Genomic DNA, 40,985 nt, shown 5'->3' with positions numbered 1-40,985 from the left:
GTGGGTGTGCCGTCCGCGGCGCGGGGGTGTGGGGCGGGGGGGCCGGGCGTGGGCGTCCGGCCGCCGCGGCTCCACCGGTCACCGCCGCCGGGCGCGGATCACGGTGGTCCGGATCGGGACCGGTGTCCCGGCCGGGGTGGCCGGGGTCACGGGAGTCCGGTGTGCAGGGCGTTCATCAAGGTGCCGTTCGGGGTGTCGCCGGACATCTCCCAGACCATGCCGCCGAGCAGGCCCTTGGCCTTGATCCAGTCGGTTTTCTTCCCGATGGACCAGGCGTCGTCGAAGCTCCACCAGGTGCCGCCGGGTCCGGTGTAGCCGTAGGTGGAGATCGACTGGGCGTCGTGGTGGACGGTCATATTCGGATAGGCGGCGAGCATATTGGCGTACCCGCGGATCCCGGCCTCCTCCGGGAACTGGCCGGGTGCCGCGCCGTTCGCGGTCTGCCATTCGCCGTTGGTGCCCGCGGGCCCGGCGGCCACGTCCTTCCAGCCGCGGCCGTAGAACGGGAAGCCGACGGTCAGCTTCCGCGGGTTGACCCCGGCGTCGAGATAGGTCTGGACGGCCTTCTCGATACTGAAGTCGAACGGGTACGGATCCTGGGCGTCCCGGTGCAGATTGGCCTGGTGGCCGGTGCGGAGGGGTTCCCACGAGTTGTCGCTGCCGGAGCCGTGGAAGTCGTACCCCTGGACGTTGGCGAAGTCCAGATAGTCGAAGATCTTCGTCAGGTCCCAGCCCGCCGCGATCTTCGCCGGGTCGGCCGGGGTGAAGGCCGTGAGCAGCCGGTGCTCGCCGCCGAGCGCGTCGAGCTGACGGCGGAACTCGGCCAGCAGGGCAGTCAGATTGTCCTTGTCCTGCGGGCGGAAGATATTACCGGGATGGCCTTCGGAGCCCGGCCACTCCCAGTCGATGTCGATGCCGTCGAAGACCCCGGCGCCGGTGCCGGGGCCGCCCGCGCCGTTGTAGACGGGCAGATTGCCCTTGATCCAGACGTCGACGCAGGAGCGGACGAACTTCTCCCGGGAGGCCGGGGTGGCGGCGGCGTCCGAGAAGAACTTGGAGAAGGTCCAGCCGCCGAGGGAGACCACGAACTTGAGGTGCGGGTGCTTGGCCTTCAGCTTCTTGATCTGGTTGAAGTTGCCGCGCAGTTTGGCCCAGCCGTCGTCGGCGACGCCGTCCACGGACTGGGCGGCGGAGAAGGGCCGGGCGTAGTCGGCGTCCGCGTCCCCGGCGCCGGTGCCCTCGTCGGGGTCCTGGGGGTTGCCGGAGACGCCCTTGGTGACGCCCGCCTGGCAGGTCAGATTCACCGGGTCGATGTTCTCGAAGGCGTAGTTGACGACATCGAGCTTGGCGGCGGCGCCGGAGGTGTCGAGGTTCTTGACGAAGTACTGCCGGCCGTAGAGGCCCCACTGGATGAAGTAGCCGACCTTGAGGTAGTTCCCGGGTCCGGCGACGTCGTCGGTGGTGACGCGCAGGGCGTTGGAGGGGGCGGAGGAGTTGTCGGCGGTGTCGCGGGCCTTCACGGTGAAGGTGTACGCGGTCGCGGGCGACAGACCGGTGACGGTGGTCGTGGTGGTGGCCGCGCCGACCGTCTTGACCAGGGTCGTGCCCCGGTAGACGTCGTAGGCGGCGACGGCGACGTTGTCGGTGGAGGCGTTCCAGGCGAGGGCCGCCGTGGTGGCGGTCTTGGCGGTGGAGCGCAGATCGGTGGGCGCGCTCGGTGGTACGGGGTCGCTCGCCGGGTCGACCGTACGGGCATTCGCCGGTGGGCTCAGCGGGCCGGTATTGCCCCGGGTGTCCTTGGCGCGGACGGTGAAGGTGTACGCGGTCGCCGGGGTGAGGCCGGTGACGGTGGCGTCGGTGGTGGTGGTGTTGGCGACGAGGACGCCGTTGCTGAAGACGTCGTACGAGGCGACCTGGTAGTCGCCGGGGGAGGAGGCGGGCCAGGAGAGCGCGGCGGTCCTGGCGGTGACGGAGACGATCTGCGGGGCGCCGGGCGCGGTGGGCGGTACGTCGGGTGTGCCGTCGCACTTGTCGCCGTTGACGGTGCATCCGGTGGGGGTGCCGACCGGGCCGTTGCCGATGAACCAGTAGCTCCACGGGTTGCTGGTGCCGCCCGCCGGGATCGTCCCGTTGTAGTGGGCGTTCTTCACCGAGACCCGGTTGCCGGTGACGGTGGCGTCGCCGTGGTAGTGCCCGGTGACGGTGACCCCGGGTGGCAGGGTGAAGTCCAGGGTCCAGCCGTTGACGGCGGCGGTGCCGCTGTTGCGGATGGTGTAGATACCGCGCCACCAGGAGCCGTTGTTCTCGGTGGTGAAGGTGGCGGTGAGGGTTCCGGCGGCCTGGGCGGGCGACGCGGTGAGCCCGGTCAGCCCGGCGAGGGGGAGGACGAGGGCGGCGACCAGCGCCGCAATGCGGTTGCGGATCCGGTGGGGGCGCCGGCGGCCCCGGTGGGGGGATGGGTGGGGGGTTCTCTTCTTGAACATGGCTCTCCCTGGGGTAAGGGGTGCGTGGCCGTGCTCAGGACGTTCAGACGATCAACTGGTCAAGCTACTTGGTCTGGACCACTCCGGAAGCCGGTCGGGCGGGGCGGCTTTCCGCCACTGTCGGCTTTCCGCCGCCGGTCTCTAGATGCGGCGCCGAGTGGTCTGTACCTTTCCCTGCACGGTCGGCGGAAGCGGGGCGGGGGCGCTGCGGGATGACGGGGACGGGCGGGGACGACCCGGCGGCCGGGGAGCCGTACGGGCCCGGCGCGCGGCCGCGCACGTCGGGCGGTGAACGGCCCGGGCCCGGTGGCGAACCGGCCGGGCGTGGTGACGAACGGCCCGGGTCCGGCGGTGACTCGTACGGGTGTGGTGACGAACGGCCCGCGCCCGGTGGTGAGTCGTACGAGCCCGGCGGCGAACGGCACCCGCCCGGCGGCGAACCGTACGGGCTCGGCGCGCTCGGGGTCCCGGCCGGTGAGGAGGCCCTCTACCGCGCGGTGCTGGCCCGCCCCGGGGCGACCGTCGCCGAACTCGCCGCCGCCACCGGCTGGGACCCCGCCCGGGTCCGGCGCCGGATCCGGGCGCTCGAACTGCGGGGCCTGGTCGCCCGGGCGCCCGGTGGCCGCCCGGCCCGGTTCGGCCCGGCCCCGCCCGAAGTGGCGCTGGAGGCCCTGGCCCTGCGGCGGCGGGCCGAGATCGAGCGGGCCCGGCTGGTCGCCGCCGGGCTGGCCGACGGCTTCCGGTCCGGCGCCGGGTCGGCGGGCGCCCGGCGGGCCGTGGAGCCGCTGGTCTGCGGTCCGGAGGCGGCGGCCCGGTTCGCCTTACGGCTCCAGGAGACCGCCCGGGTGGAGGTGCTGACCCTCGGCGAACCGCCCGTACCGCCCCGGGAACCGGCCCGCGGTGTCCGCCGCCGGGCGATCTACGACCACGGCTGGCTCGACTCGCCCGAACGGCTGGCCGCCGCCGGGGAGGCGGCGGCCCGGCTCGGGGAGCGGAGCCGGGTCCTGGCGGAGGCGCCGCTGACGCTGCTGGCGGTGGACCGGGCGGCGGCACTGGTACGGGACGGGGAGACGGCCCTCGTACTGCGCTCGTCGGCGCTGCTGGACGGTCTGCTGAGCCTCTGGGAACTCCTCTGGCAGCGGGCCCTGCCGCTCTACCCGGGCGGCCCGGCCGAGGGGCGCGGCGGCGGTCTCTCGGACGACGACGAGCGGCTGCTGGCGCTCTCCGCCTCGGGGCTCACGGACCGGGCCATCGCCCGGCGGCTGGGGGTGGCGCAGCGGACCGTGGAGCGCCGGATGCGGCGGATCATGAACACCCTGGGGGCGCGGACCAGGTTCCAGGCGGGGCTGCGGGTGGCGGAGCTGGCCCGGGAGGCGGGACGGCGGCAGCGGGGCGGGGGATAGCCGGGGCGGCGGGGCCTCAGGGGCGGGTGTACGGACCGTACGGCGTCGTACGCGGACGGGCTCCGGACGTGAACTCCGCGCGTGGCCCCGGACGACGGCCCGGACATGGCTTCGACGGAGGTCCGGACCCGCGTCCGGACCGCCGTACGGGCCTCAGCGGGGCGCGTAATGCCCCAGGAACATGTCGACGCCGCTGACCAGCAGCCGGTCGGTCAGTGCGGCGTCGAGGGTCGCCCCGTAGTGGCCGAAGGCCAGATGCGGATGGACCAGCAGGGCGTGCAGCTGGATGGTGGCGACCTCCAGATCGGGGATCTCCAGCCGCCCCCGTTCCACCAGCGCCGTGAGCACGGCGGCGACCTCGGGGTGGTGGTGGGTCGGGCCGCCCCGCTGCCAGGCGTCGGCCAGTTCGGGGAAGCGGTGCAGTTCGGCCGCGACCAGGGCGCGCAGCGCCGCGACCTCGCCGTCCTCGCGTACCGCCGCCACCCAGTGCCGGGCCGTCTCCAGGAACGCGGCCCGCAGATCGGGCGCGTCGGCCAGCCGGTCCAGCCGGGCGGTGGCGGCGCCGTCGGTGACGGGTTCGTCGAGCGCGCCCGCGACCACGGCGGTGAAGAGGGCTTCCTTGCTGCCGAAGTGGTTGTAGACGGTCACCTTCGAGACGCCCGCCTCGGCGGCGATGGCGTCCATGCCGACCCCGAAGCCGTCGCGGAGGAAGAGCTTCCGGGCGGCCGTGACGATGGCCTGCCGCTTGCGTTCGGCGCGGGGGCCGGTGGGGCGGGGGTGGGGGTCAGGGGTGCGGTCCACGGGGCGATCGTACCCCCGTATCTGAACTGTACGGTTGAGTTCATATGAACTGAACCGTACAGTTCAAGAAGAGGTCCGTACCCGGACCGGAAGGCCGAGGAGCCCCGATGACCGCCACGGAACACCCCCACCACCAGCCCGGACACCAAGCCCCCGCGCACCCACCGCACCCCGCACACCCCGCGCATCACGAGCCCGGCCCCGCGCACCCCCGCCGCTGGGCGGCCCTCGCGGTGATCTGTCTGGCCCAGTTCATGCTGGTCCTCGATGTCACCGTGGTGAATGTGGCGCTCCCCGACATGGCCGCCGACCTCGGCCTCGGCCGGGCCACCCTGACCTGGGTCGTCGCCGTCTACACCCTCTGCTTCGGCGGTCTGATGCTGCTCGGCGGACGACTCGCCGACGCGTTCGGCGCCCGGCCGGTGATGCTGACCGGCCTCGCCGTCTTCACCGCCGCGTCCCTCGCCACCGGCCTCGCCGACACCGCCGCCCGGCTGATCGCGGGCCGCGCCGCCCAGGGCGTCGGCGCCGCCCTGCTGTCGCCCGCCGCCCTCGCCTTCGTCACCACCTCCTTCCACGGCCCCGAACGCCACAAGGCGCTCGGAGTCTGGGCCGCGATCGGCGGTACGGGCTCCGCCATCGGCGTCCTGGCCGGCGGCGCGCTCACCGACGGACCGGGCTGGGAATGGGTCTTCTACGTCAACGTCCCCGTCGGGCTCGCCGTACTGGCCGCCGTCCCCCTCCTCGTACCGCGCCGCGCCCCCGCGCCCGGCGTCCGGCTCGACGCCCCCGGCGCGCTGCTGGTCACCGCCGCCACCGGCGCCCTGATCTACGGTCTGGTCCGCGCGGGCGACGACGGCTGGGGCGACGGACCCACCCTGCTCGCCCTCTTCGGCTCCGTAGCCCTCTACGCCGCCTTCGCCCTGGTCGAACGGGCCACCCGGGCACCGCTGATGGATCTGCGGATGTTCACCCGCCGCCCGGTGCTGGCCGGTTCGTTCCTGATGCTGGTCGCGACGGCCCTGCTGATCTCGTTCTTCTTCCTCGGCTCCGTCTACCTCCAGCACATCAGGGGCTTCGGCGCGCTGGAGACCGGTCTGGTCTTCCTGCCGGTCGCGGTCGGGGTCGCCGCCGGGGCCCATCTCGGCTCCCGGCTCGTCGGCACCCTCGGCAGCCGGGCCTGCGCGGCCGGCGGGATGGCGGTCACCACGATCGGCGCCGTACCGCTCGCCCTGCTCTCCGACGGCACATCGGTGTACGGGGTGTTCCTGCCGGGTCTCGTGGTGGCGTCCCTCGGGGTCGGCGCGGTCTTCGTCACCGCCACCACGACGGCGCTGGCGATGGTCGCCCACGAGGAGGCCGGGCTCGCCTCCGGGGTGGTCAACACCTTCCACGAGGTGGGCGGTTCGGTCGGGGTCGCCGCCGTCTCCACGGTCGCGGCGGCGGGCATCACCGGAACCGCGTCCGGCGCCTTCACGGACGCGTATCTGCTGCTGGCGATCGTGGCGGGGGCGAGCGCGCTGCTCTCCGTACTCCTGGTGCCGCGCGGCCGTCCCGACACCACGGGGATGCCGCACGCACACTGAACCCGGCCGCCGGGGGATCCCGGCTCTCCCGTACGCCCCACCGGCCCCGGCGGGCTATCACCGCGCGACGGGCGGGAGCCGTACAACCATCGCCGGGTCTCCCGGGTCGTACCCCGCGTCCGTACCGGCCCGACCAACCGGTACGCGCCGACTCGCGGCGGTCCGCCCATCACCCGGTGATCCGGGCGGACCGCCCGGGGGACGGGGGCAGAGGACCCGGCGGCCGGAAGGCGGCCGGACGAAGACGCCGGGCCGTCGCGCCCGGCGGACGGAGGGGGAAGCGTATGACGAAGACCCGACGGAACCAGGTATCCGGCTCGCGGACCCGGCTCGGGACCGCGATCGCCGTGGCGATCGCGGTCACCGCCGGACCACTGGCCCTGGCATCGCCCGCCGCCGCGGACGTCAAGCCGGTGTCGGCCACGACGGCCGAGGAGCGGCAGCGGAACCAGAACCTGCCGCGGCTCACCAAGGGCTCCGAGGTGGTGGCCGCCGGATCGAGCGGCTATCTCATCGAGTCCCCGGTCGCCGCGAACGGCAAGCGGACCCTCAGCTGGGTCAGGACCGCCGACGGTTCGGTGACCCCGCTCAAGGAGTACGAGGGCCGGGGCGTCCAGCACTTGGGCGCGGTCTCCGACACCGTCGTACTGCCGGGCGACGCGGCCGGGCAGACGGTGACGCTGACCGATCTGAGTACCGGGGCGCCCGGCACCAGGACCGTGATCGAACTCCCGGCCGGATACCGGTATCTGGGCGCGGTGGGCGCCACCGTCGTCGCCGCGAAGGGCCACGAGGTCCGGCTGCTGGCCAAGTCCGGTGACACCGTCACCGACCGTCTGGTCACCGAGACGCCCCACGGCGCCGGGCCGCAGTATCTGACCGCCGCCCGGCCCGGCACAGCGGTCGTCGGCCTGGCGGGAAACCAGTTCCTGACGATCGACCTGACCGCCGCGAGCGCCGCCCCGATCCTCGGCGGCGGAACGGACCGCGAAGCCGTCGCCGTCGCCGTCTCGGCCACCCATGTCGCCGTGGTCTGGAACCTCCGGGTCACCTCCGACCCGGCGTCCGAACTGGAGGTCTTCGACCGGACCTCTGGCGTGTGCTGGACCGCGCCGGTGACGTACGCCCACCGCTCGTTCGTCGGCCTCACCGGCGACAAGGTCGTCCACGGCCCGGCGTACGACCCCCACGAGCGGCCCACCGTCGGGCGCGCGGCGACCGTCGTCACCCCGGTCAGCGGCGGCGGCGAGGGCACCCAGGTCCTCGACCGGGGCTTCGCCCTCGCCCCGGCGGCCGACGGCACGCTCCTGGTCTCCGGCGGTTCGGTCCACGCGGGCGACGGGGTCTACCGGATCGCGCCCGACACCCCCTTGTCCGATGCCGAGAAGATCGCGGACACCGGGGACACCACCCGGATCTCCTTCCTGAAGTCCGACGTACCGGCCGAGGTCGACCTCGACACCGGCACGCTGAGGGCCCGCTGGGAACTCTCCCGGCACCAGGCCGACTTCACCCTCACCCTGGAGCAGCCCGCCCGGGGCATCAAGCACACCGTCGACCTCGACTTCCGCGCGGGCGGCGGCGATATGTACACGGCCCCGTTCTTCAACTGGGACGGCACCATCGGCGCGCCCGGCGCCGAACGGTACGCCCCGCTGGGCCAGTACACCTGGACCCTGACGGCCACCCCCTGGGACGGCATCGGCCCGGCCGCCACCGAGACGGGCACCTTCACCGTCAAGCGGGCCAAGTCCCCGCACGACTGGACCGAGAACGGCTCCCCGGACCTCCTGGTCACCGACGGGGCCGGGCGGCTGTGGCGCGAGGACACCCACAACACCCGGGTGAACGGCGTGGAGGTGTTCAGCGGCGTCGAGCGGAAGCAGGTCGGCACCGGCTGGGACAAGTACGACCTGATCGAGTCCGTAGGCGTCCAGCAGGGCAGGACGGCGGTCGTAGCCCGCGACACCACCGGCGGGCTCTGGCTGCACCACGCGGACGGCTTCGGCTCGCCCGACCGCCAGGAGACCCGGATCGGCGGCGGCTGGCAGGTCTACGACCGGATCGCGGGCGGCAGCGACATCGACGCCGACGGCATCACCGACATGGTGGCCGTCCAGCCGAACGGCGACCTCTACTACTACAAGGGGACGGGCCGTCAGAACGTGCCCTTCGCGCCCAAGTTCAAGAACGGCTGGGGCTGGGACATCTACAACGAGATCACCGCCGTCGGGAACATCGCGGGCGGCCCCGCCGGTGATCTGGTGGCCCGGGACAAGTCCGGGGTGCTCTGGCTCTACCAGGGCAGGGGCGACGGCACCTTCGCCCCCCGCAGCCGGATCGGCGGGGGCTGGAACGAGTACACCCAACTCGTCGGGATCGGCGACGGAAACCGGGACGGCCGGGCCGATCTCTACGCGTACGGGCCGAACGGCCGGACCTTCTTCTACGCCGGTACGGGCCAGGCCGCGACACCGTTCAAGCCCCGTACGGCCAGCACCGTACTGTCCGTCAATTCCACCGACTACAAAGTCGTGTTCTGATCCCGGCCTTTACCACGTGTCAGCTATCACCGTGAAATAGCTCTACAACCTTCCTCTCACACCACTTGTCACAGAAGTTACGGAAATCGTGATGGATTCCCGATGTGAGAGGACAGACCTTGTCGCAACCCCCCATTGCTCAGCACAAGTCCGGACGGGGCGGTCGCGGTCGGCTGACCACGGCCGCCGCCGTGGCGCTCGCCGTCACGGCGGGCCCGCTGGCCCTGATGTCCCCCGCCGTCGCGGCACCGGGCACGACGACGAAGTCCCCCCAGACCGCGGTGGTCGCGGCAACCGCGAATGCCGCGGCCACCGCCTCGGGGCAGTCACGGCGGAACGAGAACCCGCCGCGGCTCGCCAGGGGCGCCCGGGTGCTCAGCGCCGGGCAGTCCGGGTATCTCGTCCGGTCCGGCCTCGACCCGGCGACCGGGACGTACACCCTGAGCTGGGTCCGTACGAGCGACGGCTCGGTGACCCCGCTCAAGCGGTACACCTCCGGCCAGGAGGTCCCCACCGGCTGGATGTCGGATGTCGTCGTGCTGCCCGGAGAGGTGGACGGCGAGCGGGTGACACTGACCGATCTGAGCGCCGGAGCCCCCGGCACCAAGACCGTGATCAGCCTTTCGGGCGCGCTCACGTACCGGGCCCACACGGGTTCCACCGTCATCGCCTCCGACGGCGCCCGGGTCGAGCTGATCTCCAAGTCCGGCGGCGCGCAAACCGGGCGTCAGGTGACCGGGCTCCCCGCCGGACAGACCGTCGTCGGGATCGACGCGGTGGCGCCGGACGCGGCCGTCGTCCGGCTGTCGGGCAACCGGATCGCGGTCGTCGACCTCGCCACCGCCGCCGTGACGAGTCTGCACGAAGTCACCGCGACCGACTTCTACGCCCGCCTGTCGGTGGCGGTCTCCGCCACACGTCTGGCCTGGCTGGAGACCCCGCGCGGACACACCGACCCGTCGACGCTGGTGGTCGTGGACCGGACGACCGGCGCCGAGCTGCGGCGTACCGAACTCCCCCATGCGGACTGGCCGATGGTCGCACTCTCCGGCGACCGGGTGCTCTACGGCACGGCCTACGACGCCGACAGCGGGCCCACCGCCGCCGAGGCGGCGATCAACGCCGCACCCGTCGGCGGCGGCACCCCCGTGAAGATCCTCGACCGGGCCTTCGGCATGGTCCCGGCCCCCGACGGATCGGTCCTGGTGACCGGCGGCACGGTGGAGCGGGAGGAGGGCGTCTACCGGGTCGCCGATACGGCCGCCGGGCCGTCGGTCACCAAGGTCGCGTCGAGCGACGACACCACCCGGATCTCGTTCCGGTCGACGGACATGCCCGCCGTGGTGAACCTCGACAGCGGCGTTCTGAAGGCCCATTGGGAGTTCTCCCGGCACCGGGCGGACTTCACCCTCACCCTCGAACAGCCGGCGACCGGTGTGAAGCACACCCGGGTCCTGGGCACCGGGGATCCCCTGAACCCCGAGTCGGCGCCCATGCTCCAATGGGACGGCACCATCGGTGACGGGGCGAACCGGGCCTACGCCCGGTCGGGCCGGTACAAATGGACCGTGACGGCCACGCCGCACGACGGCATCGGCCCGTCGGCCGAGGCCACCGGCACGATCGACGTCAGGCGGTCGAAGACGCCGCACGACTGGACGGACAACGGCTCCCCGGACGTACTCGTCACCGACGGGGCGGGCCGGCTGTGGCGTCAGGACACCCACTTCCGCCAGGTGGGCGATGCCATGGTGCTCGAAGGTCCGCCCCGTGAGCAGGTGGGCGGCGGCTGGGGCAAGTACAACCGGATCCAGTCCATCGGCACGCACCACTCGGTGCCCGCGTTCATCGGCCGGGACGCGGCGGGTGATCTGTGGCTGCACCACACCGACGAGGCCGGGGGTGTCGACGGCCGGGCAACGAAGATCGGCTGGGGCTGGCAGACGTATACCGGGATCACCGGTGGCGGTCGGCAGAACGCCGACGACATCCCGGACGTGGTGGCCGTGGACGGCAAGGGCGATCTGTACCTCCACACCGGCACGAACAGCACCCCCAACGCCCTCGCGGCGCGGAAGAAGGTCGGCTGGGGCTGGGACATCGACAACGAGGTCGAGTCCGTCGGCGATATCGCGGGCACGTCCTTCGGCGATCTGGTGGCCCGGGACACGGCCGGGGTGCTCTGGCTCTACCAGGGCAAGGCGGACGGCACCTTCGAGGCGCGGATCCGGATCGGCGGGGGCTGGAACGAGTACACCCAGCTCGTCGGAATCGGCGACGCCGACCGGGACGGCCGGGCCGATCTGTACGCGTACGGGCCGAACGGCCGGACCTTCTTCTACGCCGGTACGGGGAACGCGGCGCAGCCGTTCAAGCCGCGTACGGCGACGACCGTGCTGGCGACCGACTCCGCCGACTACAAGATCGTTTTCTAGGAGACCCGACCATGAACCGGATATCCCGATCCCCTCTGCCCGCCCGCCGGAGCCCGGCCCGGGGCAGGACGGCCGTCGCGGTCGCCGTGGCCCTCGCCGCCACGGCGGGACCCCTCGCGCTGTCCGCGCCCGCCGTCGCCGAACCGGTGACGGCGTCGGTCGCGTCCGGCGCCGTACAGCAGCCCCGTAACGAGAACCTGCCGAAGATCGCCAAACACGCGCAGGTGCTCAGCGCCGGGAAGACCGGCTATCTCGTCCGGTCCCCGATGGACGGGACGACTCACCAGTACACGGCGAGCTGGGTCCGTACCAGCGACGGCTCGGTCACCCCCGTCGCGACCTACGGGCACCAGGAACTGAGGTACGCCGGTGCCGTCGACGACGTGCTGGTGCTGCCGGGTGACGCCACCGAGCGGAAGATCACCCTGACCGATCTGAGCGCCGGAGCCCCCGGCACGAAGACCGTGATCGACCTGCCGACCGGGTACAAGTACCTGGGCGCCGTGGGCGGCACCGTCGTCGTCAACGCGGGCAACTCGATCAGACTGCTCGGCAAGTCCGGGGAGAACGTCACCGACCGCGAGGTCACCGGACTGCCGCCGATGGCCCGGTCGATAGTCGGGGTCATCGGATCGGGGCCGGGGACGGCCGTCGTCCGGCTCGAAAGCAACCAGCTCGCGGTCATCGACACGGCCGCCGCGACCGCGACCGGTGTGCACGCCATCGGCACCGGCCGGTTCTCCTCGATGGCCGCCGCGGCCACGCCGGAGCACATGGCCTGGATCGAGTCCCCCGAGAAGGGCCACGGAAGCACCTCGAACCTGGTCGTGGTCGACCGTGCGACCGGCGCCGAGATCCGGCGCACGGTGATCCCGCACGCCTGGCAGCCGCTCATCGGGCTGACCGGCGGACAGGTGGTCTACGGCACGGAGTACCTGTACTACGACGGGCCCGACCCGGCCAAGGCCCGGATCAACACCGTGCCCGTCGCCGCCGACGGCCGCGCCCCGGTGAAGCTGATGGACCGGGCCTTCGCGATGCACCCGGCCGCCGACGGCTCGGTGTTGGTGACCGGCGGCACGCTCGACCGCGACGAGGGCGTCTACCGGGTCACCGCGCCGTCCGGTACCGCGACCGCCGAGAAGATCGCCACCACCGGGGACACCACCCGCATCACCTTCCTCAAGTCGAACGTTCCCGCCGAGGTCGACCTCGACCGGGAGAATCTGGTGGCGACCTGGGAACTCTCCCGCCACGAGGCCGAATACACCCTCACCCTGGAGCAGCCCGCCACCGGTACGACGTACACCACCCGGGTCGAAAGGGGCGACTACGGTACGGACTTCCCGCCGCGGCTCGACTGGGACGGCCGGATCGGCGGCGTGAACAACAGGGGGTACGCGCCCTCCGGGCCGTACAAGTGGACCCTGAAGGCGGTCCCCAGGGACGGCATCGGCCCGGCCGCCACCGCGACCGGCACGTTCACCGTCAAGCGGGCCAAGGCCCCGCACGACTGGACGGACAACGGCTCCCCGGACCTGCTGGTCACCGACGGGGCGGGCCGGCTGTGGCGCGAGGACACCTCCTATCAGCCGTACGTCCCCGCCGAGGACGAGCACAGCCAGCCCACCGCCGAGGCGCTCCAGGGCGCCGGGCGTAAGCAGGTGGGCTCCGGCTTCGGCAAGTACGACCGGATCGAGTCCATCGGAGTCCAGCAGGGCCGGACGGCGTTCATCGGCCGGGACGCCGCCGGTGACGTCTGGCTCCACCACGACAACGGCTTCGGCACCCCCTTCAACGACGGGGTGAAGATCGGCTGGGGCTGGCAGACGTACACCCATATCGCGGGGGGCGGCCAGCACGGCAGCGGCAGAACCCCGGACGTGGTGGCCGTGGACACCAAGGGCGATCTGTACTTCCACCCCGGGACCGACACCCAGCCCACCGCCTTCAGCCCGCGCACGAAGGTCGGCTGGGGCTGGGACATCTACAACGAGGTCACATCCGTCGGCGATGTCGCGGGCAGCGCCTACGGCGATCTGGTGGCCCGGGACAAGGACGGGGTCCTCTGGCTCTACCAGGGCCGCTGGGACGGCTCGTTCGAACTGCGCGTCCGGATCGGCGGCGGCTGGAACGAGTACACCCAGCTCGTCGGGATCGGCGACGCCAACCGCGACGGCCGCGCCGATCTGTACGCGTACGGGCCGGGCGGCAAGACCTACTTCTACGCCGGTACGGGCCAGGCGGCGGCACCGTTCAAGCCGCGTACGGCCGCCACCGTACTGAACACCAACTCGGCCGACTACAAGATCGTGTTCTAGCGGCGGGGGACCGGGACCGTCTCCCCGCCGACGTCCGTAGGCGGGAAGCCGCCTCAACCACCCTGTGGTCCAGTCTGGTTGAGGCGGCTCGCCGGTCCCTCCCGTACAACCATCCCCCCGGCTCGGCTGTCATGGAAAACAAGGAAATCATCGGGATTTCCCCTGCCGCCATCCGGCAGGAAACCGCTCCGGGCGGTGCTGGTACGAAGCCCGGGGCGCCGTACGCCGCAGCCCCGCCCGTTCCGGGGCCGGGGCGGGCAGTTGGGGGAGAACCGCTGTGTCACGACCGCTCCGTCCGCACCACCACCGGTACCACCGCTCGAAGCGGCGGTCGCGGCTGACCACCGCGATCGCCGTGGCCGTCGCCGTCACGGCGGGCCCGCTGGCCCTGACCGCCCCGGCGTCCGCCGAACCCACGGCGTCCGTCGCTGCGACCGCCGTGTCCGCCGTGTCCGCCGCCACCCCGCCGAAGGCGAGAAACGAGAATCTGCCGCCGCTGACCCACACCTCGGTCGTCTTCGCCGGGGAGACCGGGTATCTCGTCAGAACCGGCGGCGACGCCCTCGGCTGGGTGCGGTACGCCGACGGCTCCGTCACCCCCGTCGGCACCGCCCACTCCTACGCCACGCAGTTCGGCGCGGCGTCCGATGTCGTCGCCCTCCCCGAGGCCCCGGGCCGGGGCAAGGTGACCCTGGCCGATCTGTCGGGCGGCGGCAGCGGCACCCGTACGGAGATCGACCTCGCCGCGGCCGTCCCGGGATACACCTACCTCGGCGCCGTGGGCTCGACCGTGATCGCTCGCGACGGGCAGAAGATCAAGCTCGTCACCAGTAGCGGGGGCGTCGTCACCAGCCGGGATGTGACCGGGCTGCCGGACGGGCTTCTCATCGAGCCGTCCGTGGCCGCGGCGACGAAGGACACCGTACTGCTCCGCTATATGGACCGGCGGATCGTCGCCGTCGACCTGGCCACCGCGAGCGCCGCCGCCACCGGCCACCACACCCCGGAAGAGGGGACCGACGCGCTCGCCACGGCCGTATCGGCGGACCACATCGCCTGGGTGGAGCGGAACTCGTCCGCGAAGAAGTCGACCCTCGCCGTCGCCGACCGGGCCACGGGCACGGTCCGCCGTACCGCCGTGCCGTACGCGAACTACCACCACATCGGCCTGACCGGCGGCTGGGTCGTGTACGGCATCGACGCCGACGGGTATGTGAGCCCGGCGAACCTCCAGCTCTCCGCCGTACCCGCGACCGGCGGCACCCCGGTGAGACTCCTCGACCGCACCGACGACCTGGAGCAGGCGCCGGACGGCTCCCTCGTGGTCCCCGGCGGGCTCGTCGGCCAGGGCGACGGCCTCTACCGGATCACCGGCGCGGCGGGCGGGCCCTCGGTGGTGAAGACCGCCACCACCGGGCGCCCCACGGAGATCACCTTCATCAAGTCCGACGTCCCGGAGTCGGCCGATCTCACCCGGGACACGGCGCCCTTCCGCTGGACCCTCAGCCGTTACCGCGCCGACTACAAGCTGACCCTCCGTCATATCTATACGGGGGCCGAGACGAAGATCGACCTGATGCCCTGGATCGCGGGCGGCGACCAGGACGATCCGCCGTACCTCTACTGGGACGGCACCATGACCGCGAACGGCAAGACCTTCTACGGCCCGAACGGCCCCTACGAATGGTCCCTGACCGCCACCCCGTGGAACCGCGTCGGCCCGCCCGCCACCGCCACCGGGCGCATCAACATCAGCCGGTCCGCCGCCCCGCACGACTGGACGAACAACGGCTCCCCGGACCTCCTGGTCACCGACGGCGGAGGCCGGCTCTGGCGCGAGGACACCCACAACACCTGGACCAACGGGGTCCGCCTGCTCGCCGGAACGGGACGGGAGTTCCTGGGCGACGGCTGGGGCGGCTACGACCTCATCGAGGCGTCCGGCCTCCGGAACTCCAGCGCCACCTTCGTCGCCCGCGACAAGAAGGGCGACTTCTGGGAGTACCAGTACGGCCCCGACGGCTCCCCCGCCGACGGACGGCTGAAGATCGGCTACGGCTGGGGCATCTACGACCGCGTCGCGGCGGGCAGCGACCTGAACGGCGACGGCCAGCCCGACCTGGTCGCCGTCGACCGCAAGGGCGACCTGTGGTTCTACCCCCGGACCGGCCCGGAGGAGGGCCCCGGCTACGGCACCCGGAAGAAGGCGGGCCACGGCTGGGGCGGCTACACCGAGATCGCCGCCGTCGGCGACATCGCGGGCGCCCGGGCCGGTGACCTGGTCGCCCGCGACAAGGCCGGAGTCCTCTGGCTCCACCTCGGCGACGGCAAGGGCGGCTTCGCCCCCCGTACCCGGATCGGCGGCGGCTGGAACGAGTACAACCAGCTCGTCGCGATCGGCGACGCCAACCGCGACGGCCGCCCGGACCTCTACGCGTACGGCCCCAACGGCCGGACGTTCTACTACCGGGCCACGGGCGACTGGAAGCGGCCCTTCGAGTCGCGTAGCAGCAGCACGGCCCTGATGAAGAACTCGGCGGACTACAAGATCGTCTTCTAACCGCACCCCGGACGCCGACCCCGGGCCCGTCACGCCTCGTACGGGGCGGGCCCGGGCGCCAGTTCGTACACGTCGCCGGGGTGCCCGGTGGGGGACGGTTTCGTGGTCACGATGCGGACCTCGGTTTGCAGTGAAGCGGCCCGGGCGTTCCCGGTCGGGACGACCTCGTCCGGTCAAACGGCCGATGGTCGGCCGCCCGGAGGAAAATCCGCCGGGGCACCGTCCTCGCGGGACCGGAAATTTCCCGGCGCGCCCTACTCAGGGGTGCCCGGTGGCTACGGTGGGTATATGGAGGGGAACGAGAGGCTCGCCCTTGCCTTGCGCGAGCGCGGCTTCACCCAGACTGCCTTGGCCGATGTGCTGAACGACTATCTGTATGCCGTCGGCCATGAGGGCACCGTGGGAGATCGCACGGTGCGCAACTGGCTCACGGGAAAGACCAAGTGGCCGCACCCTCGGCAGCGCGAAGCCTTGGAGGCAGTATTTTCCTGTACTGCCGAGGAGTTGGGATTCCGGCCCCCGGCAAGGACGGGACACCCCACCACACCCCGGGAGCAACCCGTGAAGCGCCGAAACTTCCTCACCGCGACCACCGGGACGACCGCCGCCGTCGCGGTTCCCCTTACCGGTTTCACCGGCGCCCCTTCGACAGTGGGCACATCGGATGTCATCCGACTGCGCGAACGGCTCGACGGACTGGTGGCGCTGGACCAGAGCCGGGGCGGTCACGCCGCCGTGGAAAAGGCGGCGCTGGCGGGTGCGGTCGACGCGCTGGACAAGCAGAAGCTGGCCGCGTCCCAGCGGATCCGCCAGCGGCTCTTCTCCGTGGCCGCCGACTTCACCGCGTCGGCCGCCTGGAACGCCATCGACGCTCACCGGCCCAACCGGGCACACGACCTTCTCGGCAAGGCCGTCCGCCTGGCCGGGATGTCCGGGGACCCCGTATCCGAGTTCGAGGTCTGGAATCTGTACGCGATGCTCGCACGTCAACGGGGCGAATACGCGGATGCGGTGGACGCGGCTCATGCCGCGCAAGCCACCGCCGTGACCCGGCGCGACCCCTTGTTCGCGTCCCTCGCCCATGCCCGTACCGCCGTCGGCCAGTCCTATCTGGGAGAACGGCAGGCGGCCCTGCGATCCCTCGGTCATGCCTGGGAGGCGCTGGACAAGTCGGATCCCGACGCTCCCCGTGCCGCCTGGATGGACTTCTACGGTGTCGGCGAACTGGCCGGTCTGGTCGGTATCGTGCGAAATCAACTCGGTGACTGGACGGAGGCGGAGGCGGCCTCACACCGGTCTCTCGCCAACACTCCGGAGCGGTTCCGCAGAAACCGGGCCATGGAGTACGTGAGTCTCGCCAAGGCACAACTCCACCAAGGAGATGCGGAACTGGCGTGTGCGACGGCCTCCACGGCTTTCGGGGTGATGGGGAACCATCCGCTGCCCGGCCGTCTCCGGTCCCTCATCGGTGATTACTACCGCGATCTGCTCACTCTCGCCCCCGACGCGGAGTCCGCCCGCGAATGGGGCGACCGCTACCGGTCCGAATGGAGCCGCCCGTGAGCGCCACCGGACTGGAACTGCGCCACTTCACCCATGACGACCTGCCCCGGATCCGCCAGACGGGTCTGAGCGCATACACGTGGTGCGCATTTCCGGCGGCTGACGAGAGGAGACCATCATGGGGCGGGACGACGAGCTGACCGCCGTCGCGCGCTTCCTGTACGAAGCCGGGACGCTCAAGCACGCCCGCCGCACCGGCTGGTGGATGGCCGGGGTACGGGACCCCGAGAGCGTGGCCGAGCACTCCTGGCGTACGGCGCTGATCGCCTCCGTCATCGCGAAGCTGGAGGGCGCCGACCCGGCGCGGGCCGCCTTTCTCGCGGTGTGGCACGACTCGCAGGAGACCCGTACCGGGGATGTGAACCACCTCGGGAAGAAGTACGCGACGAGCGCCGACCCCCGGGCGGTCACGGCCGATCAGACCGCCGGGATGCCGGAAGTACTGGCGAGCACGGTCCGGGACCTGGTCGACGAATACGAGGCGAAGGAGACGCCCGAGGCGATCTGCGCCCGGGACGCGGACAAGCTGGAGTGCCTGCTCCAGGGCATCGAGTACCGGGCACAGGGCCATGGCGCCGCACAACGCTGGATCGACAACAGCCGGGAGCGGCTGGTCACCGGTACGGGGCGGCGGCTGGCGGATGAGCTGTTGGCCGGGGATCCCCTCGACTGGCTGCGAGTCGCCATGGACCCGGCGCGGCGGGACGGGGCGTCGGCGTGAACACGGATCCCGTCACCGACCGGGCCGTACTCGCCGGGAGCGCGTACCGGACCGGGGACGATCTCGCCGTCCGGCAGTCGCTGTACCAGTGGCAGACACCCCGCTACGACCTGCCGGGGCTCGTTGCCGAGCGGCTCCGGGACGTACGCGGGACCGTGCTGGATCTCGGGTGCGGGAACGGGCGGTACACCTCGCGGATCCGGGTCGAGCGGGCTGATCTGACGGTCGTCGGGATGGACGTGTCGCCTGGGATCCTGGCCGGTGTTCCGGCGCCCGTAGTCGTGGGGGACGTTGCCCGGTTGCCGGTACGGGACGGGGGTGCCGACGCCGTTCTGGCGCTGCACATGCTCTATCACGTGGCGGACATCCCCGCCGCCGTCTCCGAACTCAATCGGGTCGTCGTCGGCGGAGGGCCGGTGATCGTGTCGACCAACGGCGAGCGGGACAAGCACGAACTGGACGCCCTGTGGGCACGCGCGGCAGCTGATGTCCTCGGGGTCGCGGAGGGGCCGTCGCGGTTGTCGCTCAGTGCGCGTTTCTCTCTGGAGCGCGCCCCCGGGTTCCTCCGGCCCGTGTTTCCGGAGATCGAGACCATCGGCCTGCCGGGCACCATCAGCCTCACCGATCCGGCCCCGGTCGTCGCGCATCTGCGGTCCTACCGGGCCTGGGCCGATCGGTACGACGTCCCCTTCGACGCCGCCGTCGACCGGGCCCGGGAACTCGTCGCCGAACACATCCGCCGCCACGGCGCGTTCACCGTGACCACCCACAGCGGGATCCTCGTCTGCCGACGGGGGCACGGGCGCTGAGGAAGCACCCGAAGGGGCCCGGTCCTGATGTCAGGACCGGGCCCCGGGGCGCGTACCCGTCAGCGGCGCAGGGCCCACCGCTGGACCGACTCCAGTGGGCCGGTGTTGAAGCGGCGGAGCCAGAGGGTGGCGCCGGTCATCAGGAAGGCGCAGACCACCGCCCACAGGGCGATCACCCACCACGGGGACCAGTCGGGCCCGAGGGTTTCCGCGAGGCCGAGGCCGATGCCGTACGCGGCCAGCATGCAGATCAGGTTCTGGAGGACGTAGCCGGTCAACGCGGTACGGCCGACGGAGATCAGGCCGGTCATCAGGATGCCGGGGCGGCGGACGCGGTCCACGATGAAACCGATCAGGCCGATGTAGCCGAGGGCCGTGAGGGGGCCGCCGATGTAGCGGTCGACCAGGACGAGTTCGGGGCCGACGGCGGTCGAGACGATGCTGATCGGGAGTCCGAGGCCGAGGCCCCAGCCGAGCAGCCGGGTCCGGATGCGGCGGGCGGTGTCGTCGGTGCCGAAGGCTCCCGCGCGGAACAGGCGGACGCCGAGGAGGAAGAGGAAGACCAGCAGGGGGAAGGTGACGATGGGTTCCATCCGCATGGCGAGCGCGTTCTCCAGGCGGAAGAGGATCTGCTCCCCGTAGCTTCCGGAGGCGTACAGCTCGCGTACGTCGTCGTCGAGTTCGGTCGTTCCGCCGCCGTCCTCGGCCGCGAGTACGGCCGTGGCGAGGAGCATCAGGGTCACATGGACGCCGCCGAGCCACCACATCACCCGGTTCTGGGCCTTGAGGGAGCGGGTCAGCAGCCAGGCGACGAGCAGGGCCGTGACGGCGTACCCCATCAGGACGTCCCAGGCGAAGATCAGGACGAAGTGGACGGTGCCCTCGAAGAAGAGGAAGTAGGCGCGGGGCCGGTAGGAGCCGGGCCAGGGTTTGCCGCGCCGTTCGGCGGAGGCGTACTGGATGGCCAGGCCCACGCCGAACAGGATGGTCAGCAGGGCGAGGAACTTGCCGTTGGCCAGCAGCCGGAAGGATGCCTCCACGGCGTGCGGTACGGAGTCGAAGACGGGCGTGCCGACCGCTCCGGTGAGGACGCCCCATTCCGCGCCCGGCGCCGTGAACACCCAGACGTTGGTCATCAGGGTGCCGAGGATCGCCGCGCCGCGCAGGACGTCGAGGAGGGGGAGCCGGGCCGGGGATCCGGGGCCGGAGCCGACCGCCGTGCCCGAGGACGGGATCTGGGTCTTGGTCTGGATGGTCACGTCTTCATCGTCCCGGCGGTACGGCGCCGGATCCTCGTGACCGTTGACGAAAGACGGCTACATCGAAGGATGTACGGGGGGTCCCCCGGCGGGTCCTCCGCCGGGTAGAGAGCCCGGTCGGGGCGGGGCTCCCGGGGCTCCGGAGGCCCCCGGGGCGGTTGCGCCTTCAACGGATTCCGGCGCCGGTGCCGGAGTCCAGGGCCAAAGCCCAGCACCGTAGCCGTGGCTTCGTACGCCGAGATGCGACGACCGCCCGCCGTCTCTATCGTCGGATGTATGGGCCGGACGGGCGGTGAGCGCGCGGACGCGGGCCGCGACGGCGGGTGGCGCGACGCGCGGTACGGTCCCGGCCGGGCGGCCCCGGCCCCCGATGCGGACCCGGCGGCCACCGGTGACGCGGGCGCCGGATTCCGGCTCACCGACCGGGCTCCCGAGCGTTACGAGCGGTACGCCGCCCCGGTCATGACCCCCTTCGTCGGGGCGCTGCTCGGTACCGTCCCGCTGTCGCCCGGTACCGCCCTCCTCGATCTCGCCTGCGGTACGGGCTTCGTCGCCCGTACCGCCGCCGCGCGGCTGGCCGGGACCGGGAGCCGGGTCGTCGGTGTCGACCCGGCGCCGGGGATGCTGCTGGTCGCCGCCGAGCACGCGGTCGCCGACGGCATCGTGGTGGAGTGGCAGGAGGCGTCGGCGGACGATCTGCCGTACGCCAACGGCACGTTCGACACCGTGCTCTGCCAGCAGGGCGTGCAGTTCTTCCCCGACCGGGCCGCCGGTGTCGCCGAGGCCGTCCGGGTCACCCGCCCCGGCGGGCTGCTGGGGTTCACCGCTTGGGCGCCGCTGGGCCGTTCGCCGTTCTTCGCCGCGACCGGGCAGGCGATGGAGGAGAACGGCGCGGGCCCGATCATGGACTGGTACGCGACCGCCTTCGAATGCGGCGCCGACCGGCTCTCCGGGCTGCTGACCGGGGCGGGCCTGACCGAGGTGACCGTACGCGAGGTGGTGGCGGAGGTCGCTCTGCCGCCGCTCTCCGACTACGTCCCGGGATTCATGTCGGCGACCCCGTGGGGGCGGGCCTTCACGGACGCCCGTCCGGACGACGTCTCCCGGGGTCTCGCCCGGGTCCGCGAACTGCTCGCGCCGTGGACGACGGGTGACGGTTCGGCGCAGGTGGAGTTCGTCTCGTACCTGGTCACGGGGGTACGGCCGGAGACCGGCCCCGACCCGGAGTCCGGCACCGGACCGGCCCCCGGCGCTGCGGCCGTCTGAACCGTCCCCCCGCGCGTTCTTCCGTACGGATCCCGTACGAATCCCTACCGAGCGTGCCCGCTCGCCCACCCCTCCATGAGGTCCTTCACACCCGCTTGAATACCCCCGGGGGTAATTTGGTACGGTCCCCGTATACCCCGGGGGGTACACAGAGCGCGAAAGGATCACCGCAGTGTTCTTCATCGACACCTTGGAGGTACCCGGGCTCGGCAACCGCGGCTATCTCGCGGGCGGAGCCCGTACGGCCGTCGTGGTCGACCCGCCCCGGGACATCGACCGGGTCCTGGAGGCCGCCGCCCGGCGCGGGGTCCGGATCGCGGTGGTCGCCGAGACCCATGTCCACAACGACTACGTCACCGGCGGCCTGGAGCTGGCCCGGCTGACGGGTGCCGCGTATCTCGTCCCGGCCGGGGCGCGGGTGTCGTACACCCGGGTTCCCGTCGCCGACGGCGACCGTACGGAGATCGACACGGAGCTGGTACTGCGCGCCGTCGCCACCCCCGGGCACACCCCGCACCACACCGCCTACGTACTGGAGGAGGCGGGCGACCCCGTCGCCGCGTTCACCGGCGGATCGCTGCTGATCGGTACGGTCGGCCGCCCCGACCTGGTCGAACCCCGGCTCACCGAGGGACTGGCCCGGGCCCAGCACGCCTCCGCGCACCGGCTCGTGGACGGGCTTCCCGACACCACGGCCGTACTGCCCACCCACGGCTTCGGCAGCCTCTGCTCGGCGGGCGCCACCGGTGCGGGCGTACCGGGCGCGGTCGGCGGCGGCAGTACCGTCGGCGCGGAGCGGCGCGGCAACGAGGCGCTGCTCAAGGACGTCGACACCTTCGTCGCCGAACTCCTCGCCTCCCTCGACGACATTCCCGCGTACTACGCGCATATGGGACCGCTGAACTCGCGCGGCCCCGCGCCCGTCGATCTGACCACCCCGGCCGCCGTCGCGGACGCCGACGAGATCGCGGCCCGGCTCGCGGAAGGGGAGTGGGTGATCGATCTGCGCGGCCGGGTCGCCTTCGCGGCGGGCCATGTGGCGGGCACGGTCAATATCGAGTCCGGCGGCCAGCTCGCCGTACAGCTCGCCTGGCTCGTGCCGTGGGGCAGGCCGGTGACCCTGCTCGCCGCCTCGCCCGAGCAGCTGGCGGAGGCCCGGCGCGAGCTGGTGCGGGTCGGTCTCGACCGCCCGGCGGCGGGCGTGCCCGGCGGGGTCGCGAACTGGCTCCGCGACGGCGAGACCGCCCGGTCCTTCCGGCGCGGCACCTTCGCCGACCTGGCGGCGGCGGCCGACGCCGACCGGGCCGGGACGGGAGAGCCCGTGGTGATCGTGGACGTCCGGCGCGCCTCGGAACGGGCGGGCTCCGGCCGGATCGAGGGCGCCCTCCCCATTCCCCTGCACGAACTGCGGTCCCGGCTGGGAGAGATACCGCCGGGCACCGTCTGGGCGCACTGCGCGGGCGGCTTCCGGGCCGCGATCGCCGCGTCCCTGCTGGACGCGGCGGGCCGCGAGGTCGTGGCCGTCGACGACGCCTTCACGGCGGCGGAGGCGGCGGGGCTCCGGGTCGTCCCGGACGGATCGGACGGATCGGGATCGGGCGGGGGTACGGGGGCGGACGCGTCCGCTCCCGTAGGTGACGGCGGCTCCCCCGGCGGGCTCCCCCGGGCGCGTACCGCGTCGTGATACTCGCCCTCCTCGCGGGCGCCGTGGTCGGGATCGCCCTGGGGGCCCTCGGCGGTGGCGGCAGTGTGCTCGCCGTCCCCGCCCTGATCTACCTCCTCGGGTTCAGCCCGGTCACGGCGACCACCGCGAGTCTGGTCGTCGTGGCGCTGACCTCGGTCACGGCCCTGTACGCGCACGCCCGGGACGGCCGGGTCCGCTGGCGTACCGGAGCCCTCTTCGCGGTGGCCGGGCTGATCCCCGCCGCCCTCGGGGGCGTACTGGCGGCCCGGCTGCCGGACGCCGTACTGACCGGGGCCTTCGCGGTGATCGCGGCTGTGGTCGCGATCGGCATGCTCCGCTCCGACGACGGCCGGGACGAGCGCGACGACCGCGACGAGAAGGCTTCCGGGGCCGATTCCGATTCCGGGTCCGTCCGGGGCGGCGAGGGCGTCGAACGGGCCGGTGGCACCGGTCCCGCCGTACGGGCCGGGGCCGGGGTCGGGGCGCTGACCGGGGTCCTCGGGGTGGGCGGCGGGTTCCTCGTCGTACCGGCCCTGATCAGGACCCTCGGCCTCGGGACGCGTACCGCCGTCGGGACCGGGCTGCTGGTGATCACGGTCAACGCGATCGCCGCCCTGGCGACCCGTTCCGGTACGGCGCAGGGCCTCGAATGGGGGCTGATCGCGCCCTTCGCCGCCGCGGCCGTCCTCGGGGCGTGGGACGGCAAGCGGCTCGCGGACCGGCTCCCGGCCGCGACCCTGCGGCGGATCCTCGCCTGGGTGCTGATCGCGGTGGCCGTGGCCATGGCGACGGACGCGACGGGGGTGGTGTGACATGCCCCTCGCCGCCGTCCCCGTCGCCGTCGTAGTCCGGCTCAGGCCAGTGACAGGAAGAGCTTCTCCAGCCGGGCCCGCATCTTCTCCGGGTCCTCGATCCGCCTGCGGCGGGTCCCGCCGGAGCCCTCCGGCGCGGCCGATCCGTCTCCGCCGCCGTCCTCGGCCCCGTCCTCCGGGCCGATGTCGGTCAGGCACTGCTGGAGGCCGGTCGCGATGATGGCGAACCCGGCCCGGTCGAGGGCGCGGGACGCGGCGGCGAGCTGGGTCACGACCTCCTCGCAGTCCCGGCCCTCCTCGATCATCCGGATCACTCCGGAGATCTGACCCTGCGCCCGGCGCAGCCGGTTCAGCACGGCCTTCAGCTCGGCGGCGGCGAGATCGAGTTCCACGTCGTCCACTCCTTCCCGGTTTCCCGGTTCCGGTCGTCGTACCGGCTCCGGCTCCGGATCCAGCTCCGTCCGCCCGGTCCGTCCATGAGGCGGGCGCGGACCGGACCAGTCCCGTACATACCCCTGGGGGTAATTTACCCCCTTCCTTCCTCCGAGGAGCGTCACCGATGTCACACTCCCCCCGAACCCACGGGAACCAGGCCCGTCCCACCGAGTACGACGCCGACGGCGCCCGGGCCCGGCAGGCCGTAATGACCGTGATCGACGTCCGTACGCCCGGCGAGTACGCCTCCGGCCATCTCCCGGGCGCCGTCAACGTCCCCCTCGACCAGGTGCGCCGCGCGGTGCCGGAGATCGGGGCCGCCGCCGGGCGCGGTGAGGTGCTGCTCGTCTGCGCTTCCGGCGCGCGGTCGGCGAAGGCCCGCGAGCTGCTGGCCGGGCGGGCCGTGCGGACGGCGAGCCTGAGCGGCGGTACGTCGGGCTGGGCGGCCCGCGGCTATCCGCTGGAGCACCCCGACAACACCGCCTCCGCCACCGACCCGGGGGCCGCCCCGGGAACCGTCTGCGCGGTGCCGCGCGCGGGCTGGGCGATGGAGCGCCAGGTCAGGCTGGCGGCGGGTGCGCTGATACTGACCGGTGTCGTCCTCGGGTTCTTTCTGCACCCGGCCTGGCTGCTGCTCGCCGGGGGCGTCTCGGGCGGACTGGTCTTCTCGGCGCTCACCGACACCTGCGGCATGGCGGCCGTGCTGGCGAAGCTGCCGTACAACCGTCCCGCCCGCCCCGATCTCGAAGCGGCGCTGGCGCGGCTGCGCGGGACGGCCTGACACCGCCGGTCCGCCTACGGAGGGGGTGGCGCCGCCCGTGCGGCGCCACCCCCTCGTACGTATCGGGGCGGGTATCCGTACGGCGCGTCAGGCGGCCCGCAGCCGGACCGCGATCCCGTCGAGGACGCAGGCCAGCCCCTGGTCGAAGGACGACCCCCGGGTATCCGTCGGCTCCATCTCGTCCAGCGCCGCGTACCGCTTCCGCAGCCGGGGGTACTGCTGCGCCGCCGCCACCGCCGCGGGCCGGACGCTCTCCAGCCACTCCCGCTCGGTCCGGCCGCTCCGGGCCAGCGACGTCAGATACGCGGCCTCGGTGAGCGCCGTACCGATCACAAAGGCGATCAGCGTACTCATCAGGACGTCGGCGGTCTCGGCGTCGTCGCATCCGGCGGCCTCGAAGATGCCGAGCCCCCGGTCGGAGAGGCGCATCATGTTCGGCCCCAGATAGGCCATGCCGACCTCGCCCAGGACCGACGCCATCCACGGGTGGCGCAGGATCGTCGCCCGGACGCTGTGCGCGAACTCCTCCAGGGCCCGCCGCCAGTCGTCGGGGCCGGTGGGCTCCGGGACGTCGATCTCGCCGTAGACCTCGTCCACGACCAGCTCGATCAGCTCCTCCTTGTTCGCGACGTGCGAGTACACGGAGGTCGCCCCGGCCTTCAGCCGGGCGCCGAGCTTCCGCATGCTCAGCGCCTCGACGCCGTCGCTGTCCAGCAGGGCGAGAGCCTCGGCGACGATCTGCTCCCGGCTCAGCGCCGGCTGTTCCCGCTTACGGCGCCGGGGCCGGGTCCAGACGGAGGGGAAGCCCTCGTCCGCCTTCGAGCCGACCGCGTCCGCCGTCCCCGGCGCCTGCTCCTCGACCGCCATGTCCAGGGCTCCTCTCGCGTCCCGCGCGCCGTCCCGTACCGGGGCCGGTGCCTCTTCGTCGGTTCCGTCGGGTTCCGTCGCGACCAACCCTAACGCAGTTACGTACGCCGTACGTTCTTGCGAACACTGTTCGGTCTCCGTACAGTGTTCGGCAGAGCGCACGCCGTACGGCGATCGCTCGGGATATCGCCGTACGACTACTCGGAGGGGAAGCGGCCATGAAGCAGGAGCGGTCACACCGGAACGAACCGGAGACGGCGGGCGCGCGGGGACCGGAAGGCGCGACGGGAACGGCGGCGGGCCCGGCGGGCGCGGCCTCGGACCGTCACCCGCGCCGCTGGCTGATCCTCGTGGTGCTCTGCCTGAGCACCCTCGTCCTGGTCATCGACAACATGGTGCTGACGGTCGCGGTCCCCGCGATCACCGACGACCTCGGGGCGAGCGCCACCGACATCCAGTGGATCATCGAGTCCTACATCCTGGTCTTCGCCGGACTGCTGCTCACCGCCGGAAGCCTCTCCGACCGGTTCGGCCGCCGCCGGGTGATGATCATCGGCCTGGCGCTCTTCGGACTCGCGTCGCTGATCGCGACCTACGCGGAGAGCCCGGAGACCCTGATCGCGGCCCGGGTGCTGATGGGCGTCGGCGGCGCGCTGGTGATGCCGAGCACGCTCTCCATCCTGATCACCGTCTTCGACGAGGACGAGCGCCCCAAGGCGATCGCCGCCTGGTCCGCCGTCGCGATGGTCGGCCTGGTCGGCGGCCCGGTCCTCGGCGGCGCGCTGATCGCCGACTTCTGGTGGGGCGCGGTCTTCCTGATCAACGTGCCGATCGCGGCGCTCGCCATCGGCTCCGCCCTGCTGCTGATGCCGGAGTCCAAGGGCCCGTGGCGGAAGCCCGACTTCCCCGGCATGGTGCTGTCGATGACCGGGATGACCGCCCTCGTCTGGACCATCATCGAGGCCCCGAAGAAGGGCCTGGGCGACCCCGTCACACTGGCCGCCGCCGTCGTCGCCGCCGTCTCCCTGGTCGGCTTCGCGATATGGGAGGCCCGTATCGAGTGGCCGATGGTCCCCGTCTCCCTCTTCCGTAACAAGGTCTTCACCGGCGCCAGCTTCTCGCTCGTCCTGCTGACCTTCGCCAACGGCGGTCTGATGCTGGTCCTGACCCAGTACCTCCAGTTCGTCCTCGGCTACAGCGCCACCGAGACCGGTCTCGCCTTCGCCCCGATGGCGGTCGCCGTGATCGCCTTCAACGGCATCGGGGCCGCGCTGCTCCCCAGGACCGGCAACCGGATCGTGGCCGTGCTCGGCCTGCTGGTGATCGCCGCCGGTTTCGGCACCCTCGCCACCCTCTCCGAGGGCGACGGCTGGGGCCTGATCACCACGGCCATGCTGCTGATGGGCGCCGGTGGCGGACTGGCGATGCCCGCCGCGATCGCCGCCCTGATGGGCGCGGTGCCCCAGGAGCACGCGGGGGTCGGCTCGGCGCTCAACGACACCATCCAGCAGGCGGGCGCCGCCCTCGGAGTGGCGATCCTCGGCGCGGTGCTCTCCACCACGTACCGGAACGAACTGCCCGGCAGCGCCCCCGAGGCGGCCGAGGAGTCGGTGGCGGCGGCTTTGAAGGTCCCGGCGCTGGCGGACGCCGCGCGGGACGCCTTCACCCAGGCGATGGCGAACAGCTTCGTCGCGGGCGGGATCGGGGTCGTGGTCGCCGCGCTGCTGGCGGCGATCCTCCTCCGGGGCCGGGACAAGAGCGCCGCGAACGGTACGGGGACGGGTACGGACACGGGGCCGGGGCGGGCCGATGACGACCAGGCGCTGACGCCGATCGCCTGACCGGGACCTCCGGACCATCAGGACGCGAATACGGACACGGCTGCGGGGCCGCTCACCACGAGCGGCCCCGCAGCCGTACCCGTATGTCCCGGAAAACTCCCGATCCCGTACCTCTGTTGAAGGCTCCGCTTATTGAAGGCTCCGCTCCAGCACCGTCACATACGCGTCGATGAAGTGATCCCGCACCCCGCCCGAGGGCAGGGCGACCGGATCGGCCACCGCCCCGCGCAGCCGGTCGGCCGCCCCCGCGAGCCGGGGCATCGAGGTGTGCAGCGTGCCCTTCGCGTCGAACCAGCGCAGGGCGTCCGTATGCGCGTACGCGGGCTCCGGCGGCAGCAGCGGTACGACGTCGTCGTTGTTGACGAACCGGAACAGCCGGTCCTTGAACCCCTTGTTCACGGCGGCGGCCAGCACCCGGTCGCAGGCGCGCGGCTGGCCGTACGTGTAGACGCCGTCGGCCCGCAGCCGGGGCTCCTCCAGATACATCCGGCACCCGGCGAGCATCGCCAGCGCGCCGCCCAGGCTGTGCCCGGTGAACCACACCGTCTGTCCGCCGTCGCGGAACCCGGCGACCGTCTCCCGCACCCCCGGATAGACCGAGTCCAGCGCCTCCGCGAAGCCGTAGTGCATATATCCGGTCCTGGCCGGGCCCGGCCACGGCGGGGTGGCCGCGTCCGAGAGCCAGTCCCGGATCAGGGCCGGCTCGGTCCCCCGGAACGCGGTCACGATCATCCGGTCGCTGGCCATCGTGTACGCCTGGGTGTCCTCCAGGGCGAACGGCGGCTCGAACAGGGACTCGTGGTGCCGTACCCGGTCGAACCCCCAGTCCCGCGCCTGCCGCTCGACCTCGGCCGGATTCTCGTAGGCGAGCCGGGCGGCGCGCGCCATCCAGTACGCGTGCGCCAGGCTGTAGCCGGTGACCTGGTGGTCGAGTGCCGACGGTACGGACACGGCCGTCCTCCTCCGGTGCGTCGTCGGGGCCCGCCCGTGCCCCCGGCCACTCAACCCGTCCCCGGCCCCGGCCGCCCCTCCCGCCACGCGACGCCCCGCGCCTTCGGCCGTACCGTCCCCCGCGCGGAGTACCCGGACCGGTGATCACGCCGTTCCGACACCGGTCTCGATAGAGTTTTCGTATGGGGATGGGGAACGGGCAGGACACCCCGGGCGGAGGCGCACCGGACGGGAACGGCGGCGTCCCGGGCTTCGGCCCGCCGCGGTACGGCGGCGGCACGCCCCCCGGCGGCCCCGGGGATCCCGGCGCCCCCGGCCCGTACTCGTACCGCCCGCCCCACGGAACCGGCCACGCCTACGGATACGGCCCCGGCAACGGCCCCGCCTATGGATACGGCCACGGCCACGGCCCCGCCCACCACCAAGGCCCCGGCTACGCCTACGGCCCAGCGCCCACCGTCCACGACCCGTTCGCCGCCGTACCCCCGCCCCACGGCCCGCCGGCCCCCGCCTGGCAGGCCCCCAGCCGGATCGAACGCCTGCTGTACGAGGCGAAGACGCGCGGCGACTGGCCCGCCTACTTCGAGGTCCTGGGCCGCAACTGGCTCTACACCGCCCAGCACCGGTCGTTCCTCGACTCCCACCCCGCCGAGGTCCAGATCCTGCCGTTCTTCGCGCCCCAGGTCGGCGGCGCCTGCGTGGCCCTCTACACGGAGGGCGTACTGCCCGCGCCCGTCGAGGACCCGGTCTTCCACTCGGCGTCCCTCGCCTGGTACGCGGGCGCCTGGGACCACACCGACCCGGCATGGCTGGTGATCAACCCCGGCACACCCTGCGAGGCGTTCTTCCCCACCACCCCCGCCCACCGCGCCCAGTGGCAGCGGCACGCCGCCCCCTCCGACGCCATCCGCCCCGGCCGGCGGCTGCGCGCCCTGCACGTCGGCGGCCCCCTGCACGGCTCGGTCGCGCACGGACTGGCCTGCGGGGCGCTGCTCTCCGTCAACAACGGCGAACTGTGGAACGCCATCGGCTACCACGGCCGCGGCTACCGCCGGGAACGCGAACGGCTCCGCGAATGGTGGGACATCAACAGCCGCGACGAATGGCGCGACACCCTGGAACGGCTGATCCGGGCCGACCTGGTCAGCCCCGTCTGGGAGTTCGCCCTCCGGGTCCGCCAGAACCTGGCCCGCGACTACGGCGGCGCCGTCGAACTCGACCACTGGCGGTCCGTCGCCGAACGCGTCATCCGGGCCAACGCGGCCCGCGCCGCCGAACCGAAGATCACCGCCGACGGCGTCACGCCCGGCGCCGAGGCCGACGAGTCCGAGGTCGCCGCCCAGGTCACCGGCGTCGGCCGGCTGATCGGCCGGATCGCCCGCTACGAGGCCCGGTTCCGGGCCGACGGACTGCTCGGCGACACCCAGTACACCCGCACCCTGGAAGCCTGGGACTACGGCCGCGCCTCCGGCATGGCCCGCTGGGGCCTCGGCGCCCGGTTCGGCACGCTCGCCGAGACGGAGGACGCGATCCTGCGCGCGGGCGCGGCGGCCCGGGCGAACTACCGCTCGTGGGAGGAGTTCTCGGCCGCGTACGTCCTGGGCCGCTGTCTCCACTTCGACGACGAGGAGTTCGGCGACTGGTACGAGGGCGCGCTGGCCTGCCACCGGATCCTGACCACGGACGAGGCCAGCCCGTGGCGGAACATCCCCTGGAAGTGACGACCCCCCGCCCGGAGCCGAACGCCCCGCCGACGCCGACGCCCCCGGGACCGCCGTTCGCCCCGTGGTCCCACGCCCCCTACGCCACCTCTTCCGCCGTGACGCGCCCCTCCCGCACGGCGGCCACCAGGGCGGCGTGATCGCGCTCGTTCTGATCGGCGTACGCCTCCGCGAACCGGGCGATCGCCCCGTCGAGCACCTCCCCGCCCCCCACATAGGCGGCGATCGCGATCCGGTCCCCCGACCTGGCGTGCGCCCGGGCCAGGGTCGCCCCGCACAACTCGGCGAACAGCCGCATCCCCTTCGGCACCATCGCCTGCGGCACCACGATCCCCTTCCAGTCGTGCAACTGCCGTACATAGAAGTCGCGGTACGGCACATCGACGTCGGTGACCCGGTCCCACCCCAGGAACACATCGCCGACCGCCTGCATCAGCCGCTGCCCGGCCACCACCCGCTGCCCCTGGTTCTCGTACGCGCTGCGCTCCGTGAACGCCTCCAGTACCGACCGGTCCGCCTCCTTCGCCTGGAGGATCAGCGGATCGGTGTCGTCCCGGCCCAGCAGCAACAGCACCCAGCAGCGGGTGCCGACACTGCCGACCCCGACCACCTTGCGGGCGATGTCGACCACCCGGTACTGCCCGAGCAGATGCCGCCGCTCCATGGAGAGACTGCTGCCGTAGTGGTCGACCAGGTTGTGCAGCTCCCGGACGAGCCGGTCGAGTCCGGGCCCGGCGAGCAGCTCCGCCACCGGCACGATCAGCGGCGGATCGGCCGCGAACCGCCGCCCGCCGTCCCGGATCTCCGTCAGCTTCTCGAACGCCTTCATACTGTCCCGGGTCCTGGCCTTCGCCATCGCCTCCGCCAGCCGCTCCCGGCCGCGCCGGTCGAGCCGCTCGTCGGCCAGCAACTGGACCTGCTCCATATCGCCGCGGTCGTACCAGACATCGAGATTGCCCATCCCGGCGTAGGCCCGGATCCGCCGCCGGTAGGTCCGTACAGCCGCCCGGACGATCGCCGTCCGCTCCTCCTCCGGCCAGCCGTTCTCCCGGCCCGCGATGACCAGACTGGTCGCGAGCCGTTTGACGTCCCACTCCCAGGGCCCCGGATGGGTCTCGTCGAAGTCGTTGATATCGAAGACCAGCCGCCGCTCGGGCGAGCCCAGCAGCCGGAAGTTCATCATGTGCGCGTCGCCGCAGAGCTGCGCGGTCAGCCCGCTGGCGGGTGTCGCCGCCGCGAGATCGGCGGCCATCACGGCGGCGGCCCCCCGGAAGAACCGGAACGGTGACTCGATCATCCGCCCGTATCTGACCGGTACCAGCTCGGGCACCCGGGTCGCGGACTGCGCCTCGACGATCTCGACGGGGTCCAGCCGGTCGGCGGGCGGCTCGTACCGGGCCTGCGCCGACCTCGGCGTCGTCCGCCGCGCGGCCCGCCCGGTCTCGGCCCGCTCCCGCGGCGTCGGCGGGGGAGGGGCACCGTACGGTACGCCCCCGATGCCGTGCTGCTGCCCCATGGCGGCCTCCCGGGAATCGCCCCCCTTCATTCTTCTCCGCGCCGGGATCATCCGCATGTCATGTGATCTGTCCGACAAAACCCCGCCCGAGTGCAACGCACCGGCCTCCGGGCGCGTGTCCGGGAATTCACCCGTCTCCTCCTAAAAGGCGCCCATGACCTCTTCCGCGACCCCCGTCCGCCCCGCCGTATCCGCCCCCCGGACCTGCGTCCGCCGCCTCCTGGTCTTCGGCTGGATCCAGACCAAGGCATGCGTCTTCGCCGCCGCGCTCTTCCTCGGCATGGCCGCGTCGGAAGCCCTCCCCGACGACCTCCCCGTGGCCCGCTACGACCTGCTGCTGATCTACGGCGTCGCCCTCACGGCCACCGGCTGGGCGATGCGCTGGGAGACCGGCCGGGAGGTCGCGGTGATCGCGGTCTGCCATCTGCTCGGCTTCCTCTTCGAGGCGGTGAAGGTGCACGTGGGCTCGTGGTCGTACCCCGAGGACGCCCTGACGAAGGTCGCCGGGGTGCCGCTGTACGGCGGCTTCATGTACGCGGCCGTCGGCAGCTACGTCTGCCGCTCCTGGCGCCTCTTCGACCTGGACTTCACCGGCTACCGCCCCCGTACGACCGCCGTACTCGCCGCCCTCGTCTACCTCAACTTCCTCACCCACCACTGGCTCCCGGACGCCCGCTGGCCGCTCGCCGCCGCCCTCCTCCTGGCGACCCTGGGAACCCGGGTCTCGTACACGGTCGGCCCCGCCCGCCTCCGGATGCCGCTCGCGCTCGCCTTCGTCCTGATCGGCTTCTTCCTCTGGGTGGCCGAGAACCTGGCGACATACCTCGGGGCCTGGTCGTACCCCCATCAGCTGGAGACGTGGTCCCCGGTCCCGGTCACGAAATGGGCGTCGTGGGCGCTGCTGATCAGCTTCACCTTCGTGATCGTGAAGACGGCCAGGGGCACCGGCCCCGGCCCCGGCGCGCCCGGCCCGGTATCCACAACCCGCCCCGGGATCAAGGAAGTTGGTGGATATTGGTGGCCGAGGGGTAGGAGCCTCCGGACGGCCCGGCACGGGACGGCGGAGGGCGGAGCGGCGGGGGGCGAGCACACGGATGTCATGGGGCGAGTGGGAGCGGGCCAAGGCCGGGGCGGCGGAGCGGCGGGAGACCGGGACGCGGCTGAACCAGGCGGCCCCGCCGGGCGGCCCGTCCGGCGGCGACCTGGTGGTCCGCCAGGACGATCTGGGCGCCGTCGGCCATGAGGCGTTCGTCCTCCACGGCGAGCTGAAGAAGAAGGCCGATATCGCGGGCACGGGCCTGGACGCCGGGGGCTCCGGTTCCACCATGCGGGCGGCGGCCGGCCTCAAGAGCCGTAACCTCGGGCTCGGCGCCGAACTGGAGTCGACCGTCGGGATCTGGACCTCGCAGGTCAAACATGTCCTCCAGGCATGTGCGCATATCTCCAACCACCTCGACTTCAGCAAGAAACTGCACGCCCGGGACGATGCGAAGATCGCCACCGAGATCGGCGGCCGGACGGGCCCGGTCTCCGTATCGGCGCTGAACGAGTACTTCCGGTAGGCGGCGGCCCGATGACGTTCTCGTACTCGGATCTGATGGCCCTGGACCTCACGGGGCTCGGTACGGCCGCTGCGGACTGGCGGACGATGGCCGGGGAGCTGGCCAAGCTGGCCGGAGGGACCCGCGACGGCCTGGTGAAACACTCCGACGGAGCCCGGTGGGAAGGCGCCAACGCCACCGTGACCAGGGAATTCGTCCATAAGACGGCCAAGGAGATCGCGGACCTCCACCAGGAAGCCGAAAGCATCGCCGCCGTCCTCACCGACGCCCATGCCGAACTGGCGGCGATCCAGAAGAAGGCCCGGAGCCTCACCGAGGCCGCGGGCACGGGCGACCAGAACCGGAACCCGCCGGACCCGGCGCTGATCGTCTCCGACGGCCCGTGCGGCACGGTCCGGGTGATCGAGGCGGTCTGTACGCCCCAGGGCCCCGACCAGCGGGTCAAGGACCGGATGCGGTGGTACGCGGACGCCCTCACCCGGACCGTCCAGCACGCCGCCGAGATCGACGCGACGGCCGTCCGCGCGCTCCGCGCCTCCCACGGCAACGACCCGTACAACGCGGGCCACGCCACATACACCTCACTCGACGAGGACCAGCTGCCGCGCGCGACGGAACTGGCGAAACGCGGCGGGGGCCTGAGCGGGATCGAGCGGGACAGACTGCGGATGCTCTGGGAGTCCCTCAGCCCCGGCGCCCGCGCCCAGCTCTGGGCGGCGCACCGGAACGACCTGCTGGCCGCGGGCATCCTCAGCCCCACGATGCCGCAGATCTCCCCGGACGCGGGGGCGGGCGAGCACGACTCCCGCGGCGTCGGCGTCGGGGACCGGTGGACCGAGGCGAAGATGTATCTCCTCACGGAGGGCGCGGACGCCAAGGGCATGACCGACGCCGCCCGCCATATGGACCACTATCTGGGCAACAGCGGCAAACCCATGAATCTGCCCGTCGACCGGATGATGGCCGACGTCCCCGCCTTCAAGACGTACGTCGACGACATCGTCCGGCTCAACCAGGACGGCTGGCGCGAGCAGGCGGCGGAGGAGTTCCGGAAGAACGGCGGCAAGCCGGTCGTCATCCCGGTCGAGGCCAGACACCCCGACGACTTCTACTTCACCGACAAGCTGGACGCGAACTGGTACTACGCGGTCGGAGGAGTCAACACCAACGTCACGGGAGTCGTGACGGCCGTCCCCGACGCGAACGGGAACCCGAAGATCAGCATCGACTACCAGGCCAACGTCTGGGACCGCTACAACTGGGACGAGGGCAAGGGCGTCAAGGTCGGCCCGCTCGACATCCCCGACGGGGACATGGCCAAACTGCACCGCGTGGGCCTCGCCCAGGAGTTCGACATGGCGGGCAGCAGCGACGTCCGCAGCTACGACCTCGGCACCGCGCAGCCGAACGGCGAACCGCTGCCGGGCCCCGGGGAGAGCCGCGACGGGCGGCTGAACCCCGGCCGGGAACAGCAGCAGGACCGGACGACCGGCGGGCCCGGCGGAAGACCGGAGACCGACGCGGCCCGCCCCGGAGGAGGAGTCCGTTGAACGGCCTCGACACCCATCGCCCCGCCCCGGCCGGCGGCGACGGAGGCCGCGGCGGTCGCCGTCGTGCCGGACTCGTCGCGTCGGCGGTCCTGGGGGCCCTGGCCCTGCTGGGCGTCGTGGTGGCCGGCGTCTGGCTCCTCGCCGACCCGGGCGGCGACGGCGGGGACCGCGTACCGGGGCGGGCGGCGGACGCGCGCTGGGCCGAGGGCGTCACACCGCAGTGGCTCAGCGGCCGGATGGGCGTCCCCGTCCCCGTCGGGGCGGAATCCCCCCGGGCCGCGTACGAGACCACCTCCCGCGTCGACACCGGCTTCCTCACCTTCACCCTGCCGAGGACCACCGCGGAGAGCTATTTGGCGGAACACCCCCCGGAAGGCACCTGGCTCGAACCCACCGCCGCCCAACCCGACACCCCCGCCGACGGCTTCGCCCGCCTCGGCGTCCCCGAACCCGAGACGCTCAAGGACGGCACGCGCTACGGCTACCTCTGCCCCGGGAACGCCTCCCGCGGCCCGTACGACACCTCGGACCGCCGGTGCGTCCGGATCCACGCCCACGAATACGCGCCGGACCGGACTCGGATCTATCTGCACGCCCGCTTCGACCCCGGCACCGGTCCCGACTCCCTCCCCGGGCCGCCGTCGCTCAATGGCCTCACCTTGCCCGAGTGACCCACCCGTGATGCGGGGCGCGTCCGCCGTGCCGAGACTGACCGGGAGTGCCGCCGCGCCGCGACGGCCGAGCCCCCCGGCGGACGGAAGGCGCCTCCCATGGCGATACCGAGAGGCGTACGCGCCGCGGCGACCGGAGCCGTACTGACAGCCCTCCTGGCGGCCTGCGCCACGACCCCCGGCGCCCCCCGGACCGGGAGCGCGACCGGCGCCGGGGGCGACGCCGGGGCGGTGATCGGCCCGGTGATCCGTACCGACGCCGGAACGGTACGTGGCCACGCCGACGGCGAGGTCCTCCGCTACCGGGGCATCCCCTACGCCGCGCCCCCGGTGGGCGACCGCCGATGGGCACCGCCGGAGCGGCCCGCGCCCTGGACGGGCATACGGGAGGCGGCGAAGTCCGGCGCGGCCTGCGCCCAGGACCCGGCGGGCTTCTTCGCCGTCGCCGACAGCTCCGAGGACTGCCTCTACCTCGACATCGCGGCCCCCCGGACCGGCCGGTCCGGGAAGAAGCCGGTGATGGTCTGGATCCACGGCGGCGGACTGCAAACCGGATCGGGCTCCCAGTACGATCTCGCCCCCCTGGTGACCGGCGGCGATGTCATCGGCATCACCATCAACTACCGGCTCGGCGCCCTCGGCTTCCTCAACGACCCCGCCCTCGGCCCCGGCGCGGACAACCTGGGCCTGCGGGACCAGACCGCCGCCCTGGACTGGGTCCGGCGCAACGCGGCGGCCTTCGGCGGCGACCCGGAGAACGTCACCGTCTTCGGCGAGTCCGCCGGCGCCTTCAGCACCTGCGCGCTGGTCGCCTCCCCCGCCACCGAAGGTCTGATCGACCGGGCGATCGTCCAGAGCGGCCCCTGCTCCGGCTACTTCCCCGCCGGAACGTCGGCGCCCGGCGTCGAACGCCACGGCCTCTACGTCCCACAGGAGGAGGCCCGCCCCGCCGACCGGGCCGCGATCGAGGCGGCGGGCTGCGGCACGGCCGACGACGTACTGAGCTGTCTGCGCGCCACGGACGTGAAGACCTGGCTCACCGGCCCCCACGCCACCGCCCTCGCCCGCCCCGTCCACGGCGGCACCGCCGCGTTCCTCCCCGAGGACCCGGCGAAGGCCGCCCGGGAGGGCCGTACCGCCGACATCCCCATGATCCTCGGCACCACCCACGACGAATGGACCATGTTCACCGCCATGCAGGCGGCGAAGGCCCCCTTCGACCGGACGTACTTCCACACCCTCCTCGACACCGCCTACGGCCCCGACCGCGACCGGATCACCGCCGTCTACCCGGTCGGCACGGGCCCCTACGCCCGAGCCGTCCTCTGGGGCCGGATCACCGCCGACCAGGGCTTCACCTGCCCGTCCCTCGCCGACGCCCGGGCCATGGACACCCACGGCCGGTCCCGCGCCTACGCCTATCTCTTCGCCGACCCGAACCAGCCCGGCGCCGACGGCACGGCCTTCGGCGCCCCTCCGGGCTTCCCGTCCACCGCGACCCACGGCGCCGACCTGACCGCCCTCTTCGGCGACCCGGCCCACACCCCCGCCCAGCGCCGCCTCACGGCCCGGATGATCACCTACTGGACCACCTTCGCCCACACCGGCGACCCCAACACCCCCGGTCTCCCCACCTGGCCCCCCGCCACCACCAACGGCACCACCCTCCTCCCCCTGACCCCCACCCCCGACGGCCTCGCCCCCGCGGGCCCCGAGGAAGTGGAGAACACCCACCACTGCGCCCTCTTCGCCTCCCTCGACGGGCGGTGACCGGGGCCGGGATCACACCTTTCTGACGACGATCCTGTCGGGGACCAGCCGCTCCAGGTCGTCCACGTCGGAGGTGAAGATCGTGACCTGGCCCTTCCGCTGCCGCGCGACAACGGCGAGCACGGCGTCGATCGCGTACTTGTGACCGTGCAGCCCCGCGTCCGCCAGGAGCCGACGGGCCTGCCGCGCCTCGTCCTTCCCGATCTCGGCCACGGTGATACGGGAGAGGACCCAGTCCCAGCGCTGCTCGGTGGTTCTGCCGTCGTATGCCTCGACGAGTGTCATGGGAGAGGTCACCACCTCGGCCTCACCATCAGCGGCCAGCCTGAGCCGGGCGATCATCATCCGATCCCCGCGCACGGCAAGCGACAGGGCCTCGCTGTCGAGCACGAAAACGCGCAACCGCTGATCGCGATCACCGCCCCGCTTCCTCACGCCGCTTCTCCCGCACGGTCCGGTCCGGCCGCGCGACGCGCGTGCTCGGCATCGAGATCGTCCAGTTCGTCGCGTGCCGCCGCGATTTCGCTCGCCGTGACCGGCCCGTGCTCCTCCTCCAGCCAGTCGACGAGCTCGACGAGCCGATCGCGGTCACGCTTGAAGCGCAGCGCTTCGGCCACATACGCCGACAGGCCCCGCTCGGAGGCCTCCCCCCGGATCTCCTCCAGGAGATCTTCAGGGATTGTCACGGTCACCTTCTTCGTCGCCATACAACCGACCATACTCCGTGTATTCAACGCCTTACCAGCGCTGGGTGGGGATGGGCCCGGAAAGCGTTGAAGGCCCCATTGCGAGCAGCGAGGCCTTCGACGTCGGTGCCCGGTGCGGCACTGGCGGAGGATGCGAGATTCGAACTCGTGAGGGGTTGCCCCCAACACGCTTTCCAACTGTCCCCAATGGTGTTCAGAGAGGTTCGTGCATGTCCTGACCTTTGGCGGAGTGAGGAGCTGAGGTGTCCGCGAACCCTGTTGAACGCCGCTGAACGAGACCAGAACTGAGACCACGCGAGGCCGTGTTCATTTGCCCGCCTCGGGGCCGAACCACTGGAGGGCCTGACCGGTCACAGCGGCGATGCGGTCGAAATCGCGGTCGCGGTGCAGGAGGGTAAGGCCCTGCAGCTCCGCTGTGGCGGCGACGACGAGATCCACCGCACCGGCGCTGCGGTGCTGTCCGCGCCTGGTCAGCAGTTCCTGGACCTGCCAGGCGCGATCGTAGGCGCGGTCGTCGACGGGGACCCAGCCGAAGATCATCCGCATGTCCTCGATACCCCGGGCGCGATCGTCGTCTGATCGCGCGCCGTAGAAGAACTCCAGTTCGGTGATGGGGCAGGTCGCGATGAGTCCGGCTGCCGCTGCCTGGTCCCAGCCGTACTGTTCGGCGTCCCCGCGAAGGAATCGGGCGAGCGCGCTGGTGTCGATCAGGAACTGCGCCGCGCTCACCGCCGGTAGCTCCCCTTGTCGTCGAAGACGTCCAGGTCGAAGCCGCCGTCGGTAGCCGCCGCGCGCAGCCGGGCCAGAGCGAGAGCCCGGCGCCGGTTCTCCAGCACCTCCCGCAGGGCGGTATTGACCGTCTCCTTCTTGGTGCTGGTTCCCAGCGCCTGTGCCACGTCGGCAAGCAACTCGTCGTCCAGGTCGATCACTGTGCGGCTCATCCATGCACCTCCTGAGATATCAACTCGTGTATCGAGTATATCTTCAAAGGGCTCTCTGCTCGGCCTTGGCGGAGATCACGAGAAGCGATCATGTGGACGCCGGCTTCGATCTTCGAGGCGGTGAGCGTGGTTGTGGACGAGAGTGGGGCCAGGGAAGGCCGGCCTGGGCACCGGCGGGCGTGGGGTGGCGCCTCCGGTCGAGCGGGTCACGGGCGCAGGCCGGGACGGAGAAACGTCGAAGGCCCCCACCTTGCGGCGGGGGCCTTCGACGTTAGTGCCCGGTGAGGCACTGGCGGAGGATACGAGATTCGAACTCGTGAGGGGTTGCCCCCAACACGCTTTCCAAGCGTGCGCCCTAGGCCACTAGGCGAATCCTCCGCGGCAAACAATACAAGACGCTGGGGAGTGCTCGCGAACTCGTTCCCGCCCCCGCCGATCGGGTACTGTGTGCGGAGCCCCTCACGTGGCGCTATCTGACTGAACTCCCCCAGGGCCGGAAGGCAGCAAGGGTAGGTCGGCTCTGGCGGGTGCGTGGGGGGCGCTTGCGTTGGTGGGGGAGTGCGTGGGGGACGGTTGTCGGTGGGGACCGATAGCCTCGTAGGTGTGTCGTCGCTTGCGTTGTACCGCCGCTATCGCCCGGAGTCCTTCGCCGAGGTCATCGGGCAGGAGCATGTCACCGACCCGTTGCAGCAGGCCCTGCGGAACAACCGGGTCAATCACGCGTACCTGTTCAGCGGGCCGCGCGGGTGCGGGAAGACGACCAGTGCGCGGATTCTGGCCCGCTGTCTGAACTGTGAGCAGGGGCCGACGCCGACGCCGTGCGGGGAGTGCCGGTCGTGCCGGGACCTGGCGCGGAACGGGCCGGGGTCGATCGATGTGATCGAGATCGACGCGGCGTCGCACGGCGGTGTGGACGACGCCCGTGACCTGCGGGAGAAGGCGTTCTTCGGGCCGGCCGGCAGTCGCTACAAGATCTACATCATCGACGAGGCCCATATGGTCACCCCGCAGGGCTTCAATGCCCTGCTGAAGGTGGTCGAGGAGCCCCCGGAGCATCTGAAGTTCATCTTCGCGACCACGGAGCCCGAGAAGGTCATCGGGACCATCCGGTCGCGGACGCATCACTACCCGTTCCGGCTGGTGCCGCCGGGGACGCTCCGGGACTATCTGGGCCAGGTCTGCGGGCAGGAGAAGATCCCCGTCGCGGACGGGGTGCTGCCGCTGGTGGTGCGGGCCGGGGCCGGGTCCGTGCGGGACTCGATGTCCGTGATGGACCAGTTGCTGGCGGGTGCCACCGAGGAGGGTGTGACCTATGCCATGGCCACCGGTCTCCTCGGGTACACCGACGGGTCCCTGCTGGACGCCGTGGTGGACGCCTTCGCCGCCGGGGACGGGGCCGCGGCCTTCGAGGTGGTGGACCGGGTCA

31 protein-coding genes, 1 tRNA gene, 1 other RNA gene and 1 pseudogene (1 of these 34 only partly in view) are annotated in these 40,985 nt (G+C 72.3%); 22 read left to right on the top strand and 12 right to left on the bottom strand.

Translation table 11 applies throughout. From position 1 onward, the window contains the following. Nucleotides 1–146: 146 nt before the first annotated feature. Entirely contained in the window at nt 147–2,483 is a 2,337-nt protein-coding gene (locus tag AB0G74_RS19960) for a glycosyl hydrolase family 18 protein (protein WP_361147973.1), read from the bottom strand. 212 nt (nt 2,484–2,695) lie between these two features. Between AB0G74_RS19960 and AB0G74_RS19955 the strand changes: the two genes are divergently transcribed. Continuing rightward, nucleotides 2,696–3,886, top strand: coding sequence for a winged helix-turn-helix transcriptional regulator (locus AB0G74_RS19955; RefSeq protein WP_361147971.1), 1,191 nt, complete (start codon nt 2,696–2,698; stop codon nt 3,884–3,886). 153 nt (nt 3,887–4,039) lie between these two features. On the opposite strand, the gene AB0G74_RS19950 is transcribed toward AB0G74_RS19955, so the two are convergent. Beyond that, entirely contained in the window at nt 4,040–4,687 is a 648-nt protein-coding gene (locus AB0G74_RS19950; RefSeq protein ID WP_361147969.1) for a TetR/AcrR family transcriptional regulator, read from the bottom strand. Between the two features lie 107 nt (nt 4,688–4,794). Here AB0G74_RS19950 and AB0G74_RS19945 point away from each other — a divergent pair, with 107 nt between their 5' ends. The 8 genes from AB0G74_RS19945 to AB0G74_RS19910 all read left to right on the top strand — a co-directional run bounded on the left by AB0G74_RS19945 (nt 4,795) and on the right by AB0G74_RS19910 (nt 19,225). Next, nucleotides 4,795–6,273, top strand: a complete 1,479-nt coding sequence (locus tag AB0G74_RS19945) for an MFS transporter (protein WP_361147967.1) — start codon at nt 4,795–4,797, stop codon at nt 6,271–6,273. A gap of 284 nt (nt 6,274–6,557) precedes the next feature. Next, nucleotides 6,558–8,816, top strand: a complete 2,259-nt coding sequence (locus tag AB0G74_RS19940; RefSeq protein WP_361147965.1) for a VCBS repeat-containing protein — start codon at nt 6,558–6,560, stop codon at nt 8,814–8,816. Nucleotides 8,817–8,935: 119 nt separating this feature from the next. Beyond that, nucleotides 8,936–11,251, top strand: a complete 2,316-nt coding sequence (locus AB0G74_RS19935; RefSeq protein WP_361147963.1) for a VCBS repeat-containing protein — start codon at nt 8,936–8,938, stop codon at nt 11,249–11,251. 11 nt (nt 11,252–11,262) lie between these two features. After that, nucleotides 11,263–13,572 carry a hypothetical protein gene (locus tag AB0G74_RS19930; RefSeq protein ID WP_361147961.1) on the top strand — a complete coding sequence of 770 codons (2,310 nt, stop codon included), beginning with the start codon at nt 11,263–11,265 and terminating at the stop codon, nt 13,570–13,572. A gap of 277 nt (nt 13,573–13,849) precedes the next feature. Further along, nucleotides 13,850–16,132 (top strand): VCBS repeat-containing protein, encoded by a 2,283-nt coding sequence (locus AB0G74_RS19925; RefSeq protein WP_361147959.1) that lies wholly within the window; start codon nt 13,850–13,852, stop codon nt 16,130–16,132. Nucleotides 16,133–16,420: 288 nt separating this feature from the next. After that, the gene (locus AB0G74_RS19920) at nt 16,421–17,695 is read left to right on the top strand and encodes an XRE family transcriptional regulator (RefSeq protein ID WP_361147957.1); all 1,275 of its coding nucleotides are present in this window, start codon (nt 16,421–16,423) and stop codon (nt 17,693–17,695) included. A gap of 118 nt (nt 17,696–17,813) precedes the next feature. Continuing rightward, nucleotides 17,814–18,416 (top strand): HD domain-containing protein, encoded by a 603-nt coding sequence (locus AB0G74_RS19915; RefSeq protein ID WP_361147955.1) that lies wholly within the window; start codon nt 17,814–17,816, stop codon nt 18,414–18,416. Then, the gene (locus tag AB0G74_RS19910; RefSeq protein ID WP_361147953.1) at nt 18,413–19,225 is read left to right on the top strand and encodes a class I SAM-dependent methyltransferase; all 813 of its coding nucleotides are present in this window, start codon (nt 18,413–18,415) and stop codon (nt 19,223–19,225) included. Before AB0G74_RS19915 ends, AB0G74_RS19910 begins: the two co-directional genes overlap by 4 nt. 59 nt (nt 19,226–19,284) lie before the next feature. Here AB0G74_RS19910 and AB0G74_RS19905 read toward each other — a convergent pair whose 3' ends face one another. Further along, the gene (locus tag AB0G74_RS19905) at nt 19,285–20,460 is read right to left on the bottom strand and encodes a DUF418 domain-containing protein (RefSeq protein WP_361147982.1); all 1,176 of its coding nucleotides are present in this window, start codon (nt 20,458–20,460) and stop codon (nt 19,285–19,287) included. A gap of 300 nt (nt 20,461–20,760) precedes the next feature. Between AB0G74_RS19905 and AB0G74_RS19900 the strand changes: the two genes are divergently transcribed. The 3 genes from AB0G74_RS19900 (at nt 20,761) to AB0G74_RS19890 (ending at nt 24,246) form a co-directional block, all read left to right on the top strand. Continuing rightward, complete coding sequence (locus AB0G74_RS19900; RefSeq protein ID WP_361147951.1) at nt 20,761–21,750, top strand: class I SAM-dependent methyltransferase; 990 nt, start codon at nt 20,761–20,763, stop codon at nt 21,748–21,750. Between the two features lie 172 nt (nt 21,751–21,922). Then, a complete protein-coding gene (locus AB0G74_RS19895; RefSeq protein WP_361147949.1) occupies nt 21,923–23,434 on the top strand; it encodes an MBL fold metallo-hydrolase in 1,512 nt (503 codons plus the stop codon). Then, nucleotides 23,431–24,246 carry a sulfite exporter TauE/SafE family protein gene (locus tag AB0G74_RS19890; protein ID WP_361147947.1) on the top strand — a complete coding sequence of 272 codons (816 nt, stop codon included), beginning with the start codon at nt 23,431–23,433 and terminating at the stop codon, nt 24,244–24,246. The genes AB0G74_RS19895 and AB0G74_RS19890 overlap by 4 nt, the downstream gene beginning before the upstream one ends. Before the next feature lie 41 nt (nt 24,247–24,287). Here the strand turns inward: AB0G74_RS19890 and AB0G74_RS19885 are convergent, their stop codons facing one another. Beyond that, nucleotides 24,288–24,638: a metal-sensitive transcriptional regulator gene (locus tag AB0G74_RS19885; protein WP_361147945.1), complete on the bottom strand. Its 351-nt coding sequence runs from the start codon at nt 24,636–24,638 to the stop codon at nt 24,288–24,290. A gap of 251 nt (nt 24,639–24,889) precedes the next feature. Between AB0G74_RS19885 and AB0G74_RS19880 the strand changes: the two genes are divergently transcribed. Further along, nucleotides 24,890–25,462, top strand: a complete 573-nt coding sequence (locus AB0G74_RS19880; protein WP_361147980.1) for a rhodanese-like domain-containing protein — start codon at nt 24,890–24,892, stop codon at nt 25,460–25,462. 87 nt (nt 25,463–25,549) lie between these two features. Here AB0G74_RS19880 and AB0G74_RS19875 read toward each other — a convergent pair whose 3' ends face one another. Continuing rightward, the gene (locus AB0G74_RS19875) at nt 25,550–26,329 is read right to left on the bottom strand and encodes a TetR/AcrR family transcriptional regulator C-terminal domain-containing protein (RefSeq protein ID WP_361147943.1); all 780 of its coding nucleotides are present in this window, start codon (nt 26,327–26,329) and stop codon (nt 25,550–25,552) included. A 218-nt stretch (nt 26,330–26,547) separates the two neighbouring features. Here AB0G74_RS19875 and AB0G74_RS19870 point away from each other — a divergent pair, with 218 nt between their 5' ends. Then, complete coding sequence (locus AB0G74_RS19870) at nt 26,548–28,170, top strand: MFS transporter (protein ID WP_361147941.1); 1,623 nt, start codon at nt 26,548–26,550, stop codon at nt 28,168–28,170. A gap of 129 nt (nt 28,171–28,299) precedes the next feature. Here AB0G74_RS19870 and AB0G74_RS19865 read toward each other — a convergent pair whose 3' ends face one another. Continuing rightward, the gene (locus tag AB0G74_RS19865) at nt 28,300–29,121 is read right to left on the bottom strand and encodes a lipase family protein (protein ID WP_361147939.1); all 822 of its coding nucleotides are present in this window, start codon (nt 29,119–29,121) and stop codon (nt 28,300–28,302) included. 182 nt (nt 29,122–29,303) lie between these two features. Here AB0G74_RS19865 and AB0G74_RS19860 point away from each other — a divergent pair, with 182 nt between their 5' ends. Then, nucleotides 29,304–30,842: a DUF1266 domain-containing protein gene (locus AB0G74_RS19860; protein ID WP_361147937.1), complete on the top strand. Its 1,539-nt coding sequence runs from the start codon at nt 29,304–29,306 to the stop codon at nt 30,840–30,842. Nucleotides 30,843–30,921: 79 nt separating this feature from the next. Here AB0G74_RS19860 and AB0G74_RS19855 read toward each other — a convergent pair whose 3' ends face one another. Continuing rightward, the gene (locus AB0G74_RS19855; protein ID WP_361147935.1) at nt 30,922–32,358 is read right to left on the bottom strand and encodes a DUF2252 domain-containing protein; all 1,437 of its coding nucleotides are present in this window, start codon (nt 32,356–32,358) and stop codon (nt 30,922–30,924) included. A gap of 154 nt (nt 32,359–32,512) precedes the next feature. Here AB0G74_RS19855 and AB0G74_RS19850 point away from each other — a divergent pair. The 5 genes and pseudogenes from AB0G74_RS19850 to AB0G74_RS19830 form a co-directional block, all read left to right on the top strand. Then, nucleotides 32,513–33,283 (top strand): annotated as a pseudogene (locus tag AB0G74_RS19850) (DUF817 domain-containing protein); the annotation flags it as partial. A gap of 280 nt (nt 33,284–33,563) precedes the next feature. Beyond that, nucleotides 33,564–33,920, top strand: coding sequence for a hypothetical protein (locus AB0G74_RS19845; RefSeq protein ID WP_361147933.1), 357 nt, complete (start codon nt 33,564–33,566; stop codon nt 33,918–33,920). Between the two features lie 11 nt (nt 33,921–33,931). Then, a complete protein-coding gene (locus AB0G74_RS19840; RefSeq protein WP_361147931.1) occupies nt 33,932–35,470 on the top strand; it encodes a hypothetical protein in 1,539 nt (512 codons plus the stop codon). Continuing rightward, nucleotides 35,467–36,141: a hypothetical protein gene (locus tag AB0G74_RS19835; RefSeq protein WP_361147929.1), complete on the top strand. Its 675-nt coding sequence runs from the start codon at nt 35,467–35,469 to the stop codon at nt 36,139–36,141. Before AB0G74_RS19840 ends, AB0G74_RS19835 begins: the two co-directional genes overlap by 4 nt. 99 nt (nt 36,142–36,240) lie before the next feature. Further along, the gene (locus AB0G74_RS19830) at nt 36,241–37,911 is read left to right on the top strand and encodes a carboxylesterase family protein (RefSeq protein ID WP_361147927.1); all 1,671 of its coding nucleotides are present in this window, start codon (nt 36,241–36,243) and stop codon (nt 37,909–37,911) included. Nucleotides 37,912–37,923: 12 nt separating this feature from the next. Here AB0G74_RS19830 and AB0G74_RS19825 read toward each other — a convergent pair whose 3' ends face one another. The 5 genes from AB0G74_RS19825 to AB0G74_RS19805 all read right to left on the bottom strand — a co-directional run bounded on the left by AB0G74_RS19825 (nt 37,924) and on the right by AB0G74_RS19805 (nt 39,937). After that, a complete protein-coding gene (locus AB0G74_RS19825) occupies nt 37,924–38,346 on the bottom strand; it encodes a PIN domain-containing protein (RefSeq protein ID WP_361147924.1) in 423 nt (140 codons plus the stop codon). Further along, entirely contained in the window at nt 38,343–38,618 is a 276-nt protein-coding gene (locus AB0G74_RS19820; RefSeq protein WP_361147922.1) for a CopG family transcriptional regulator, read from the bottom strand. The genes AB0G74_RS19825 and AB0G74_RS19820 overlap by 4 nt, the downstream gene beginning before the upstream one ends. A 306-nt stretch (nt 38,619–38,924) precedes the next feature. Then, a complete protein-coding gene (locus AB0G74_RS19815) occupies nt 38,925–39,347 on the bottom strand; it encodes a PIN domain nuclease (protein ID WP_361147920.1) in 423 nt (140 codons plus the stop codon). Continuing rightward, on the bottom strand, nt 39,344–39,559 hold the full coding sequence (locus AB0G74_RS19810) for a type II toxin-antitoxin system VapB family antitoxin (RefSeq protein WP_361147918.1): 216 nt from the start codon (nt 39,557–39,559) through the stop codon (nt 39,344–39,346). Before AB0G74_RS19810 ends, AB0G74_RS19815 begins: the two co-directional genes overlap by 4 nt. A 290-nt stretch (nt 39,560–39,849) precedes the next feature. After that, nucleotides 39,850–39,937 (bottom strand) — tRNA-Ser (locus AB0G74_RS19805). 72 nt (nt 39,938–40,009) lie between these two features. On the opposite strand from AB0G74_RS19805, the gene ffs reads away from it, so the two are divergent. Together ffs and AB0G74_RS19795 are read left to right on the top strand one after the other, a co-directional pair. Then, an RNA gene (gene ffs, locus AB0G74_RS19800) (signal recognition particle sRNA small type) lies at nt 40,010–40,108 on the top strand. A gap of 54 nt (nt 40,109–40,162) precedes the next feature. Next, nucleotides 40,163–40,985 carry the 5' portion of a DNA polymerase III subunit gamma and tau gene (locus AB0G74_RS19795; RefSeq protein ID WP_361147916.1) on the top strand. 1,403 nt of this gene lie beyond the right edge of the window, so the window shows 823 of its 2,226 coding nt (coding positions 1–823); it begins with the start codon at nt 40,163–40,165; its stop codon lies off the right edge, out of view.

The sequence above is a fragment of the Streptomyces sp. NPDC020875 genome, assembly GCF_040641415.1.
In the GTDB taxonomy this organism is placed as follows: Bacteria; Actinomycetota; Actinomycetes; order Streptomycetales; family Streptomycetaceae; genus Streptomyces.
The sequence above is the reverse complement of the archived record's forward strand: the minus strand, read 5'-3'. Positions and strand labels throughout refer to the sequence as shown.

What these genes read in the sequence shown, in the direction of transcription:
- AB0G74_RS19840 (WP_361147931.1), top strand. Translation starts at nt 33,932, where the DNA reads ATGACGTTCTCGTACTCGGATCTGATGGCCCTGGACCTCACGGGGCTC.
- AB0G74_RS19830 (WP_361147927.1), top strand. Translation starts at nt 36,241, where the DNA reads ATGGCGATACCGAGAGGCGTACGCGCCGCGGCGACCGGAGCCGTACTG.
- AB0G74_RS19960 (WP_361147973.1), bottom strand. Translation starts at nt 2,483, where the DNA reads ATGTTCAAGAAGAGAACCCCCCACCCATCCCCCCACCGGGGCCGCCGG.
- AB0G74_RS19940 (WP_361147965.1), top strand. Translation starts at nt 6,558, where the DNA reads ATGACGAAGACCCGACGGAACCAGGTATCCGGCTCGCGGACCCGGCTC.
- AB0G74_RS19870 (WP_361147941.1), top strand. Translation starts at nt 26,548, where the DNA reads ATGAAGCAGGAGCGGTCACACCGGAACGAACCGGAGACGGCGGGCGCG.
- AB0G74_RS19930 (WP_361147961.1), top strand. Translation starts at nt 11,263, where the DNA reads ATGAACCGGATATCCCGATCCCCTCTGCCCGCCCGCCGGAGCCCGGCC.
- AB0G74_RS19855 (WP_361147935.1), bottom strand. Translation starts at nt 32,358, where the DNA reads ATGGGGCAGCAGCACGGCATCGGGGGCGTACCGTACGGTGCCCCTCCC.
- AB0G74_RS19915 (WP_361147955.1), top strand. Translation starts at nt 17,814, where the DNA reads ATGGGGCGGGACGACGAGCTGACCGCCGTCGCGCGCTTCCTGTACGAA.
- AB0G74_RS19880 (WP_361147980.1), top strand. Translation starts at nt 24,890, where the DNA reads ATGACCGTGATCGACGTCCGTACGCCCGGCGAGTACGCCTCCGGCCAT.
- AB0G74_RS19875 (WP_361147943.1), bottom strand. Translation starts at nt 26,329, where the DNA reads ATGGCGGTCGAGGAGCAGGCGCCGGGGACGGCGGACGCGGTCGGCTCG.
- AB0G74_RS19820 (WP_361147922.1), bottom strand. Translation starts at nt 38,618, where the DNA reads ATGGCGACGAAGAAGGTGACCGTGACAATCCCTGAAGATCTCCTGGAG.
- AB0G74_RS19955 (WP_361147971.1), top strand. Translation starts at nt 2,696, where the DNA reads ATGACGGGGACGGGCGGGGACGACCCGGCGGCCGGGGAGCCGTACGGG.
- AB0G74_RS19810 (WP_361147918.1), bottom strand. Translation starts at nt 39,559, where the DNA reads ATGAGCCGCACAGTGATCGACCTGGACGACGAGTTGCTTGCCGACGTG.
- AB0G74_RS19860 (WP_361147937.1), top strand. Translation starts at nt 29,304, where the DNA reads ATGGGGATGGGGAACGGGCAGGACACCCCGGGCGGAGGCGCACCGGAC.
- AB0G74_RS19900 (WP_361147951.1), top strand. Translation starts at nt 20,761, where the DNA reads ATGGGCCGGACGGGCGGTGAGCGCGCGGACGCGGGCCGCGACGGCGGG.
- AB0G74_RS19920 (WP_361147957.1), top strand. Translation starts at nt 16,421, where the DNA reads ATGGAGGGGAACGAGAGGCTCGCCCTTGCCTTGCGCGAGCGCGGCTTC.
- AB0G74_RS19945 (WP_361147967.1), top strand. Translation starts at nt 4,795, where the DNA reads ATGACCGCCACGGAACACCCCCACCACCAGCCCGGACACCAAGCCCCC.